Origin of the sequence: Neobacillus drentensis (assembly GCF_036962125.1) — a bacterium.
Classification (GTDB): Bacteria; Bacillota; Bacilli; order Bacillales; family Cytobacillaceae; genus Neobacillus; species Neobacillus drentensis_B.
Genome location: NZ_JBALOA010000043.1, coordinates 1 through 49,931, shown reverse-complemented (window position 1 = coordinate 49,931; position 49,931 = coordinate 1). Strand labels below are relative to the sequence as shown.

Annotated in this window: 53 protein-coding genes and 3 pseudogenes; 40 read left to right on the top strand and 16 right to left on the bottom strand. The window is 35.1% G+C overall.

Translation table 11 applies throughout. From position 1 onward, the window contains the following. Positions 1-473 precede the first annotated feature (473 nt). From V7121_RS24455 to V7121_RS24415, 8 genes and pseudogenes are all read left to right on the top strand, one after another. Positions 474-1,211 carry a hypothetical protein gene (locus V7121_RS24455; protein ID WP_335493745.1) on the top strand — a complete coding sequence of 246 codons (738 nt, stop codon included), beginning with the start codon at positions 474-476 and terminating at the stop codon, positions 1,209-1,211. A 271-nt stretch (positions 1,212-1,482) separates the two neighbouring features. Next, positions 1,483-2,487, top strand: a complete 1,005-nt coding sequence (locus V7121_RS24450; RefSeq protein WP_335548210.1) for a DUF3231 family protein — start codon at positions 1,483-1,485, stop codon at positions 2,485-2,487. 507 nt (positions 2,488-2,994) lie between these two features. Continuing rightward, positions 2,995-5,494, top strand: a pseudogene (locus V7121_RS24445) (Spaf_1101 family AAA-like ATPase). 368 nt (positions 5,495-5,862) lie between these two features. Then, positions 5,863-6,075 carry a hypothetical protein gene (locus V7121_RS24435; protein WP_335548204.1) on the top strand — a complete coding sequence of 71 codons (213 nt, stop codon included), beginning with the start codon at positions 5,863-5,865 and terminating at the stop codon, positions 6,073-6,075. A 248-nt stretch (positions 6,076-6,323) separates the two neighbouring features. Next, entirely contained in the window at positions 6,324-6,617 is a 294-nt protein-coding gene (locus V7121_RS24430) for a hypothetical protein (RefSeq protein ID WP_335548203.1), read from the top strand. A gap of 412 nt (positions 6,618-7,029) precedes the next feature. Further along, positions 7,030-7,314, top strand: coding sequence for a hypothetical protein (locus V7121_RS24425; RefSeq protein ID WP_335548201.1), 285 nt, complete (start codon positions 7,030-7,032; stop codon positions 7,312-7,314). Between the two features lie 431 nt (positions 7,315-7,745). Beyond that, positions 7,746-7,979, top strand: a complete 234-nt coding sequence (locus V7121_RS24420; protein ID WP_335548200.1) for a DUF3953 domain-containing protein — start codon at positions 7,746-7,748, stop codon at positions 7,977-7,979. 502 nt (positions 7,980-8,481) lie between these two features. Next, complete coding sequence (locus V7121_RS24415; RefSeq protein WP_335548198.1) at positions 8,482-9,522, top strand: NADH:flavin oxidoreductase/NADH oxidase; 1,041 nt, start codon at positions 8,482-8,484, stop codon at positions 9,520-9,522. A gap of 247 nt (positions 9,523-9,769) precedes the next feature. On the opposite strand, the gene V7121_RS24410 is transcribed toward V7121_RS24415, so the two are convergent. Both V7121_RS24410 and V7121_RS24405 read right to left on the bottom strand, forming a co-directional pair. Continuing rightward, a complete protein-coding gene (locus tag V7121_RS24410; RefSeq protein WP_335548196.1) occupies positions 9,770-10,645 on the bottom strand; it encodes an NAD(P)-dependent oxidoreductase in 876 nt (291 codons plus the stop codon). Between the two features lie 182 nt (positions 10,646-10,827). Then, positions 10,828-10,974, bottom strand: coding sequence for a hypothetical protein (locus tag V7121_RS24405; RefSeq protein WP_335548194.1), 147 nt, complete (start codon positions 10,972-10,974; stop codon positions 10,828-10,830). Between the two features lie 468 nt (positions 10,975-11,442). On the opposite strand from V7121_RS24405, the gene V7121_RS24400 reads away from it, so the two are divergent. The 9 genes from V7121_RS24400 (at position 11,443) to V7121_RS24360 (ending at position 15,919) form a co-directional block, all read left to right on the top strand. Continuing rightward, positions 11,443-11,940, top strand: a complete 498-nt coding sequence (locus V7121_RS24400; RefSeq protein WP_335493744.1) for an AAA family ATPase — start codon at positions 11,443-11,445, stop codon at positions 11,938-11,940. 424 nt (positions 11,941-12,364) lie between these two features. Beyond that, complete coding sequence (locus V7121_RS24395) at positions 12,365-12,805, top strand: hypothetical protein (RefSeq protein WP_335548192.1); 441 nt, start codon at positions 12,365-12,367, stop codon at positions 12,803-12,805. A gap of 119 nt (positions 12,806-12,924) precedes the next feature. After that, the gene (locus V7121_RS24390; protein WP_335548190.1) at positions 12,925-13,116 is read left to right on the top strand and encodes a hypothetical protein; all 192 of its coding nucleotides are present in this window, start codon (positions 12,925-12,927) and stop codon (positions 13,114-13,116) included. Then, positions 13,117-13,407, top strand: coding sequence for a hypothetical protein (locus V7121_RS24385; RefSeq protein ID WP_335493739.1), 291 nt, complete (start codon positions 13,117-13,119; stop codon positions 13,405-13,407). Next, positions 13,404-13,682 carry a conserved phage C-terminal domain-containing protein gene (locus tag V7121_RS24380; protein WP_335493886.1) on the top strand — a complete coding sequence of 93 codons (279 nt, stop codon included), beginning with the start codon at positions 13,404-13,406 and terminating at the stop codon, positions 13,680-13,682. The genes V7121_RS24385 and V7121_RS24380 overlap by 4 nt, the downstream gene beginning before the upstream one ends. After that, a complete protein-coding gene (locus V7121_RS24375) occupies positions 13,675-13,929 on the top strand; it encodes a replicative helicase loader/inhibitor (RefSeq protein ID WP_335548188.1) in 255 nt (84 codons plus the stop codon). Before V7121_RS24380 ends, V7121_RS24375 begins: the two co-directional genes overlap by 8 nt. A gap of 79 nt (positions 13,930-14,008) precedes the next feature. Further along, on the top strand, positions 14,009-14,545 hold the full coding sequence (locus V7121_RS24370) for a DnaB-like helicase N-terminal domain-containing protein (RefSeq protein WP_335548185.1): 537 nt from the start codon (positions 14,009-14,011) through the stop codon (positions 14,543-14,545). Next, a complete protein-coding gene (locus V7121_RS24365; protein WP_335493737.1) occupies positions 14,546-15,310 on the top strand; it encodes a replicative DNA helicase in 765 nt (254 codons plus the stop codon). Positions 15,311-15,457: 147 nt separating this feature from the next. Next, a complete protein-coding gene (locus tag V7121_RS24360) occupies positions 15,458-15,919 on the top strand; it encodes a thermonuclease family protein (protein WP_335548184.1) in 462 nt (153 codons plus the stop codon). A 549-nt stretch (positions 15,920-16,468) separates the two neighbouring features. Here the strand turns inward: V7121_RS24360 and V7121_RS24355 are convergent. After that, the gene (locus V7121_RS24355) at positions 16,469-17,416 is read right to left on the bottom strand and encodes an NADPH:quinone reductase (protein ID WP_335548182.1); all 948 of its coding nucleotides are present in this window, start codon (positions 17,414-17,416) and stop codon (positions 16,469-16,471) included. A gap of 232 nt (positions 17,417-17,648) precedes the next feature. Between V7121_RS24355 and V7121_RS24350 the strand changes: the two genes are divergently transcribed. Then, entirely contained in the window at positions 17,649-17,969 is a 321-nt protein-coding gene (locus tag V7121_RS24350) for a hypothetical protein (protein WP_335493731.1), read from the top strand. 74 nt (positions 17,970-18,043) lie between these two features. Then, positions 18,044-18,394, top strand: a complete 351-nt coding sequence (locus tag V7121_RS24345; RefSeq protein WP_335493730.1) for a rhodanese-like domain-containing protein — start codon at positions 18,044-18,046, stop codon at positions 18,392-18,394. A gap of 96 nt (positions 18,395-18,490) precedes the next feature. Here the strand turns inward: V7121_RS24345 and V7121_RS24340 are convergent, their stop codons facing one another. Together V7121_RS24340 and V7121_RS24335 are read right to left on the bottom strand one after the other, a co-directional pair. Beyond that, a complete protein-coding gene (locus tag V7121_RS24340; RefSeq protein ID WP_335548180.1) occupies positions 18,491-18,970 on the bottom strand; it encodes a hypothetical protein in 480 nt (159 codons plus the stop codon). A 379-nt stretch (positions 18,971-19,349) separates the two neighbouring features. Further along, positions 19,350-19,892: a hypothetical protein gene (locus tag V7121_RS24335; protein WP_335548178.1), complete on the bottom strand. Its 543-nt coding sequence runs from the start codon at positions 19,890-19,892 to the stop codon at positions 19,350-19,352. A 226-nt stretch (positions 19,893-20,118) separates the two neighbouring features. Here V7121_RS24335 and V7121_RS24330 point away from each other — a divergent pair, with 226 nt between their 5' ends. Beyond that, positions 20,119-20,730 carry a hypothetical protein gene (locus V7121_RS24330; protein WP_335548177.1) on the top strand — a complete coding sequence of 204 codons (612 nt, stop codon included), beginning with the start codon at positions 20,119-20,121 and terminating at the stop codon, positions 20,728-20,730. 239 nt (positions 20,731-20,969) lie between these two features. Here V7121_RS24330 and V7121_RS24325 read toward each other — a convergent pair whose 3' ends face one another. Further along, complete coding sequence (locus V7121_RS24325; protein WP_335493723.1) at positions 20,970-21,542, bottom strand: sugar O-acetyltransferase; 573 nt, start codon at positions 21,540-21,542, stop codon at positions 20,970-20,972. Between the two features lie 337 nt (positions 21,543-21,879). Here V7121_RS24325 and V7121_RS24320 point away from each other — a divergent pair, with 337 nt between their 5' ends. The 3 genes from V7121_RS24320 to V7121_RS24310 all read left to right on the top strand — a co-directional run bounded on the left by V7121_RS24320 (position 21,880) and on the right by V7121_RS24310 (position 24,646). Continuing rightward, on the top strand, positions 21,880-22,458 hold the full coding sequence (locus tag V7121_RS24320; protein WP_335548175.1) for a TetR/AcrR family transcriptional regulator: 579 nt from the start codon (positions 21,880-21,882) through the stop codon (positions 22,456-22,458). Between the two features lie 358 nt (positions 22,459-22,816). Beyond that, complete coding sequence (locus V7121_RS24315) at positions 22,817-23,515, top strand: SDR family oxidoreductase (protein ID WP_335548173.1); 699 nt, start codon at positions 22,817-22,819, stop codon at positions 23,513-23,515. Between the two features lie 132 nt (positions 23,516-23,647). Continuing rightward, positions 23,648-24,646 carry an NADP-dependent oxidoreductase gene (locus V7121_RS24310; RefSeq protein WP_335548171.1) on the top strand — a complete coding sequence of 333 codons (999 nt, stop codon included), beginning with the start codon at positions 23,648-23,650 and terminating at the stop codon, positions 24,644-24,646. 124 nt (positions 24,647-24,770) lie between these two features. Here V7121_RS24310 and V7121_RS24305 read toward each other — a convergent pair whose 3' ends face one another. From V7121_RS24305 to arr, 3 genes and pseudogenes are all read right to left on the bottom strand, one after another. Further along, positions 24,771-25,214, bottom strand: coding sequence for a PaaI family thioesterase (locus tag V7121_RS24305; protein ID WP_335548169.1), 444 nt, complete (start codon positions 25,212-25,214; stop codon positions 24,771-24,773). A 109-nt stretch (positions 25,215-25,323) separates the two neighbouring features. Further along, positions 25,324-25,426: pseudogene (locus V7121_RS25035) on the bottom strand (TetR/AcrR family transcriptional regulator); the annotation flags it as partial. 112 nt (positions 25,427-25,538) lie between these two features. Next, complete coding sequence (gene arr, locus V7121_RS24300) at positions 25,539-25,955, bottom strand: NAD(+)--rifampin ADP-ribosyltransferase (RefSeq protein ID WP_335493717.1); 417 nt, start codon at positions 25,953-25,955, stop codon at positions 25,539-25,541. Positions 25,956-26,269: 314 nt separating this feature from the next. Here arr and V7121_RS24295 point away from each other — a divergent pair, with 314 nt between their 5' ends. Together V7121_RS24295 and V7121_RS24290 are read left to right on the top strand one after the other, a co-directional pair. Beyond that, positions 26,270-27,490, top strand: coding sequence for an aminopeptidase (locus tag V7121_RS24295; RefSeq protein ID WP_335548167.1), 1,221 nt, complete (start codon positions 26,270-26,272; stop codon positions 27,488-27,490). A 283-nt stretch (positions 27,491-27,773) separates the two neighbouring features. Beyond that, positions 27,774-28,259: a DinB family protein gene (locus V7121_RS24290; protein WP_335495853.1), complete on the top strand. Its 486-nt coding sequence runs from the start codon at positions 27,774-27,776 to the stop codon at positions 28,257-28,259. 368 nt (positions 28,260-28,627) lie between these two features. Here the strand turns inward: V7121_RS24290 and V7121_RS24285 are convergent, their stop codons facing one another. Both V7121_RS24285 and V7121_RS24280 read right to left on the bottom strand, forming a co-directional pair. Further along, complete coding sequence (locus V7121_RS24285) at positions 28,628-29,896, bottom strand: FtsW/RodA/SpoVE family cell cycle protein (RefSeq protein WP_335548165.1); 1,269 nt, start codon at positions 29,894-29,896, stop codon at positions 28,628-28,630. Next, positions 29,887-30,231, bottom strand: coding sequence for a PadR family transcriptional regulator (locus tag V7121_RS24280; protein ID WP_283864645.1), 345 nt, complete (start codon positions 30,229-30,231; stop codon positions 29,887-29,889). Before V7121_RS24280 ends, V7121_RS24285 begins: the two co-directional genes overlap by 10 nt. 463 nt (positions 30,232-30,694) lie before the next feature. On the opposite strand from V7121_RS24280, the gene fosM reads away from it, so the two are divergent. The 9 genes and pseudogenes from fosM (at position 30,695) to V7121_RS24235 (ending at position 36,665) form a co-directional block, all read left to right on the top strand. Further along, complete coding sequence (gene fosM, locus V7121_RS24275) at positions 30,695-31,117, top strand: FosM family fosfomycin resistance protein (protein ID WP_335548162.1); 423 nt, start codon at positions 30,695-30,697, stop codon at positions 31,115-31,117. A gap of 195 nt (positions 31,118-31,312) precedes the next feature. Beyond that, on the top strand, positions 31,313-31,750 hold the full coding sequence (locus tag V7121_RS24270) for a VOC family protein (RefSeq protein ID WP_335548160.1): 438 nt from the start codon (positions 31,313-31,315) through the stop codon (positions 31,748-31,750). Between the two features lie 71 nt (positions 31,751-31,821). Next, a complete protein-coding gene (locus V7121_RS24265; RefSeq protein ID WP_335548158.1) occupies positions 31,822-32,184 on the top strand; it encodes a hypothetical protein in 363 nt (120 codons plus the stop codon). 389 nt (positions 32,185-32,573) lie between these two features. Beyond that, positions 32,574-32,828 (top strand): hypothetical protein, encoded by a 255-nt coding sequence (locus V7121_RS24260; protein WP_335548156.1) that lies wholly within the window; start codon positions 32,574-32,576, stop codon positions 32,826-32,828. Positions 32,829-32,960: 132 nt separating this feature from the next. Next, positions 32,961-33,173, top strand: coding sequence for a hypothetical protein (locus V7121_RS24255; RefSeq protein WP_335495868.1), 213 nt, complete (start codon positions 32,961-32,963; stop codon positions 33,171-33,173). A gap of 287 nt (positions 33,174-33,460) precedes the next feature. Next, the gene (locus tag V7121_RS24250; protein ID WP_335495869.1) at positions 33,461-34,321 is read left to right on the top strand and encodes a GNAT family N-acetyltransferase; all 861 of its coding nucleotides are present in this window, start codon (positions 33,461-33,463) and stop codon (positions 34,319-34,321) included. Between the two features lie 203 nt (positions 34,322-34,524). Next, complete coding sequence (locus V7121_RS24245; RefSeq protein WP_335548154.1) at positions 34,525-34,845, top strand: hypothetical protein; 321 nt, start codon at positions 34,525-34,527, stop codon at positions 34,843-34,845. A gap of 688 nt (positions 34,846-35,533) precedes the next feature. Further along, a pseudogene (locus V7121_RS24240) lies at positions 35,534-35,869 on the top strand (insertion element protein); the annotation flags it as partial. 16 nt (positions 35,870-35,885) lie between these two features. Beyond that, positions 35,886-36,665, top strand: coding sequence for a DUF7683 domain-containing protein (locus tag V7121_RS24235; protein ID WP_335548152.1), 780 nt, complete (start codon positions 35,886-35,888; stop codon positions 36,663-36,665). A 182-nt stretch (positions 36,666-36,847) separates the two neighbouring features. On the opposite strand, the gene V7121_RS24230 is transcribed toward V7121_RS24235, so the two are convergent. Together V7121_RS24230 and V7121_RS24225 are read right to left on the bottom strand one after the other, a co-directional pair. After that, positions 36,848-37,264 carry a VOC family protein gene (locus V7121_RS24230; protein WP_335495874.1) on the bottom strand — a complete coding sequence of 139 codons (417 nt, stop codon included), beginning with the start codon at positions 37,262-37,264 and terminating at the stop codon, positions 36,848-36,850. Positions 37,265-38,907: 1,643 nt separating this feature from the next. Then, on the bottom strand, positions 38,908-40,089 hold the full coding sequence (locus tag V7121_RS24225) for an MFS transporter (protein ID WP_335495876.1): 1,182 nt from the start codon (positions 40,087-40,089) through the stop codon (positions 38,908-38,910). 413 nt (positions 40,090-40,502) lie between these two features. Here V7121_RS24225 and V7121_RS24220 point away from each other — a divergent pair, with 413 nt between their 5' ends. Continuing rightward, entirely contained in the window at positions 40,503-41,075 is a 573-nt protein-coding gene (locus tag V7121_RS24220; protein WP_335548150.1) for a TetR/AcrR family transcriptional regulator, read from the top strand. Between the two features lie 998 nt (positions 41,076-42,073). Here the strand turns inward: V7121_RS24220 and V7121_RS24215 are convergent. Further along, positions 42,074-42,712, bottom strand: coding sequence for an HD domain-containing protein (locus tag V7121_RS24215; RefSeq protein WP_335495880.1), 639 nt, complete (start codon positions 42,710-42,712; stop codon positions 42,074-42,076). Positions 42,713-43,057: 345 nt separating this feature from the next. Continuing rightward, the gene (locus V7121_RS24210; protein ID WP_335495881.1) at positions 43,058-43,699 is read right to left on the bottom strand and encodes an FMN-dependent NADH-azoreductase; all 642 of its coding nucleotides are present in this window, start codon (positions 43,697-43,699) and stop codon (positions 43,058-43,060) included. Between the two features lie 86 nt (positions 43,700-43,785). Here V7121_RS24210 and V7121_RS24205 point away from each other — a divergent pair, with 86 nt between their 5' ends. Continuing rightward, positions 43,786-44,721 carry a helix-turn-helix transcriptional regulator gene (locus V7121_RS24205; RefSeq protein ID WP_335495884.1) on the top strand — a complete coding sequence of 312 codons (936 nt, stop codon included), beginning with the start codon at positions 43,786-43,788 and terminating at the stop codon, positions 44,719-44,721. Positions 44,722-44,857: 136 nt separating this feature from the next. On the opposite strand, the gene V7121_RS24200 is transcribed toward V7121_RS24205, so the two are convergent. Next, positions 44,858-44,992 (bottom strand): hypothetical protein, encoded by a 135-nt coding sequence (locus V7121_RS24200; RefSeq protein ID WP_335495887.1) that lies wholly within the window; start codon positions 44,990-44,992, stop codon positions 44,858-44,860. A 628-nt stretch (positions 44,993-45,620) separates the two neighbouring features. Here V7121_RS24200 and V7121_RS24195 point away from each other — a divergent pair. From V7121_RS24195 to V7121_RS24180, 4 genes are all read left to right on the top strand, one after another. Then, the gene (locus V7121_RS24195; protein WP_335548148.1) at positions 45,621-46,694 is read left to right on the top strand and encodes a ComEC/Rec2 family competence protein; all 1,074 of its coding nucleotides are present in this window, start codon (positions 45,621-45,623) and stop codon (positions 46,692-46,694) included. A gap of 3 nt (positions 46,695-46,697) precedes the next feature. Then, on the top strand, positions 46,698-48,062 hold the full coding sequence (locus V7121_RS24190) for an ABC-three component system protein (RefSeq protein ID WP_335548146.1): 1,365 nt from the start codon (positions 46,698-46,700) through the stop codon (positions 48,060-48,062). Further along, positions 48,049-48,642 carry an ABC-three component system middle component 1 gene (locus V7121_RS24185; protein ID WP_335548144.1) on the top strand — a complete coding sequence of 198 codons (594 nt, stop codon included), beginning with the start codon at positions 48,049-48,051 and terminating at the stop codon, positions 48,640-48,642. The genes V7121_RS24190 and V7121_RS24185 overlap by 14 nt, the downstream gene beginning before the upstream one ends. Continuing rightward, positions 48,626-49,931, top strand: a 1,306-nt coding sequence (locus V7121_RS24180; protein WP_335548142.1) for an AAA family ATPase, incomplete at its 3' end; no start/stop codon positions are given. The genes V7121_RS24185 and V7121_RS24180, both read left to right, overlap by 17 nt.

Here is a 49,931-nt window from a genome sequence, read left to right as displayed (position 1 = left end):
TTTTGGTGGCTTTTTTCTTATTGTACTGACAGGAAAGTTTTGTTGAAGAAGGATTTAAATCTAAAAATGTAGAATTATTCAATTCAGGCAAATTCTACATTTGGGGAGTTTTTATAAATGGATAGATAAAGAACACTTTTTTACGGGTTAATGATTGGTTTTGCTTTACTGATTGTACCAATTCCAGGCTTCTTTTTTGGATGGATATTAATGAAATTGTTGCAATGATTTTTCGATATATTTGATTTTTTATCTTTCTTGTTTGTGGTATTCCATTAATTAATTATAGATGTTTATAAAATCCTTGCGAAAAAGGGTAACTTATTCAGCTAACGGGTGCGATTGTTCAATATGAGCAGTCGTTTTTTTACTAACGGAGCTGTTTAGTTGAACAAGAAAGTGTGAATTGTATTAAAAGGAATTATGATAAAGTTAAAACTAAAGAAAATATATAAAATACAAGGAGTATAAATATGAAAGAGAATTTAGCAATTCCGTTTAATAATGAAAATTTTTGGTTTCCAGGTCGTTGGATAAGCGGGATTACAATGATTTTAGGTCCACTTTTGTTATTGATAGGTGTAGTTCTTCGAAGTAAATATCACTTCTTTTTTCCTGACCAGCTTGTTGCATATAAAAATCATCCTACACTAATCTTTTTCTCTTATAGCTTTTTTATTAGTGGTAATATAATAATGTGGCCTGCTGTAAGCTCGCTTTCAAGAATGATTGGTGTAAAGAAACCAGGGTGGGCATTATGGGGCGGTACTTTTGCGGTGTTTGGGCTATTTGTTAGAACTTTTCATGCAGGAGTCGATCATTTAGCTTTTCAAATCGTTCGTATCCAAGGTGTTGATACAGCAACAAAGATTATTCAGGATTCATATAGTGCGTATCATATATTTCATACGCTAGCTCCATTAATTATGTTTGGATGGATAATTCTTGCAATTGGTGGATACATTTCGAAAACATTAGGACTATTCCGTTCCATTTCATTAGCTCTAATGAGTGGATTACCTTTAGGTGTATTGAAGGGTACTACTGCATTTTCAATCATTGCTGTACTAGGGCTAGCTATTACATTTACACCTCTTGGATTGAACTTAATAAATCAAAAACCTAAACCTACCTTAAAACAAGTATTAGCTTGGACATTCGGAATGGTTATACTAATTGCCTTTCTATACATATTTGGTGAATTAGGTTAAGTTATAATTAATCTCAATTTGCATAATTCTAACAAATTATTTTTGAACTAAATTGCTAGTTACTTGAATAAGCTTCCGAATCTATTCATGATCTTCAACTAACGGGTGCATTACTGGAACAACGGTAATGCTTTTTCTTATTGAAGTAACGTGGCAGGTTTGTGGAAGAAGGCTTACTCACCATATAGTCATATTTCCAAATTTATCTCTTCTTTTCCTTTAATAAATTCATTTTTGTGCATACTAATAAAAAAAGGAGTATTGAATAAAAATGAATCATAACGCAAAACTTGTTTCTTCAGAAGTTGCAGCATTATGGGGAGCGTATATGCAAAATTCAATGACTTTTTGCATACTCCAACATTTTCAAAGCGTCAATGAAGATGAAGATTCCACAAACATTATCCAAACAGCCTTAACGGATTGTGAATATGTTGTAAGCGAAGTCAAGCGTATATTTGAAATGGAGAATCATGCCGTACCTATTGGATTTACTCAAGATGATGTAAACTTAAAAGCTGGGAGACTTTATTCAGACCTCTTTACCTTACGTTATATAAAATATATGGCTGCCGCTGGAACAGCTGCTGCCGCTGCATTACTTGAAGTATTAGCAAGAAAAGATGTCAGAGACCTTTTTTCAATTGTTTCTCAAAGGTTTATGCAATTATATAATAATACCTGTGACATGCTACTTCAAAAAGGGGCATTTATTCGTTCTCCAACCATTCCCCCAATGGAAAGAGCGGAATATCTTCAAGATGTTTCCTTTTTATCAGGTTTAATAGGGAAGCATCGACCACTTACCGTCGTTGAATTAGCTCATATATCGAAAAACACGGAGACAAACTCACTTGGAAGAACGTTTGTCGCAGGCTTTTCTCAAGTTGCCCAAGTGCCTGAAGTCAGAAAATATATGGAGAGAGGCGTAGAACTTGCTGCAAAGCATGAAACTGTGTTTCGAGAAATATTAATTGAAGACGGAGTTCCCCTTCCAAGTTCTTGGGATTCCACTATATCCCAATCCATCGATGCACCATTTTCAGATAAGTTAATGATGTTTCATACAACCAGCCTGACCTCTATTAGTGTAGCGGGATACGGGGCAGCGATGGGAGCAAGTCTTAGAAAAGATTTGGGCGGACACTACACAAGACTAGAGGCTGAAATACTGCAATATGGAAATGATGGTGTAAAACTAATGATTAATAACAGGTGGCTTGAGCAACCACCACAAAATGTGGACAGAGAAGCACTAAGGAATAGAAGTGTTTAATGATAAACCTAAATTACTAACAGCGATTTGCACTGCAGGTCGCTCTTAATTTTGTTTTTTATATTGTGAATACTTTCACTTAAACTAACGTGGGCAATAGTTCAAGATCGAAGCTGTCATTTAGGCAGCTTTTCTTGCTCCACTAACGGTGGGAGAATGTCATTAGCTCTTATTCAACAATCGGCGCTATCCTTGAATAAGGAAAGTGCATTTTTTCATTAAAGGGCCAGATTGTTGAATAAGGTAGAACATTTCAATATTATATTTTCTATATAATTTTGGAATTGTTCTATAAATCGGGTCAAAAGTTCTACTTTTTTGTATTATAATGTAATTATGTGTAAATTTGAGCGTTTTTTAAACTCAAATCTATTGAGATATCAGTAGTTTAAATTATTAAGATGGTTATGATGGTGAGAGGCAATTAAATTTTTATAATATCTTTTATAATTACTTGAAATAGTTTTGTAGTGTTAGAAATTTTATATTTTAAGCTGGGGTGTAAAAGTGAGTACAAATATAGGCTTAAAAAAAGTATATAAAGAACTTGAATTATTAAAGGAGTCATATGGTCGATTACATAAGTGTGAATTTCATATTCATACTCCGGCTTCCTATGATTATAGACTTAGTACGGGGAAAAAATTTAAAAATATGGCACTAAATGATGTTCTTGAGATAGCTAGAGATGAAGAATATTTAAGTGATGAGCTAATACTAAAAATACAACAAAATACAACTGAAGAAAATGAACAATTGGTCAATAATTTAAATGAAAAGTCAGGTACGAGTTATAAGGATTTAAGGGAAATAATTGCATATGAATTAATAGCTAACAAATTATATAAAAGTGATATAGAAATAGCTGTTATTTCAGATCACAACACGATTAACGGGTATAAAAATTTAAGAGATGCTTTAATTAGGTTATATGAGACCAAATACAAGGCTCAACAAAAAAAATGTATAAGGTTATTTCTTGGAATTGAGATTAGTTGCTCAGATAGGTATCACTTAGTAGCAATTTTTAACGAAGAAAATTACCCCACAGTTAGTAGGTTTGTTGAAAAATATATTCATTCTGAAGAAGACGGAACCTATATTTCTTGTTTAGATATGGTGAAAAAAGTTTTTGATCATAATGGTATTCCCTATATTGCTCATATTAATTCAAATGATTTATTAGGGACAGATCTATATAAGAGGTCATTATTTGACGCTAGTGGACTTTTTATAGTGGGCTTAACTAATTCAGATAGTAATAAAAAAACATTTGATAGAATTGAACCTTTTTCTTCTAATGTTAAAAAGAATTTTTGTTGCATTAATGAAGGAGATTCTCACGAACTTAGTCAAATAGGTGTTAGGAATTCATGGATTAAATTTAACTCTATTAATTTTAATTCATTAAAAAAAGCGTTTATAGACCATCATGTCTGTGTATACCGCGAAAGGCCCAAAAATAACGACAAGTTTATTAAAGGTCTATATATTGTTCCAGGAGATGATGGTGGATTCCTTATTTCAAAGGAAGACTCAAATTCGCCTTTTATTGTTGATTTTTCTAGAGACTTAAATTGTATTATAGGTGGACGAGGTGTTGGTAAGAGTACAATTTTAAATATATTAGAAACAGTCTTCACCTTAGAGGTAAAGGATAAAAAAAACCTTAAATTCATTTGTAAAAATAGGGTAATTTACATTGTGTTTTACTTTAAAGGAGAAGATTATATTGTACAATTCATCCCTCAAATTGGTTCAACTGGTTATACTGAATCTTTTTTTCTAGAAAAGGCATTTAAAGAGGGTTTAGTAACAGACAAAGGCTTAAGTTTAGCTCCACATTGGATAGAATTGTATAAGGTTGTTACTCAAGAAAAGGATGAAGTAGCATTTAATAAAATTGAACAAAATAAAGCAATTATATTGCTTAATAAGGTTTATAAGAAGAGCTTTTCAATTAATAACATAATTGAGCAAATTAACTCAGGAAATGTAAGTGATTTTATTAGGGAAATTATTTTAAACGGTAATAAATTCAATTCTATTAAAAAATATACTTCATTACTACAACAATGCAATAACAATAATTTTCGAAAAGTTTTAAGATCAGAAATGAAAAATATAATTAATGATTTAGCTGATAGGAATAAACAAGTCTATACTGTAATTAAAGAGTTTAATGAAAAAAATTCTAAATTAATACAAGTAACCAGTTCATCTACTAGTCTCGATCCCTCAGAGTATTTAGATGTTTTTGGAATAAATGGTAAATCACATGTAGCTAACACTTATTTAACTTGGGATGATATTGAAAAATACCTTTATACGATAGTAAAAAAAATGAACTACTTGCAGTTTTTAGATTTGCTTTTAAATAAAAAACATAATGTATTAGAAGAGGCTATTAACATAAATTATGGGGGGATTTGACGAGATTAACAGCAGTAAAATAAGAAAAATATATAATAGTATTGAATTGAGAATATTTAAAGATGTAGATAAAATGACAGCTAGTTTATCGAGGTTTTTAAATTTACAAGATGATTATACGCTAATGTTTAATATAAATTCTAAAGAATCTGTCCAATCAACAAGCGTTTTAATGAGGGAAATTGAAACATTATCCCTTGGGCAAAAAGTAGTTGCGATACTTACGTTTCTATTCAATTTTGGTGAACACTCTTTAGATAGTACTCCTCTCGTAATTGATCAACCTGAGGATAATTTGGACAATCAATATATATATAAAAACCTAGTAGAAAGCTTAAAAAAAGTTAAGAATTCCAGACAAGTAATAATTTCTACCCATAGTTCTACAATAGTAACGAATGCTGATGCTGAACAAGTGATTGTATTGGAATCAAATAATACGAACGGATGGTTAGTTAAAAAAGGTTATCCTGGTGATCGAGTAATTATTAAGCATATACTTACCATTTTAGAAGGTGGTGAACAATCGTTTAGTCAAAAAGCCAAAACATATAGCAATGTTCTGACTTTATAGTCGTAGATTAAAGTCCCAATTGAATTATCTTTATTTTAGTAATGTTTAATACTTCTTAAAAAGGGTCTTTGTTTTATTAACGATCTTCAATAATCGGGCGCGATTGTTGAATAAATCCCAATCTCTCAGTGATATAAATGGGAGATTGGGATTTTTAATACTGGAATATCCTTAACTTTGTAAATACGCATTTTCCTGACGTTACCCCAATAAGGGTTAACCCTATTGAGATTGTGAAGAAATGTACTTAAACTAACTGGGCAGTTTAGTTGAAGAAGGAATATGATTATTTAGTAAAAAAATGGGGGTTATCACTTTTTGTTGATATAATTGAAATAGATGAATAAAAGGTAAATAGGAGATTTTTTATGAAATTAACGACTTTTTTTGAGCCTGTATCTAATCTTTCTAAAAAGCAAAAAATAAGGTCGATTTTCTTTATTGTTTTATTTTCTGATATTATCACTCGTATCCTAAAAATTGATTCAATCTTAGTTAAAAATATAATTGATTCAGTGATGGTACTATGTCTAATTGGTTTCATCTTTGAATTATTGTATTTAAAGAAAAAAAGAAAATGATTACAAGTTTATGTACTTCAACTTATGGGTGCGTATTTTTAACAACAAAGGGTTGCTGCGGCGCTCTTTTTCTTGTTCCACTAAGAGCATTTTATTTCAATAAGAGTTCACAGAAAAGATGGGGATATATAGTAAAATGTAAATAGAAAATAAGGTACATTATTAAGCAAAGAGGTGCTAAATTGAAACTATCACATTGTGGAATCATTGAACGAACCTCAGTGGTTATGAATAAGAGGTTTGATAAAATGAACAAACTTAAGTTTTTCACTTATCAAGTCATACTAACATATATGGGTATTGCGAATGATATTCTGTTTAGAGAATATGTATATGACACAACCTTTTCTATTAAAAATAGGCTTCTTCCTGCTTTATTTGAGTCATCTATAAACTTAGTGATACTGTTTTTTGTTTTTTTATTATATTTTTCTTTAAAAACAACTAAGTTGGGATACAAGATTATATTACATATAGCAGCTTTTATTTTTGGAGCGATTGTTTTGGGATTGACAATGGGTATGTTTGTCCATATGAATTAACGACTGAAACTCCTTAGTGAATAAATGGAGGTATTTCTGTAATAAAGCTAAGTTTGTGAAAAAATATACTTAAACTATAGGGGGCTTTTGTTTAAGATCTCGGCTGTCATTTTAAGTGGTTCCGTTTTTGTGAAAAAAATTGTAAATAGCATATAAACAACACACCAATTCACACCAGAATTTCTGTAGGATTTTTTATTGATATTGAGGGATTTTAATGTTATTTACCTCCATATTGACACTTGAATTAGCATAGAAAATAATTGGATGACAATAGCTATTGTCAATATAAAAATTAATACGTTAATTAAGTTGCTATTTATAGTTATAAATTCTTCAAAGAATAAAGTTTTTGTATAATAATGTAAATGAAAAAAGGACTTCTTTTATGAAATAAGAAAGGAGAAGTAAATTGTTTGAAAAATTCAAGAAATCTTTATTTGAGAGTGGGAATGTTATCCGATTTGAGTTAGATGATTGGTATAAGTGGTACAAAGAACCTCAGAAGTTTCATAATGCGGTTGTTTCGCACCTTGCAAAAGAGGGGAAGAAAGTAGAAACAATCTCAATTGCTGATAAAGTGACAGGTAATAAGATTTCCACTCTACTTATTGATGAAATAAAATATGAACTGAGTATAGAAAACGCTCGATTTTTAGCAGCTACTCAAACAGTTGTACTGAAAAAAGTTGAATAATAAACAGTTCGACGAAATGATAAATAAATAAAAAATCGCAAACTAAATTTTAACGGGTTTACTTAGAGGTGCAAACATTATAAAACACATAGGAAACGCACTTGAATTAACAGTATAGTTCACAGTGCGTTTTTTACTGATTTATCAACATTTTGGCGAATTTCAGTCGCTCATTTTGTCCTAATTCACACAGCATAACACAGAGTATGAAATAATTATTAGAGGGCGTGTGAATTCTTTGTGATATAGCGAGTGAATTTAGTTGCAATCACGAAGGTTATTGGATATTTATGTTAAAATTTTGTTTGGAACATTTAATAGTTTGTGAAAAAATATACTTACACTACCGGAGAAGCTTAATGGAAGAAGGAATTTTATCATCGATTACAGAATAATGGGTTTCAGAGTACATTCAAATAGGGGAGAGAAGGATGCTAAAGATTATAAGGATATTACTTTCAATTTTTGTAATGGTAGGAGGCATTTATGGCTTAATAACAGATAATAATGCGTTGTTTCCATATATGATGGGTTTATTAGGAGTAATAATGATTTTTTGGGGCATTACAGAACTAAGAAACAATCAAAAAGCTAAAGGTGTTTTTTATTTCATTACTGCAGCGTTTGTAATTTATGTTGTTATTCAAACTATGTTTTTTCATTAACAGGGGCTTTGGTGGAATAAAATATTACAAAGAGAGGCTTAGAGTTAAACTCTAAGCCTTTTGACTGTGAAATATACTGCGATTTATGTTGTTAAATTTATGTTATTTGCTGTGTGATTAGGTGGGTGATTTAACGTTTTGCACCTCACAAGTAAACCCGTTAACTAAATTTTTGCGGTTTTTTTATTTATTTTAGTTGTCAATTATATTTCTAAATGATGTGTTATTTGACCTATTTTTTAAGTTTTCTCCACATTATCGGAACTACTTACTGTCATTTTGGCAGCCTTTTTTATTCTTAAACTAAAGGGGCAGTTTAGCTTAACAAGGCTAATGTCAGAATAAGTGTACCTTAATAAGTGAAAAATAGTTAAAAAAGGAAATAGAGATTATTTGATTATTTTTTCATAATTTACACGGATGTTTTTATATGATTTGTAAGGAAAAAAGGAACAGAAAAAGCTGATCCAAAAATTAAAAAATTATTTGGAGATGAAAAGGAATGAGTAATAAATTATTTTCACCTTTTGAACTGAAATCTTTAAAACTAAAGAACCGGGCTGTTATGGCTCCGATGTGCCAATACTCGGTTACTGAAAAGGACGGGAAGCCTAACGAGTGGCATTATGTTCATTACATCAGCCGAGCCATCGGAGGGACTGGTCTAATCATCATGGAAATGACTGATATAGATCCTGAAGGAAGAATTACGGACTATGACCTGGGTTTATGGTCAGATGACCAAATTCCAGCCTTTTCAAGAATTATTGACCAGGTACATGCCTATGGTACAAAAATAGGCATACAGATTGCCCATGCTGGACGAAAAGCCGAGGATGCTGCTAATCCAGTTGCCCCCTCGGCTATAAAATTCCCTGATGAGGGCTATAAAACTCCACGTGCTTTATCCAATGAGGAAGTAAAGGAAATGGTTCAGTTGTTTGCTGATACAGCAGGAAGGGCAGTTAAAGCGGGGGTAGACATGATTGAAATTCATGCCGCTCACGGGTATTTGATCCATCAGTTCCAATCACCGCTTACGAATAAACGTGAGGATCAATACGGCGAGGATCTTTCCCTTTTTGGAAGAGAGGTTATCCAAGCTGTTAAAAAAGAAATACCATCTGACATGCCCTTATCTGTCCGTATCACAGCAGTAGAATACGCTGATGGAGGCTACGATTTAGATCATGCCATTATGCTAAGTAAAGCCTATAAAGAAGCAGGTGCTGATATTCTTCATGTTAGTAGCGGTGGTGAAGCAATTCCAGGTGAAAGAAAGCCAGGAAATTACCCAGGCTACCAGGTTCCTTTTGCCCGTAAGATTCGTGAGGAAGTCGGCATTCCGGTAATTGCAGTAGGAATGCTCGAGAAACCTGCTGTAGCGGAGGCAGTGATTGGGAATGGAGATGCAGACTTGGTGGCAATTGCCCGTGGAATGCTAGTGGATCCATATTGGTCAACCCATGCAGCTATTGAACTACGTAGCAAGCAGTTAAATGTACCGAAACAATATGAACGAGGTTATCATATAAAAAGATAGCGTTTTGTATTGTGTGGTAAACTCTATCATTAGGACTTAGTTCATTATATATGTGAGTTATAAATAATACAATAAGAAGGCTATAGCTTTGTATCGTGCTATAGCCTTCTTTATTTGTCCCAATTTGGATCGCTGCGGCGGTCATTTTTCTTGTTGTACTAACGAAGCAGGTTAGTTGTATAGAGAGACATCATTAAAGTTATTTCGACAACATAATAAAAAGCATCCCAAAAGGATGCTAAACATACTATAAATTATTTATTTCCTTCAACTCTAAATAAACTGCAGCCATATCGAGCTTTGCTTTTCCATTTTCATTTGCAGAACGATAAGTAGTATTCGCTACTTCAGCAAGTGGTAATTTGGTTGCCAGGCGATCTGCCTCGGCTTTTACTAGTCCTAAATCTTTAGACATTAGTTCGAGCATGAATGCAGAAGGAAATTGCTCTTGACGGTACATCTCTTTTTTTCCTTGGAATAGAGGTGTATTCATTCCAGAAAGTGAAATCATCTCCAATACTTTTTCTTTATCTAACCCTGATTTCTCGGCTAATAATAATGTTTCTCCAATACCTTGTCCAATAATGCCAAGTAACAAATTAATGGCTAATTTTGCAGAGCTACCTTTGCTACTTGAACCAAAATAAATTGTTTCTTTACCTAATAAATTAAAATAAGGCTGGCAAATATCAATAGCTTTTTCTTCTCCACCCACAAGAATAACTAATTGGGCTGCTATAGCAGCTCCAACTGAACCAGAAACTGGTGCATCTAAATATATGCCGCCTCTTTCAGATACCAATTTCGCATATGATAATGAATCTTCTGGTGAAATCGTACTCATGTCTACTAAAACCTTTCCTGGATGAATAGCATCTAATATTCCATTGTCTTGAGTTAATACTGCTTTTACAGCATTAGAGTTGGATAACATAATAAAAATAATATCAGATTGATCTACAACTTCTTTTGGTGAATTTAGTTTAGTTGCTCCAGATTCTACTAAGGAGAATGTTTTTTCTGGGGAACGATTATATATATTCACTTTGTAGCCTTCTTGTAAAAGATTCTTTGCCATAGGTGCACCCATATTACCTAATCCAATCCATCCTAATGTATGCATTTTCTTTCCTCCTAATAAATTAGAATTTAAGTAAAGATAAGATGATAGACCCCATCTCCTAATGAGTAGCGGTCTGTCTGGGGCTTATTTCTGTTTAAATTGAAAGCAATTCTCTATAAGGAGAATTGCTTTATTTTGGTATTATTCTATCCAATATCCATTTCATTTTCTCTTAAAGATTCTTATCTCCATTCATCCCAATATAAAAAGACATACTCTGGTTCATGCTCTTTTTTCAACTCATCAATACTTGCTATTATATTTAAATTTTTCTGTTTATTCGTATGTAAAGTATTACTAGCGTTCTGTTTTAAGCCCTTTTCATCCATGATATACACTCTCCTTTTTAGCATAGTTTGTGTCCTGTCCCTCTTCTTATTCTTGTTTTTGTAAGGAATGTAATCAAGTGAAATATCCAAAATAAAAGAAGAAAAATGGAATGTATTATGAAAATCGGCTTACCTGGTTCACTCTAATATGTATGTCTTATGCTGCTTTGTTCATTTCACACGTTCAATAGAGCCGAAAGGAAACAGCATTAAAAAGATTCGTGTTTGTATAAGTGAATATATTGTGAAACATTTCACTTAAAGTAACGGGTGCATTACTGGAACAACGGTAATGCTTTTTCTTATTGAAGTAGCAGAGCAGGTTTGATAAAGAAGGAATATAAATGAAATTGGTAGAATAAGTCAATTGGATATAAATCTTAACGTCTATATATTAATAAGAGAATGTCTATGGAAACTAACGAAGTAAAAAGTTTAAACTAAAATAAGCGCGGGGGGTTAAAAAATATGAAACAATTGGGGACGCTATACTTTTTCTGTGGAAAAATGGGAGCTGGAAAATCAACTAAATCAAAACAATTGGCGATAGATAAACATGCGGTACTGTTGTCTGAGGATGAATGGCTTTCATCACTTTATCCCAATCAGATTGCATCATTTGAGGACTATCTAAAATTCTCAGCGCAGCTCCAGCCGTTGGTGAAAAAGCATGTCCAAGACCTATTAAGAGTCGGTACAGATGTAGTGATGGATTTTCCAGCTAACACTCAAAAACTGCGAAAGTGGTTTTTGGATATGGCGTCAGAGGTCAATGCAAACCATCAACTAATTTTCCTTAATCTAAATAATGAGCAATGCTTGCGTCAAATTACACAAAGGCGTAACGAACAACCCGAAAGAGCAGCTTTTGACACGGAAGCGGTGTTTATGCATGTGACTAAATTTTTTGAAGCACCAGAGGCATCCGAGGGTTTAAATATTTTAGAGTTTAGCCGAAAAGAATAACAAGGAGTTCAATGATTCGTGTATATTTTTGTTCTGGGAGGTAGCCCACCTAAATTCAAATATAAATGAAGCAGCATATATGAAATTGTTTAAGGATTGGGTAACTAATTAAACCGATTCCACCTATGGACGATTTTTTTTGGTGACGACAGTTTACAAAATCAGTCTACGGACCCAGGAGTTAATGATTTGCTCATTAAAAGTATCGGGGAAAATAGATTGAAAAATGACCTAAATTGTAAAAAACGCCATCAAATTACACATTTGATGGCGTTTTTTGACGTTTACACGCTAAAAAGGCCCTCAAAAGTGAATTTTGGTGATTCGCGTTAGCCTGTGAAACTCGGTATCTTAGGAAGCAAGAGGATGCGGGCTCGTACCAACATCTCTAGTTGAAAAAATTGTAGATTGAGGTGTGTTTTCCATGAATGTCAAAGAACTGTACATGGATTGTTTCTATTATGAAGAATCCTCATTGGCCCATTACCTCCACCATTTACTAGCAGAGAAGAAAATTTCTCTAGAAGACTACATATCTAAAATAGATTTTGAACAAGCAAATGATCAGAAGGTAGCAGAAATGATTACAACCAACACCTTAGCTTTTCATAAGATTTGTATCTACTCGCTGAAGATGAACAATAACGATTTTGTCTTTATCTTTGCGGCTTGTCAGCAAGAGGCCATCCAATTTTATAGGAAAAGATTTCATCAAAAACCATTAAACTGTCACGAATATTCACTAGATTTCCAGTTTGATAGAGATAATGCTGTGATTTCCTTTCATGAGATGAGACAGGAATTCACAAGCTTTGCGGCGATCGCTGGGTATTTTAATAGGGAAGAATTTACCTATCTTTTTTGAAAGAATATTTTCAACGCCCTGTCGTTTTTCACTGTTTATTTCTATATAAAAGGTGAGAGGTGGTTGACCCAATCGAGGACTTCGCACATCCAAATAAAAAAATAGTAGGAGTGATTGGAATGAGCAAATTGTTATTTCAAGAAAATCCCGTTATGATTATCCCGTCGTTGGCAGTAAAGATTGGCCTTAATGAGGCAGTGATTTTGCAACAGACTCATTTTTGGCTCACGCTTAGCAAGCATGTAATCAAGGGGAATCGCTGGGTGTATAACACTTACTCGGATTGGCAGAAGCAGCTGCCTTTTTGGTAGGTGAGTACGATCAAGCGGACGATCCATTCGCTTGAACGGCAGGGCTTTTTGATCTCAGGGAATTGGAATAAGGTAATCCTCGATCAAACGAAGTGGTACACGATTAATTATGAGAAACTAGCAGAACTAGTCGATACACCAAGCGAACCACGATTAGCTAAAAATGACAACCAATCGATTCAAATTGAGCCAGTCAGTTGTTCAGGAGGACCTGCTGAGCAGACCAGTATGAACCAAGCAATACCAGAGATTACTTCAGAGATTACTTCAAAGAAAAAACCCCTGTTATAGAAATCATCAACTACCTGAATGAACAAACCAAAACCGATTACAAACCAAGTACATATAAAACTCAAGAATTAATCAAAGCACGATTAAGAGAAGGCTTTACCGTCGAGGATTTTAAGAGAGTAATTGATTTGAAGACAGCCGAATGGCTAAGTAATCCTCGGATGAGCAAATACCTTCGACCGATAACCTTGTTTGGAACCAATTTTGAATCCTATCTCAACCAGAAGCCTGTGAAGAAATCCTTAAGGGAGGAGGATTTTGGTTTAAATGATTAAGCGAGAGACATTTGCATTACTAACAAGAATTGCTGTTTTTTATGATCAGTTTGAAGTCAATCAGGAAAAAGTGAATCTGTGGCATGAAGTTCTAAGGGAGTATCCCTTAACCGAAATTCAAGGAAACCTCTTAACGTTTGTGAGGAATTCCTCCTACCCACCAAAATTGGCCGAGCTAATTGCTTGCGATAACCGCATGAAAAGGGTTCCCACTTGGAGGAAACCCGGCATACAACCTCCAAGCTGATGCCAGCGAGTGAATCAGTTGTTCAAAGAGAGTTAGCGAAAATGAGAACAATTTTGGGGATTACCAGGGAGGCCAAGTGATGAACGGACTTGAGTTATTTAATAAAAGGGCAGAAGAAGTATTGGTCGGAGCATTTTTCGTAGATCACCAGTTGCTTAAAGAATGCACCATTCGTCCTGAACAACTCTATACCTGGGAACTAAGGCAAATTTATACGGCGATTCGTCGTTTAGATGAGAAAGGAAAGCACGTCGATCTCATCACACTAATGGATGAAGTCGGTGATGAGAAGATAGGTTCCTATGGTGGGGCTAGTTACATTTACCAATTAGCAGGCAAAGTCCCCAATCTTGCCAACTTCCATTCCTATGAGAAATTAGTCAGAGAATATGACCAGAAACGAAGGGCCATTCAGGTTGCTGAAAAGATTATCGGGCAAGCCCTCGAAGCAGATATCACCAAAACCTTAAGTGAGGGGATATCCGAATTAATGGCCGTAGATGAGGATCAAACCGATGACGATAACGGTGATATTACGCCATCGTTAGTGGATTTGTTTGAGGACTGCGAAAAAGATTTGGGCGACATCGTCGGTATCCCTTCTGGCTTTGGGTAATTGGACCGGCTAACTGGTGGATTTCAAGAATCAGATTTAGTGATTATTGGCGCCCGTCCAAGCATGGGGAAAACGGCGTTGGCCATGAATCTAGCGTTCCATGCGGCTATTCATGATGTGAGTGTGGTCTTCTCCTTAGAAATGTCAAAGAAACAACTTTTGAAACGAATCGCTGGTTTTACGGGGGGGATTGACAGTCTCAAACTGAAAAACCCGAAAAGAGAATTTCAAGAGGAAGATTGGCAGCATTTCACCGATTCGATTGGAATGTTATCGAAAGTCAATTTACATTTATTTGACCGGGCGGGGATGGATGTCCACTATATCTGGTCAAAGCTTCGGAAGATTCGCCGAGAGTACAACCAGGACAAACGGATCCTCGTCGTGATCGATTCTCTGCAGCTGATTGGCGGGGATCCGAAATATAAGCATAACCGGCAAGCGGAGATCAGTGAAATAAGCCGGGCATTAAAAACCATGGCGCGGGAACTAAACGTGGTTGTTATTGCTCTGTCCCAGCTGAGCCGTGGCGTGGAAAGCCGCCAAGACAAACGGCCAATCCTCTCAGACTTAAGGGAGAGTGGTCAAATTGAGCAAGATGCTGATTTGATTGGCCTACTCTACCGTGATGACTACTATACCAAGGATTCACAGCACAAAGGCAAAATGGAAATTATCCTAGCCAAACACCGAAATGGTCCGACAGGCACAGTGGAACTGGGCCTTAACAAACAATATGGGCAGTTTGTCAATTTGGAAGGGTAAATGAAGGAGGAGGAATCGTAGAGGAAGAAATTAGCGGGAGGGGCTTTCATCGTAGCAGCAGCATTATTTGCTGTTCAACCCTCAGAAACAATCACAACGGAGAATAACCCGGTCCACGAAACCATCAATGAGACGACCACAGGGATAGTGGTTCACAGGACATCTGAGCAAGTTCCAATCACACTTGTAGAAACCATAGATGGCGATACGATTAAAGCAAGAGTAAATGGCAAGGTTGAAACCGTCCGGTATTTGTTAATTGATACCCCTGAATCCAAAAAGCCAGGGTTGTGCGTCCAGTCCTTTGCAGAGGAAGCTTACCAAAGAAATAACGAGTTGCTAAGAAAAGGAAGTTTATCATTGGAGGTAGTGGAGGGACCGACAAGAGATTCCTACGGCCGACTGCTTGCATATGTATACGTGGATGGACAATCTGTGCAGGAAACACTGATTAAGGAAGGATATGCACGGGTAGCGTATATCATGGATCCCCCCTATAAATATCTTAACCTATTTAGATCAGATCAAAAGCTTGCAAAAAAGAGCAGATTAAAGATTTGGAGCAGGAATGACTATGTGTCGTATAAGGGGTTCATTGGGTGTGAGTGATAGGGAATAAAGGGGAGGACCGTGCCAAAGTAATACGATTTCCGGTGCCTTCTTATTTTGAGACACATGAATTTAAGAGGGTCCGGTCCGCACATATTGGATCGGCTTTGCAATCAGGTTTAGCCACCATGTTAATAAATAGACGGAAGAATTCCGCTTATTTCGTAATTATTATTAAAAAAGGCTTAGATAGACGGAGAAATTCTGTCTATTAGCTTGAAAAATTCGAAAATTGGAGATTTTGATCTGCATAGGCGGAATCCCTCCGCTTATTTTCCCCGATACAAGCTCCATTTTGCATTTAACCGGAAAATTTCCGCTTATTTTATTTTGCTAGTTGCACTACCAAGGACAAGGCTACTGGTCAAGCAACAAAACAATTAAAAAGTAAGAGAGAATGTAGACTATAATTAGCATTCGATAGCAAATTATTGAGGGGTTTGGGGTCCTCCAGTGATGTAACGCTTTACTAAACTGGAGGATTGTCCTCGATTTTTAAACCTCTACTGAATGGTTGAATGCCAACCAAATCTACAACTATCTATTCCATTAATTCTTTGCAATTTTCAATACCATTTTTCCATTGGATTTACTGCTTACAATCTGGGTATGTGCTTTGGCCGCTTCTTCCAACGGTATAATTGTTCCTACGAAAGGTTGAAGTCCCCCGTTAATCAATGCAGCTTCAACAGCGATCAAACTTTCATTATATTCGTCCAATGGTGCATTCCACACGGCCATGCCGAAGATATCGACTTCTTTGGCCATAATCAGGCGGGGATTGAAATCCAATGATCCGCGGTTGCCTACTACGACTAGCCGGCCAAACTTGTTGATCAGCTGTAAGTCATCTTCTAGATTTACATTGGCCAGCATCTCAATAATAACATCAACTCCTCCCCCGTTCGTAATAGACGGAATTGCCTTCAAATAATCAGCTTGATTGTGGTTAAGGACAGCATCGGCACCGTATTTTCTAACCAATTCCATATTTTCTTCTGTGCCGGCAGTTCCGATAACTTGTGCACCTACATATTTTGCCAGTTGTATTGCCAAGATCCCTACACCTCCTGAAGCACCATGGATCAAAACCGTTTCACCCGGTTTTAAATGTGCCCGGTGAAAAAGTGAGCGATAGGCAGCAGTGACAGGGATGCCAAGTGCTGCCCCTTGTTCAAAGCTTAACGATTCAGGTAATTTATGCACGGCGGTGACATCACAAACTACTTTTTCTGCATATGTTCCTGTTTTTCTTTTTGCTAAAGCTGAGGCAACAAAAACACGATCGCCGGTCTTGAGCCTAGTAACACCGGGGCCAATCTCATCCACTACACCTGAGCCATCAAATCCGGGGATATATGGAAGCTCCGGATTGAAAAAGGCATAACCTCCTGCCCGAATATACGTTTCAGCCGGATTTACCCCAGCACAATAAAGCCTTACACGAACTTCATTTTCTGCAGGTACTGGTTCTTCGACTTCTGCCAGTTTTAACACTTCGGGTTCCCCAAAAGACGACATTTGAATAGCTTTCATTCTACTTCCTCCTATTTATGTAAAATCCTTTCCTCTTTAATGATAGACTATCTTTTTTACAAAAAAAACTCTTTAAAAAATTTAGGGGAAATTTCCACTCATTTTATTTTTGCCAGTTACTCGATTAAGGGCAGTGTTAGAAATATTGAATCTGGGAAATAAAACCACTATAGTAAAGTGGGAGGGATAAACGATGAAAATCTTCGACTTTAAATCGGGCACCAAAGTAATGGTAGACGAGACTCAGATCATTATTGAGAGATCTGGCGGGAAAAGCGCCATGAAAGGTTTATTCGCCGGAAGAGCGATGGGACAAATGACCATCAAAATGTCAGCGCTAACTGGATTGATCTACTATGCGGATTATTTGGTAATCTGTGCATCTGGACTACCTTCGCCTAACGATTTCAAAATAACCAGCATACCTGAAATTAAACAGTATCCCAATTGTGTCGTTGCAAAAGAGCAAGAATTAGAAGAACTCTATCAATACCTTAAGGGTTTCATCAAATAATGGTAGACAAAAGGGATGCAAAGGAGATTGTAAATGCTGACTATTGACCAAAAACTATTAAAGGGGTTATGAACATGGCGCTTAAAGTAATTTCACCGAAAGCTCTTGATGAGAAGCTTCAAAAAAAGGAACCTATCTTCCTCCTCGATGTACGTGCTGAGGAAAAGTACAATGAGTATCATATTACAGATCCAAATATCAAGAATCAGAATATCCCTAAGAATATAATTTTTGATCTTGAGGGGAATGGAGAAGAAGGGCTGCAATCTTTACCAAAAAACGGTGAGATTGTCGTAACATGTACTACCGGAAATTCGGCCAGAAAATGTGCAGAAATTTTATCCCAAAAAGATTACCAAGTTACCTTACTTGAGGGCGGGATTACCGCTTGGAAACAATACATAGATACAAAACACGAAGACTGATAGTAAATATCAAGGGATAGACAAACAAAGATAGGGTCAGATCCTCCGCCCTGAGGGTATGGCCCCATTTTCTGATTTCCCGTTCCACCGATTTTGTTAGTTGTTTAATATTTTCGGCAGCATTTCAGTGAAAATCTCGACATACATCGATCCTAGAATGATTATTGCTGGGATGGAAAGAATAACAAAACTGATAAAGGCAAGTTTCAGCCTGCCCCTTGATTGGTCGAACCAGTCCGTCATGTACTCAATTAGGAATGCAAGAGTAAGAGAACCAATAAAAAACGAGATGGAAAATAAAGTGATTCCTAACGGTGCTTGTGGCCCAAACAATTCATTGTCAGGATTGGACAAAAACAATGGAGTACCATAGATAATTAATAAGAATAAACCGAATAATAACCCTTTAACCAACCATTTTTTTCTTGAACGATGGAAAATGAGGGTGTATAAAATACTGTTTGCTAAGGTAACTGCAATACCGAGTATGACGATTAACAGTGTTCCCGATAAATGAAATCCACTCGCAAGTGGAGGAAAGAAAAAAGCAATGATTCCCATAACCAATCTTAACAAGATCCCAAAAATAACCCCTGTAAAAAGAGCTGCGATATAACCAATCCCGTACCTTTGTGCCGTTCTTGCCCATCGGTTAGAACTCGTTTTCTTGTGCCCAAAACTAAGCAGAATTAAGGGTTTGGGTAACGTAGAGTGGCCCTACGTGCCCAAAACTAGGGAGAATTAAAGGTTCAGGTAACGTAGAGTGGCCCTACGTGCCCAAAACTAGGGAGAATTAAAGGTTCAGGTAACATAGAGTGGCCCTGTGGGACCGATATTTCAAGGTAATCAATAAAACAGAACACATAGCATAGAAATTTAATCAATATTAAATTTGAAACAAAGATAATGGATAAAACCAATTGCCAGCATGTGACTTTTCACATGACGGCCTTTTTTATTTTTGGTGGGTAGAACTGTTGGGGCTTACCATTTGTTCGCTAGAGGCCTCCTCCATTTCTTCACTTGCTTCTTCGGTTTTATTCCTTTTTTTGTTATTCGTCTGAAAAATATCTTTAGAAACGGTGTTAAGCTTATTGACAAAGCGATTAAACCCAAATCCTACAAAGAAAGCAATGCTAATCGGTGCATACGGAGTATCTTGATAATCCGTAAACTGAACTAAAAGTATACCGCTTTGGATAAGAGTAACGGCCACGACTGCCGTACCAGTAGCAAAGATCGGATAAAAAATATACATAATCCATTTTCGATAATCTTGTAATTCGTCTTCCATATAGTGAGTACAGAACATATATAGATGCCTAAGGGAACCGCCGATGGCCCCAGCGAAAAAATAGTACAAAAAGACTTTGATATCAGAAATGAATGGAAAATAATTTTCTAGTGCACCGGTACCCAACATACCGACAGCAAGGAAACTGCCAAAAAACAGAAGGGAAAGGTAGATCAAAATGACAGCTTTTAACCATTTCTTCATTCATGACACCTCCGCTTCTGCCATCCTATGTAGATACGGCTCCAAATGTCACTGCCTTAAGATAAAATGACCAAGGTACCTAGTCATTTCTTATTCGTTTGTTATGCTTTAATCGCACAAGCCAGCTTTTTGATTATTGAACTTATGGGCAGGTTAATTCAACAAGGAAATCCGATTTTTTGTATCGAATACATAATAGAAATATATTTTTATAAAAGGAGATCTTATGCTTTTTCATTATCATTTTTGGACCCCATATGTAGAAGAAACAGAAAAATTTTATTTAGAAAACGGATTCCGTATTTCACAACGCATAGGAAAATACAATGGCGATTTTCAAGCCTTTAATCCTCCATTAACGTGGGATGATTTTCGTGAAAAAAAAATTCTTTTTCGTATTATAGAGGCAAGAAAAGGAGCAGTAAATATTACTTTTGGTTTTGGAAAGAAGATTATGTTTGACCATATTGGCCTTTTAGTTTCAGAAGAAGAACAAGGTGATATATGTGAAAATGCAACAAAAATGAATTGGGAGGTTGATAAAGGGGAACGTCGAACCTTTATTGCAACGCCATACAATTTTAGAATTGAACTTCAAACCTATGAAAATGCAGTAGATTCCTTTAATCACCAGGAGAAAATCCAGGGATTAAAATTAACAACAATAAAAGGAGGATTAGAAAGCGACCTTTTTTCTTTGTTCGGTAATTCTGCATTTAACATTAGTTCAGAAGTTGGAGAAGTGGTAACAATCAAAAAGGCGGTAATAAAAAACCTTAACACATCACCAATTGTTGACCCTAATGGCGTTGAAATTACAAGTGACCAAGGTTTTTAGTTTGTAAAAAGATGTACCTAAATAAACGGGTGCTTTGTTTATAAAAAGTTGAAGATATGCTAGTTTTTATTGATTTCTTGCATATTTTCAGCTTTTTTATATCATCCCGCCCTCGGTCTAAAACCAAAATTCGCAACGTTTTATAAGCACAAGAGTTTCTCTGTATAAATCTTCCCACTTCAATATCTTTTTCTTATACGGAGAAGGGATAGGGGGACTAAAAAAGCTGAGGATTACCCTTAATCGGTTTCAATAATTTTGATGATTTTAGCAGGCACTCCACCAACAATGACATTTGCAGGAACATCCTTGGTCACAACTGCACCCGCTGCAATGATGGACCCTTCACCGATGGTCACACCAGGTATGATAGTGGCATTTGCTCCAATCCAGACATTTTTACCGATTACAATTGGTGCAGGATGCATGGTGCTGCGATTTTTCGGATTAATATCATGATTTAGGGTCGCCAGCACGACATTGTGCCCGATAAGGACTCCATCATCAATTGTAATGCCGCCCTGATCCTGAAAGCGGCAGCCCGAATTGATAAAGACGTTTTTACCGACAGTAATGTTCTTCCCACAGTCCGTATAAAAAGGAGGAAACAAAGCAAAAGTATTGTCTACGTTCTTGCCTATCAACAGAGAAAACAGCTCCCGAATTTTTTCAGGGGTATGATATTGTCCGTTCAACTCGGAAGTTAATTTCAATGCTTCTTGCGAGACTTTATGCATCATTTGGTGTATTTCCGAACCGCCCTCAACTACTTTACCTTGGTTCAAATACTCTAAGAAATCATGAATGTCCATTTGTATCCTCCTTATATATATTGTTTAAGTACATTTCTTCACAAAGTTATTGAAAAGAATTTCTTTCTAAAACCACAAACACATCCAAAACAATTGAATGTTGAGTTTTTGTTATATTCCTCATCCGATACTGTTTCCAACCATTCCGGTGAACCAGCAGTGATTGCAATGTGTTCAAACCAACTGTCTTTTGATGAGGTACTCTCTTGCAATTTTATAATATTTAAGCTTAAGATAGTTTTCTGCATTTAGCAATATTTAGATTAAGTATTATCAACTTACTTTCTTTACCGAACGTTCTCATTATGTTATATTGAAATGGGAGGAGGAAAATAGAATGGCAAGAAGCAAAGAATTCGAAGAGAACGAAGTATTAGACAAGGCGATGAAGCTCTTTTGGGAGCAAGGTTATGAGAAGACATCCTTGTCAGATTTGGTTGAGCATATGGGAATCCATCGCAGGAGTTTGTACGACACATTTGGCGACAAACATACGCTGTTTTTGAAAGCTATGGATCGATTTCGCGATAAAGTCAGTGCTGAGCTTACGGGAGAAGTTAAACGGTCAAAGACTGCAGCGGAGGCTCTTAAGTTTATTTTTAATTACATGATATATGATGAAGAGAATTCGCCTTCAGGCTGTTTAATGGTGAATTCTGCTGTGGAATTGGCAATGCGCGATGTCGATGTGGATTCAAAGTCCACAGAATCGTTCACACTATCAGAGCAGCTATTCAAGGATATTATTATTTGGGGGCAGGACGAGGGAGAATTTACCTCAGATAACGATGCCGGCGAAATGGCGGAACATTTGCATACTGTATGTGTTGGGTTAAGGGTAATGACAAGAACCTCCATGCCCAAAGAAAAACTACACCGTATAGCCAACTTATCGATAAAACTTTTAGATAAATAGTTATTATAAGAGTAAGCCTGAGTTGTAGTAAAGCTTACTCCTATGAACATATAATTGCTTATACGTTTTTTTAGAATGATCGTTCTCGTATATGAGTCTTGCCTTACTTAAAGCTCTCTCCCTTGAAGGAGTCATTCTTTTGCACTTTTTAGAATGATCGTTCTTGTATATGAGTTTAGCCTTACTTAAAAATCTCTCTCTCTTGAAGGGACATTCTTTTGAGCTTTTTAGAATGACCATTCTCGTAAAGTGGACTTGCATATGTCCAACCTTCCTCCTTAAGGAAAGTCCTTCCATAGTTTTGAGGAGGAAGACATTTTGTTGTACCAAAATTAAATAATAAAAGGAGCACATAAAAATGAAAATTTCTGAACAAGTCGCATTTGTCACAGGCGCGAACCGAGGTTTTGGACGCCACTTAGCACTTGAACTTCTATCAAGAGGGGCTAAGATTTATGCTGGTGCCCGAAATCCGGAGTCCATTGACATTCCAGGTGTAATTCCTGTAAAGCTTGATATTACCAACCCTCAAGAGGTAGCTGCAGCTGCTATGGTCGCTAAGGATGTTACGCTATTGATTAACAATGCAGGATCGTCTACAGGTGCTTCTTTGATTGACGGTGATCTCGATAAAATACATTTGGAGTTTAATACGCATTTCTTTGGTACACTCTCCATGGTTCGTACTTTTGCACCGATTCTATCAAATAATGGGGGAGGAACGATTCTGAATATTCTTTCCGCATTATCTTGGGTCAGTTCGGGAACTGTTGGCGCTTATACAGCTGCAAAGGCGGCAGAGTGGGCATTGACAAACGACCTACGTTTAAATCTCTATCCTCAAAATGTGAGAGTATCTGGACTGCATGTAGGATTCATGGAGACAGACATGACATCGAGCTTAGAAGTTCCCAAATCCAACCCTGAGGATATCGCAAAAATTGCTGTTGATGGATTAGAATCCGACAGCTTTGAAATTGTTGCTGATGACGTGAGCCGAAAGATCCAAAAAAATCTTGCCGGTGGTGTATCTGCGATATACCCACATCTCTCCTAATACAAATTACTAATACAGTGATTTGCCTGAGATTTCAAACAAAAGGTAAAAGGACACATGTATACTTAAATGAAGCAGACCGTAAAACAGTCTTTGGTGGTAACGGAAATTGTAAAGGAAGAGGATGAAAAAATGAGAGCTGCTCAAATGCAGAAATATTCAAAAGAAACTCAAGTGGAATTGAATGATATTAAAATACCAGAAATTAACAGCCAGGATGTACTCGTTAAAGTAAAAGCAGCAGGTGTTAATCCATTAGATATCCTCATCTTAAATGGAAGTATTCGTTTGATTTCTGATTATGATTTACCATTAACTTTAGGAAATGAACTATCTGGTGTTATTGAGGCTGTTGGAAAAGACGTTGAGAACTTCCAAGTTGGTGACCACATCTATACGAGGTTGCCAGTTAATCAAATTGGAGCTTTTGCTGAATATGCGGTCGTCAATGAAGATGCCATATCCATAATGCCTAAAAATCTATCCTTTATTGAAGCAGCCGCTGTTCCTCTCACAGCTTTGACTGCTTATCAAGCATTAAATGACGTACTCAATGCTCAGCCAAACAAAAAGCTATTTATCCCTGGAGGAACCGGCGGCTTTGGTGTTATGGCAATCCCTATCGCCAAATCAATGGGGTTATATGTTATAACAAGCGGCAGTGAAAGAGGTAGATCTCGTACACTTTCAATTGGTGCTGATAGGTTCATAAATTATCATGAGGAAAACTATGCAAACGTTCTATCTGATATAGATTATGTTATCGACACCTTGGGAACAAAAGAGATAAAAGCAGAACTTGGTATCTTAAAACCTCAAGGAAAGTTAGTATCATTGAAAGCAGTACCAAATTATCGCTTTGCAGTTGAAAATAATTTTCCAATGTGGAAAAAATTATTGTTTGGTTTAGTGGGTGCTCGCGTAGATTCTTTAGCACGTAAACATAAAAATGAATATCGATTTTTATTCGTGCATGCAAATGGCAGTCAATTACAAAGAATCACAAATCTTGTTGAAAAAGAAAATATCACTCCTTCTATTGATTCAATTTATAATTTTAATGACATTAACAAAGCATTAATAAAAGTTTCTACTGGACACTCACAAGGAAAGGTTATTGTAACCTTCTAATCCAAAATTTAAATACATGGAAGAACTCTTGTTGAACAATAATGTGCTTCCTTATATAGATATAGCAACCAATTGGGTAGCTTTTTATTTATGTCGCAAACGGGACAAGAGATTGATTATTATATTATATTCTCAATCTTTTTCCGGTAGGGTTACCCTTCAAAATCATACATGTACTTGTAGAATGTGCCACGAGACTTTGTTTTTCATCATATACATGACACTCCAGCAATCCGACTGAAGAACCTTTTTTTATTAATTTTCCCTCAGCTCGAAGTCTAGATTTATAAATAGGTTTTAGGAAATTTAATTTAATTTCCATTGTCGTAAAAAGTTCTTCCTCAGCTAATGTAGTTACAAATGCTAAGCCCATTGCAGCATCGGCTATGTCACATAAAATTCCGCCGTGTAGCGTACCCATTGGATTATGTAACCTTTCAGTTGCATCGATTTCAACTACAACTCTGCCCACTTCCACTTCGGTTACGTTAAAACCTAATACCTCCGCAACAGGAGGTCCAGGTAATTCACCGGCCGCAATTTTTTTTAAAACCTCTGAATGATTCATTCTTTCACCCTCCATATTCAATAAAAAAGATTAGACAAAATCATTACAATTTTAGAACGTTCATTCTAAAATTGTTAATCTAAATACGCTAAAGTGGAATCAATGATAAGTCTACTAAATCTGTTATAGACGTTTTTTCATATCCATTTCTCCAAGAAAGGACCATTGCCTTTCGTAAAACTGGCTTCATCAAATTCTTTGTATCTAGCGATTTTTTTCACCCCTTTTAACAAATTTTATCATTTTTAGAATGATTGGTAAAGAATATTCTAACTATTCAAAAAGAAAAAAACCCCTCATTGAGGGGAAGTGTATATTCGAAAATTAATCGTATATCACATTTTTTCCTTCTTCACTTAATTTCTTTAAAGATGTAAGCATATGATTTATCTCTTCATCGGAGTGTCTTTCCCATGAAGCTAATTCAGCTATTATTTTTAGAGGTGATTTAGATCTATATGAGCGTGTTGGGTTTCCAGGAAATCTTTTATCAGTTAAGTTAGGATCATTTTCAAAATCTCCTAATGGTTCTACAATGTAGATTCTTTCCTTTGAATTAGATTTTGCTAATTCAGCCCCCCATTTGGCAGCATTTAATGTTGCAGTAAAGTATATATGGTTAGATTTTTTTTCTTGGTAATTTGATAAGTATTGCGGTTCTAATAAATCACCAATTTTTAATTCGGCTTTAGTACCATGAAAAAAAGGTCCATTATCTAAGACATCTTTTTTGTCTTTCATACAGATACACCTCTTCTATTTTTAGATTTGTATTTAGAGTTCAGTATAATGTAGGAATAACAAAAAAAACACTCTATAAAAAAAATACAAATAATTGTATAATTAAAGTAGAGAGAATATATTGAGTCAAATCTGTTAATGATTGATTAAATTAAATGATTCTAATATTTATAGTCCAGCTGCCATTTTAGGCGGCTTTTTCTTGTTAAGCTAACGGGTGCTTGAGCAAAAGATGGGGACGCTGCCACGATTCATTACTAAAGTACAATTTTTCAAACAACTCTGATAAAATAACAATGAATGGAGGGATATTTTTGAAAACGTTTGAGGAAAAATTAAAAAGTTATGCAGAATTGGTTGTAAAAGTGGGATTAAACGTTCAACCGAACCAAATCCTTTATGTAAGAGCTAGTGTGGATACGATTCCATTTGCTAGAGCTGTCGCACACGAGGCTTACAATGCAGGTGCAAAAAATGTGTATGTGGACTATATTGATCCTGAAATCACACTTTCACGCTATTTGAGAGCATCAGATGATGTTTTTACTGAGTTTCCTGAATGGGAGCGAATTCAACGTGAGATGTTGATTGATAAGGATTCGGCATTTTTATTTATAGTTTCCGACGATCCGGATTTATTGTCCAAAGCTGATCCTAATCGTATTGCGAATTACCAAAAAGTAAGCGGAGAAGCTATGGTAAAATGGCGTGAGCAGCATGATGATGTTAGTTGGGTCATCTGCGCAGCTCCAAGTCAAGCGTGGGCAGATAAGGTTTTTACAGGGGAAACGAATAGTTTGGACAAACTTTGGGATGCAATCTTCAGTTCAGTACGGATAGGGGAAGTTGAACCTGTAAAGGCATGGAAAGATCATATTGGAAACTTGCACCAAAGAGTTACTTATTTGAATGAAAAGAAATATAAGAAGTTACATTACAAAGCTGAAGGCACAGATCTGACGATTGAGCTTCATCCCCTCCATCTATGGAGAAGTGGTGGAACCAAAAATCGACATGGTGTTCCATTTGTTGCGAATATGCCTACGGAGGAAGTATTCACTTCGCCATTACGTTCAGGTGTTAATGGTTTTGTTTCGAGTAAAAAACCACTTAGCTATGCAGGTAATTTAATAGATGAGTTCAAATTAACTTTTGAAAATGGTCGTATTGTTGAAATTACAGCTAAGAAGGGAGAAGAAGTATTAAAGAACTTAGTAGAAACAGATGAAGGCTCCCATTATCTTGGTGAAATAGCCCTGGTTCCACATGATTCACCTATTTCTAACACAAACCTACTTTTCCTAAATACATTATTTGATGAAAATGCTGCAAACCATTTAGCATTAGGATTCGGTTTCCCTAGCTGTATTGAAGGTGGAGAGAAAATGACGGAGGAGCAGCTTGAGGAAGTAGAACTTAATTCGAGCATAACTCATGTTGATTTCATGATTGGTTGTGCGGATATGGATATTGATGGTAAATTACCTGATGGTACACGTGAGCCAATCTTTCGTAAAGGGAATTGGGCTTTCTAATTGATTTTGTTGGAAACCCCTTATTCGTCAGTGCATAAGGGGTTTTCGGAATGTAGGGAAATGGGATGTTCTTTTCATTATCCAGCATACGTGCCTGATTTAGGAGCAGGTCTGCTCTCACTAATGATTGGCTTACCTCATAGGCTTTCAATAGTAATTGCAATTTCTTAGGATATGTAATAAGAGGGTATAAAACTTCCAAAATCTAAATATGATAAGATGTTTTAATATTTCTAAAGTATATTTGTACGGTTATTTATTTTCTTATTATGGAGGGGTTTTATTGCAATTACTTTTTAGATATAACTGGATGGTTAGAGAAGACTGGTATCGTTGGTGTGAAGAGTTAAGTGAAGAAGAGCTTTTGCAAAACCGAACGGGTGGAATGGGAAATATTTTACATACACTTTTCCATATTGTTGATGTCGAGTGGAGCTGGATACGTCTCTTGCAGGGGAAGACTGATTTTCAGGAGAGTTTCGATAATTATAAAAGCTTGAATAAAGTTCGAGAATTGGACGCAGAATTTCATTTAGAAGTGGAGAACTTTGTGAACAACTGGGATGCTAGTATGGAAAATCAATTATTTTACGATACCATGCCAGATGGAAGAATTGTAACGGATACTTGGGGCGAAATTATGAGACATACCATTGCTCACGAAATTCACCATATTGGTCAACTATCAATTTGGGCAAGAGAATTGGGAAGAAAGCCTGTTTCTGCAAATCTTATCGGACGGGGTCTTTCCTCTTATTCTAAAAAATAATTAAATAGATATTAATTTATTCAGTATCTGTTCATAATAGGAGGCGATGTCCTAAAGTTGCATCGCCTTTTCCATTTTCTACTGACGGTTTTTTTGTGGAGCCAAAAGTGTTTGTGAAGCATACATATACTATCGGGATCTTTCCTGAAAGATCTAGCTGCTTTTACGGCTGCCTAGTATAATATGGGTATTTTAAACAACTTTTGTTCAACAGATTTCAATAGGTAACAGCAGCTGGTGGTACCGGTGGTGGAGGAATAAATGGAACCCATAATTGGTTTATACCATGTATTGTAGTGATGCAAAAATATGTAATAAACCATTAATATCATCCTTTCATTGAATTAAGGGAATATCACTATAATAGTTTAGGTATTATTTTTTACGTCCAACCAGAGTTTATCAGCTGCTTTTCGTCTTCTGAATATGCTTAAAATCAGACCTACTGCAATCATCTCCAACAATATATGTGAGCCTCCAAAGCTCATGAATGGCATGGCTACACCAGGTAAAGGTGATAAGCCCAGGTTTGTCAGGATGCTTAGTATAAATTGGCTTGCAAAGGTTACTGCCAACCCTATAGCCAGCATTTTACCATAAATGAAATTAACGCTTTTCGCAGCACTCAATATTCTCCAAATAAAAAACACAACCAATACGAAAGCAATAATCGCGGCTAACCAGCCAAATGAATAGATGATGTACGTGAATATAAAATCTGTATGTACTTCAGAAATTAAATTTGGGGTTAGATTAAGACTATTTCCAATAAAATCAGATGCACCTAATTTTTTAATATCCTTGGTACCGTTCGATGTATAATTTTGAGATAGAACCAACAGGTTGAAGATTGGCCATATAGAGGCAGCTGCTGCGAATGTTATTGCTTGTTTAAAACTGGCTCTAGATCCAAACATAATGGCTGTGCAGCCAATAATACAAATGATAGAAGTTGCTATGGCACTTGTTGTTAATAACAATAAGATAGGTAATGCCAGAATACCTACTCCAAGCCAAGATTTTCGATAATCATTCCAATTCCAAGAATGAAAGATTCCAGCAAAGGACATAACCAGGAGAAAAGGAGTAATCTCGGTAAAATTAATATTAGCAAAACCTAAGATTAAAAAAGGAACACCATCGACTCTAACACCAAAAAGAACAGTTATTAATAGAATTAGGACCGTTCCCGCATATAGGTGTTTGGAGAACTTTAATAACTTTCTATAATCAAACGTAGACAAGCTTAGCATCAGCAGAATTCCTAACAAGTAAAAGATAAGACTTTTATTAAATACTTTCATATCCTGAATCTCTGTAAAAATAGAATGAAATTGTAAATAATACATTACTAGTAATCCAAACAGTGAAGCTATCATTACTGGAAGTATGGTTTTGATATCCATTGGGGCTTTATGGGTCACGTTAAGCTGCTTTCCAAGCAACTTTACATCTCCCATACGAGCCAATGCTTGATCGATTGCCTCTTCTTCTGAGAGTCCAGCAAGCAAGGCTTCCTCTTTAAGTGTCTGAAGATGATCACTTATTTCAAGTTTTATACTAGAGTGTACATCTTTATTTCTTATTTGTTTACACAATTCTTTAATATATACTTCAAAATCGATTTCTAATCCCATACGATTTTCTCTCCTTTCAACACTTCGTCCACTGCAGTCTTAAAGATTGACCATTCTTCTTTTTTTTCCTTTATAAATTCCTTACCTTTTCCATTGATATTATAATATTTTCTCTTTCTCTTCCCGTGGCCTTCTTCCCAATAAGAAATAATCAGTCCTTTATCTTCAAGGGTGTGCAGGATGGGATAAATCGTTCCTTCTTTAAAACTAAAAATTCCCTCAGACTTCATTTCCAACTCTTTAATAATTTCATAGCCATACATTGGTTTTGAATTAAGTAGGCTTAAAATAAGAGTAGTGGTACTACCTTTTAGCAACTCTTTACTAATCTTCATAACAGTCTCCTTCCAATACATACTATTTCTATGCATAGTAATCATAGGTGTATGTTATATTACATATTTATGTGTGTCAATTCTTTTGATAAGCTTTTTGATTCTAACAAGGGTAATTTAGTAGAATCTACTCTAATCACAAGGAAATTAACCGCTTTGCTGTCATTTTATGGCAGCCTAATTTAATAGTAACAAATCAACATTTAACACTTACACAGCGTATTTATATATAATGGGGTATGCAAATAACCGTGTAATATTGAATGAACAGGGGGTAATGATGTTTACATAATAAATATGGAAGATGAAAAGTTTGAGAAGCAATATAACTAAAGTAACGGGTGCGATGTTTCAATAACGAAGGATCGCTTTTTCTTATTGATGAAAGGGTAGAATACTTCAATAAAAATTTGTTTCCTTTGTATGATGGAAATTTTAAAAAATCTACTTTTGAGGTGTAATTATGTCCGTAAAAGGTCTTAATCATTTCTTATTTTCTGTGTCAAATTTAGAGGAATCGATAGAGTTCTTTAGAAATGTGTTTGATGCAAAGTTGGTAGTCAAGGGCAGAAGTACAGCCTATTTTGATTTGAATGGAATATGGCTTGCTCTTAATGAACAAAAAGATATTCCCCGTAATGAAATCAGCCAGTCGTACACACATATTGCATTTTCAATAGAAGAAGCTGAGTTTGATGATATGTATCATAAACTTGAGAAATTGAATGTACACATCCTTTCAGGTCGTCCAAGAGACGAAAAAGATAAAAAGTCCATTTACTTTACTGACCCTGATGGCCATAAGTTTGAATTTCATACAGGTACTTTACAAGACAGGCTGGATTATTATAGGAAGGAAAAAACACATATGGAGTTTTACATTTAATAGTTTCCCTGTTCAGATAAAAAGGGGCTTCCGCGAACAGGTGCGAGAGTTCAACAAGGAGTTGCGACGGCAGCTCTTTTCTTATATACAAACGAAGCAGTTAAGTGCATGAAGGAATTGTGAAGTAAACCATCGAATAAAAGAAACTAAGAATCGGAGTATTGTAAAACAAACAGAACATAGGAGATGTGGGATATGAAGATCAATAGAATAGATCATGTGGGTGTAATCGTAAATGATTTGTCAGCAGTGAAAGCGTTTTTTCTCGACTTTGGGCTTGAGGTAAAAGGGGAATGGGAAATGGAAGGAGATTTGATGGGATATGCAGTTGGCCTTAATGACGTTAAAGTAGCGTGTGTAGGATTGGGAACGCCAGAAGGTCAGACATGGATTGAGCTAATCAAATTTTATTCGCCGTCAGATGAAAAAGATGTTCAGCAACCCTTTGCAAATACACTAGGTATCCGACATATTGCATTTGCTGTTGAGGATATTGATGCTGTTGTTGCCAAATTGAAAACGAAGGGCAATGATATTTTTAGTGAGATACAGCAATATGAAGAAAGTTATAAATTATGCTACGTGCGTGGTCCAGAGGGAATTATTTTGGAGTTGGCTGAGAAAATCAAATAATCAGACGATATGCTGACATATATAGAAACACTTTCGCTTAAATTGTCCATATTTGAAACGAGGCGTATTAGATGAATGAGTTGGAAGGAGTGCTTGACTTTTTATTTGGGATTTCTATGAACGCATTAATAATAATGGCATTACTAAGCCTCTATGGAAAAATAAACCGAGATAAGAAATGGTTATCTATATTAAGTCTTATTTCTACAATTATTTTCAGTTTCATTCCTACAATTGATAATCAAGTTGATAAAGATTTGTGGGAGTATCACCTTGGTTTTCCTGCTGAAGGTTTTGTTTATCGGGACGGTTGGGATCTAACCTTTAGCTCTCTAGGATTTATATATAACTTTTTCTTCTTTAATTGGGTGTTTAAGATCATTTTAAAACTTAAGAAGGCCCTAATAGTAAAGAATAAAATTGATCAAAACTGATAGAGATAAGATTTATTCATCTTCTTATAAAGCTAACGTGGCAGGTAGTTGAAGAAAATTGTACCAAAATTTTCAAGACTTTTTGTCAATAGATAATAACATTAGGTTATCATTGGTATTAATTACGGATACGGCAATTACCGATGAGAGGTGATAAAAATGTTTTCAAATATAGGTCTACCAGGCTTAATTCTTCTTTTTTTGATGTTAGCAATAATTATTGGAGGAATATTTTTATTGTTTAAGATTTTTAGTTGAAATTAAAGATCATGTAACGTTAATTCTCCTATTGTAGTTACGAGTGCACGAATAGAGATTTGAACTGCTGTTTCGGCAGTTTTTTCTTTTTGAACTAAAGAGGGCTTTAATAAAATCAGTGAGTGATTTAGTTGAGTGTTAAAGATAAAAGAAAAGTCTTTAAGTACAATGAGGATGATATATTAGAATTATTGTCTGAATATCTTGCAGAAGAAAACGGGTTTGACACTTTTCGTTCAAAAACAATATTAAAAGGAACGCCAAATAAAGATTTAAGATTGATTGCTGTAATAGGAGAACTTGAAGACGATAATATAAGTAAATTAGACTTAGATGATATTGATAAAAGTATCGAATTTAATGGTTCCCATAAAGACTCTTATTAAGCTAACGTGTGCAAGAGTTGAAGATCCAGCTGCCATTTCGGCGGCTTATTCTTATTGAAGTAACGGGCATGATAGTTGAACAAGAAATTAGATAATTATGCTTATATTAGAGTTAAGTTGGGGGAGAAAAATATGGATGATAAATTAATGGAAATTCCCTTTCCAGAACTTTTGTCAAAATTAGCGGTGTCACCTAAATTTATTGTAGTGGTAATACTCGCCAGTTTAAATGTATTACTAAATAGAAAAGATAAAGGATGTTTTAATTTTTTAATGATAATAGGTTCTTGGATATATATTTGTATATATGTAATAGCACTGTATTTCTTTATTTTTGGAAAATAAATAGCTATTAAACTAACGGAGGCAATAGTTGAAGATCCATCCGCCATTATTGGCTGCTTTACTTTTGCAACTAGAGGGGCAGTATAGTTCAATTATAGTGCTATAAGTATTTCAAAATAAACTAGAAGGATGTTAAAAAAATGAAGTTTGAATATAAGTTAGTAGGTGTTAGTGAAAGAGTCCAGATTAATCTTTGATCAGCAATTAGTCCAAATTGTTTAGAATAAAGGTAAAATAAAATTACTTATAGAAATAGTAATTTATCCAATTTTAGGGAGGGATAAATAATGGAAATGAAATTTAAAGTTTATGATAATGCTTATGACTTTGAGAGAAAGATAGAACCGATTTTATCGGAAAGGGAAGATGTATTTAGTCTTTTTTGGGGTGTACTTCAAGCAATTAAAGCTGGTAATTATGAGAATCCATTTATGGCGACAATTGAGGAGGATGGAAGAGTATTAGCTCTTTTCCAAATGACACCCCCGCATCCGTTAAATCTTATTTTTGTCGATGAAATCCGTTTAGAAGAAATAATGGATGTATTTATAAATATAATGGTCGAACTTGAAATTAACTTTACTTCAATCATCAGTTTGAAACCGTGGGGATACAAATTCGCGAAGAAATGGGAAATAAAAACTGGTAAAACACATCAACTACTTATGGATCAGGGATTGTATCGATTAAATAAGGTAAATGAAACGCTTGAACATAGTCCTGGTACTTGGCGCTATGCAGAAGAAAGTGATTCTTCACTTATCGAGAAGTGGTTCAACTTATTTGAAAGTGATACTGGATTGCCGATTTCGCCAATCGAGCACTTGAAAAAACGTGTTGCCATGTTTTTAAAGGAACGGGAGGTTTTTCTTTGGGAGGATAAAGGAAAGATAGTATCTATGATGAAGAAGTCACGTCCGACAAAGAACGGTGTAACCGTTAGTTTTGTCTTTACACCGAAGGAAGAGCGTAAAAAGGGATATGCTCGGACACTTGTTACGGAGATTTCAGGAGAACTACTCAAAGACTTCGACTTTTGCGTTCTTTACACAGATATGATGAATCCGACATCAAATAAGATTTATAGAGAAATTGGCTATGAAAGGATTGCGGATTCTGTTCATCTTGGTTTTGATAAAGACGAATGATTTTGTTTCAATAACTATCCATATTTAAAGGGATCTACAATTATCGGGCGTTTTTCTTTAATAATAAGGTGTTTTTTTGTAATGAGTCAGATTCCAGAAAAATACATTTATAGGATTGAATTATTTTAAAGTATAAAAGAGATTGTGATGGTTTCTACTTAAACTATAGGGTGCTTTACTTCAAGAATATAGGAGAAAAAACAATGTTTATTAGAGCATTTATTCAAGCCAAGACGAAAATTGAAGCTGAAACATTCTTGAAGAATTTGTTTGTTTTGGCAGAAAAGGTACATTTAAAATTAAAGGTAACAAGTTTCGAGCCGTACTGGAAATTCAATGATAGCTTTCAAATTGAAATGGAAGGAACAAGCCTAACAGATGAACAATTTATTAAGTTTTTAGAGTGCGTAGCGACAAAATGGAGTAGCTCATCTGACAGTTTTTTAGCAACCATAACGATTGGAGGTTGTACGATACTCCTCGAAAATTTCGAGTTTATTGAGATTTTTCCTAATGAGGTTTAATAGAAATAGAGCGAATAGAATGTGAAGTGTTCTACTTAAAGTAGCGGGGGCTCTAATTAAATAAGAATAACTAAAGACCGATTAAATTTGGTCTTTTTCTTTTTATTCGTAAACAGAACATTCGTTTGTATATAATGATGAAAGAAAGGAGATGTTCCCGATGACAATACGTGATAGAGGAAAGATAAAATGGAATTCAGCTTCCTTTATGCCTGAGGTATTCAAAATGCAGCGTGAAATTGTTTAAGGACCAAGAGCGCCAGCAACGGCCGTTACTCAGCGAATTCGATATAGAGGAGTTTGAATCTAGCGGTAAAACTATCCGTATGGGCTGACGATTAACTTCGGAGATGACTGGCAACATCAAGCGGATTGATCCGATTACACATCAACTGAATGTTGAAGTAAAGCCTGGTGAATATGAAAGGATGGCCTTCGAAGATATAGTCGGAGTGGCAGTCTTAGAATAGGCACTATAGAGTCAGTTGAATATGATTAATTTCTCTAATTCAATTAGGCTAACGGTCATACCAGTACGCTAATGGCAAGATAAATCTATATCTTTAACCTTTACGTCAGACTCATCAATATATTCCACTATCTTCATTATTCGCTTTATAGCGTTTTCTTTATCGGAAAGTCCATCGGCAATCAGCTCTCCTGCTAAATCAAGTAGGTTAACTTTAAGGATTGCACCACTGACCTTTCATCAAATGAACCGGACCAAATTGCTTCAATGATTCTGAACATAAATGATAATGCCAGTAACTTCTTCATCCAACAAATAAGAAGAAGATTATCCATTCTTGAAAGACCACTTACAACAGCTCGTGGTGATGGAAAAAGCTATATCTATTCAAATTTCAATCCAAAGTACGCTCAAATGGCATTAACTATTTTAAGAACCTATTACAACTTTTGCTTTCCGTATAAAACCCCTGACGGTGAAAAACTTACTCCTGCACAAAGGTTTGGAATTACAAATAAGAAATTCAATATCAATGATATAATTTATTTAAGATAGATTGAGGAGGAGTAAGTTGGGTAATCAAATAAAATATCAGTGGCGTGTCACAAAATACAATCCTGATTTTAGAGATGAAAATGGTTCCTATACTTTAACTGAGGAATGGACTTGTCCTTCCGAATTAGGGAAAATCCTTAATGGGAGAGAATTCACTTTGGATGAATATCTTCAAGTTGAGGCTGCTTATGTTAATGCTGTAATTAATTTCATAGAGGAAAGCGGCTTTGACTCATTAAGAGTTTTAATGCTGTCACAATGGAACATCTCGGAAGAAGATAAGACATCCCCCTTATATGAAGTTGAATTCGAGCAATTGGTACTTCAGGAAGACAAGTTAGTAAACAAGAGTGAAATACGCCTGATTTGTAAAATGGTTTTGCGAAACTTCTTAGGTTGCCAGTTATACTTAAAAGATAAATTTTTTGTGCATTTTGGTTGGGATTACTATATGTTTATCGGGTCCTATGTTAATTGCTCATCAGCTATTGAAATTGCCAAAAAAAACGGTCTTTTTGTTGAGCAGTGTATGTCGCCGTATTTTTTTACTGAGGAAGAAACTACAAGATTAGTTCAATGGAATGAAATTGGCGATGAAACAAAAGTAGTTGTGGGTGAAGAGGAACTTACAGGTATCTCACTAGATGATTATCGGAGAATTTTTAATTTATTCGCTGAGCATCCAGTTACAGGCTCTTATGATATAAAACAAGAGCAAATGGATTTTTTCCAAAAATACTTGAAACATAAGATGGATTTTAATAAGTATGAGTATGGTTTTTGGGCTGGATATTAAAGCCATTTAGAAAGAGGAAGCATATTTGCTTCCTCTTTTGGTGTTTTAAATGATATTTTAACTGTTATTTTCATTGCGATTTAGAGGGTAAATTTAAGTTTTCCCTCCTAAAAGAGAACCCGTTAGGAAGATGCCCGGCGTCTTTTTTTTGAACACTAGTACGAGCGTACTCTCCGTTAGCCTTAACCTTGTGCCGCATCCATGTTCATGTAGTTAATGGCCCACAGATGGCCGTCCAAGTCCACGAAGCCCCAATGATACATGACCCCATGATCTTCAGGTTCAGCGTGTAATTTCCCGCCCAAGGAGACCGCGGTATTCACGATTTCATCGACCTTTTCCCGGCTCTCAAAGGCCAATGCGATTGTCATCTGCGCATACATGCTCGTATCAACGGATTCCTTCTCCGTGAGCGTATTAAAGAATGCTTGATTGATCAGCATGACCTGCAGGTTGTCGCCAATCACGATGGCTACCGAATTCTCGTTCTCGGGGAATTGCGGGTTGATCTCGAATCCGAGTCCGGTGAAGAACGCTTTCGATTGTTCTACGTTTTTTACAGGCAGGTTGAAGCTCGTGAATGAGGACATTAATGCCATTTTAAAACACCTCTTCGTCAAATTAGTTATTCTCTCATATCGAATGACCATAATGCCTTCGATACTGCTATTAATTCTACAGGAAATCATTAATACCTTTCGACCGTGTGTCTTAATTTCTAAGGGGCTTTTACTGTTGGAATTAACAACTCTATAACGCATCCCAATTGTCCTTAACAGCTTGAAAATTAAAAAGTAGCGTTGTAGCTTAAACCCTTTTCTAAGTTGTTTAGTTTTTGTAAAGAGGACAAAAGCGGTTAATTTTGTCCTCTTATTTGTCCTCGTTCTATTTGTTCAATATTTGTTTGAGTTCAGACCAATATCCCTAAACCCTTGATTTAAAGCCATATTTTAAAAGGTATTTATCCGTATTTAATATAAAGATAAATGGGCGGCATGATGTAATAAATTTCAAAGAGCTTGACCACATTTTGACCACAGAACATATAGAATGGTTAAGTATTCCATTATAAAAAGGAACTAAAAAAAAGCCTGATAACTGGCTTTTCAGGAAAAGTTTTTTTCCGTTTTTCTTCATTTTATATATATATGAGATAAAGAACGTAATAAATATGGCTTGTTTATAGGTGAACAAAGCTACATCTATCACTTAAATTCATTATCTACAATCAGCAGTCCAGACAGTGGAATGTGGAAACATTGATTATAATTCAGTTGTTTTATTTTGACATATTATGGTACCTTCTTCTATAATTAAACTGTAAAGGAAGAACGAAAACTGTTACGGTGTTTGAATATAAACTGTGTAAGTGATCGATTCAACGCTGATGTTGACGCTGATTGATCGGAATGATTTAGCGGGTTATATAGAACAGTCTTCAAAGCTGTCCGTGTGTGGCATGCAACCGGCGCCATTTCCAATTAACACTGCAAACTGAATATTTCGGGCTCCCTTATACATAAAGACCAGCATAGCTTGGTCTTTTTTCGTTTTGATGATTTTCGCCTGGTAAAAGAGTTAATGATAAAACAAAGACAAATTACAACCCAGTGAATTTTTAGGTATTTAATATCTTCATATAAGGATATTTGTCTCCTAACTCGACGCCTAATAGGGACTTTTTTAGATTATATTTTTCAAGGCGCATACTATCTATTATTAAATACAATTTGAAAACTTTCGGAGCCCACCGGGTTCTAGTTTTGATATGGTAAGTATTAATGCTGCTACTATTTTAGATGGAGTCCAATTTTAAGGTATATACAAAAAACGGTGAATGGGCTACATAATCTTATTTTGATAGCAGGCGCACACATTATAGAAACATCTTAATCGAACATAGGATTTAATATGAAGCATTGTACATGATTTCACATAAACGGCTAGATATAGTTTAAAAAGGAGAAGGAGCTGCGGCTTATTTTTTCCCGATAATGGATGAGGTAAGTTGAAGAACGCTTCAAGGTTCTAAGGTTTTGCTCAAGTTTAAGGGAGCAAAATATTCTTTTCTTTTTTTGTTCTAAATGCGGAAGCTGTCGGACAGGGGACCCTCTGCCCCCCTATCCACCAGTCCTGTTGCGAAAATACATGTTGCCTCTACTGTTATCAGCATGAGTGTCCCTGATTTGAAAAGCTATTTCCTTTGGTATCCTATCTTTTCTCCAGCCCTATAAGAATAAATTTATCTATTGTGCTGTAACTTTTGATAATAATGATTAAATTTGATTGAATAAATCAACATATAGATAATAATTATCGCAGCCAATGAACTTAAAATAATCAATGAGTTGTTCAAACTAAAAAATCGGGTAAGTACTCCGACTCCAATAGGAGGAACAATGAATCCAGCGTACGCACATAAATAAAGTGCCGAAATGACCCGCGGACGTTCTTCGGGTTTCGGCAATTGGCCGGCAAACCTTAAAGAAACTTGAAAAGACCATCCGGCGCCAATTCCTTGAATTAACATACCAATACAGAGTAAAAATATATTCGCTGACTGGCCAGAAATAACAATGATCCACGGTCCCATGCCGAGAAGCACGAGTCCTAAACGCATTCGTGTAACGGGATTTTGCACCCAAGGAAAGAACTGCATCAATGAACCCACGCCTAAAAGCATCAATATAAATAACCCTGCAATGGAGAGATTATCGGTTTGAATGACATTTTTGACGAAAGAAGGAATAAGAGAAAATACAATTCCGCCTAACATGAAAAAAGTAAATGATGGAAGTGCGATAAAAGAAAAAAATTGGGAACGAATATTTTCAGGTACACCGAGTGAAATCTTAGCTTTAGCCAGTTTCTGCGATTGGGAATCTTCGATTTTTGGTAACATTTCCAAAAATATCAATGAACTCAATAGCATGACAAGTAGAAACCAAAACGGTAAACGAAGTGGTTGAAAATGTAAATATTGCACAACTAAACCTGAAATGGCCGGACCCAAACCAAAACCAACGTTGATCGTTGCTCCTGATAACTTGATTGCAGTGCTCACTTTATTGTGAGAGGTTTGTTTTAATAAAAAAGCGCTGGCAGTACCTGTAAAAGCGCCATATGCTATGCCTTCTAATATCCTTGAGGCATAGAGCATCCAGACGTTTTGACTGACTATAAAGAGCAACGTCGACGCGATGGATATCAATATACTGACTCGGAGCACCCTTTTTAATCCCCAGGAGCTCCCTTTTGCTCCCACGATAAGCAAGGTCGGTAGTAAGAAAACGGCATAAACGGCAAACAAAATAGTAATTTCCATACTGCTAAGCTGATAATGCTTCCCGTATACAGGGAACAATGAGGAAATAAATGTAGCCCCACAGGACATCATTAGCATAATCCAAAGCATTCTTTTCATATCATTTCTCCTTTTATAAATTTACCAATATTAGTAAGTGATCAACTATTCATCTTCAGCAGGCCCAATTCCATCAATTGGTTCAAATTTCCTGCTGGCATATTTTTCAAAGGATATGATTATCCGTTCCAAGACTATTGATAACATATCACTACCCATAAATCGCTTATACGCATCTTAAGAGCGAATGAATCCTCGTCTTTATTTCTTGGTTTTGCACCTATAACATACACGTTTTCCTAAAGATTATTCTGTGCTGCTCCCCCCATCTACCATGGAATGAAATTGACAGTCTCTGAACTCTTCATTAAAATAGAGGAGACAGGTCTGTCCTGCGCATACCCACATGATACAGACAGTTCTGTCCTGTGTCAACTAAATTTTAATAACCTAAAAAGAAGAGGGGCACTATTATGACAAAAGAATCTGCTAAGGAACGTATTTTACGAGTAGCAGAAGAATTATTCTATTCAGAGGGAATACGTGCTGTAGGAATAGATCGGATTATAGCCGAGTCTGGGGTTGCCAAATCCAGCTTTTACAGAAACTTTGCAACAAAGGATGATCTTGTGATAGCTTTTCTGGAACTTCGTCATAGTCGAAACCTCAACAGGATCGAAGAAACAAGAAAAAATTACCCAGACGAACCAGTCAAGCAATTGTATCATTTGATTAAAAACTTTTCAGAAGTTATACAGAAACCTGATTTTCGCGGGTGTCCCTATACGAATACGCTCCTTGAGTTTCCAGATACCACGCATCCTGGTCACCAGGCTGCTTTGAAATGTCGTATAAATCATGAGGGCACGATTTCACAAATTGCCCGCGAAGCTGGGGCAAAATATCCTGAGGCTTTAGCTGCACAATTGGAAATGCTATATAGTGGAGCTCTCGTGGATACTTATATTCACAAGCCTGAATTAGGTAGCGATAATTTTTATAACGCGGCAATGCTTTTGATTCAAGCTCATCTAACTAACGTTTAAGATGATTCTCTACATGATATGTATGTGCAGTTAAAACTGTAGTTTCATGCTGTCGTGCAGATATTCGTCTAACAACCGTATTGTCTGCATTAAGTATTTATGGGAAGTAGAAATTGTGAGTGTGAGTCCAAGGTACCGACCGTTTTCTATTTATAAGAAAAGAGGATTTGAAATTCCGTTATTCAAGATTACATTCTTCAATACTTAGCGCATTTGAATCCACTTAGAAATGAAACAGCTCCTGAAACCAGAATAATGATAATAACCCAATAAGTAGACAATAAAATTAATGTGCAGTATTACTAGAATAAGTTTTACGCAATCGGGCGCTTTTCTTTAATAAGAAGGCGTCTTTTTGTAATGAGATTATGTTTAAGTATAAAAGAGAAAAGAATTGAGGCATTGGCAGGCGAATGACTGAATTCAAGATTGTGAAGAGATGTATTTAAACAAACGGGTGCATTAGCAAAATATTAGAGCTGCCAATTGTGGCAGTTTTCTTATTGTGCAAACGTAAGCAGGCTAGTTGAATATGAACATTTATGACCCATTCTAAAGAAACAACAGAAATAAACAAATGTTCTTATTCAGCTAACAGGTGCATTACTTGAACAACAGTATTGCCTTTTCTTATTGAACGGGGCAGTTTAGTTAAAGAAGGGTATAAAAAGAAGGAGCATTGACACATAACAAAAAAGACCCTTAAATGGGTCTTAAAATGGTCTGATCAAAGCTAGGATGAAACTCTAAGTTATTTTTTTTATAAAGGAACGTGTCCTTGATTTTGTACGTTAACCTTGATTCGATTGAAATTTGGTATTTCGCTTCTTTAGGACTATTTGTTTCTATGAACGCAACTATACCAAACCATAAAAATGCTTGTCGAAAACCTTCATTTAAAGCGGTAATCGGGTTTCCTGCATCACTAGAGGCAGTTGTAGCCCCAGCAATCGCAAGTAATATAAACCTAGATCAGACCCTTGTGTTTTATTGTATGATTAATCTTTCCAGGGTGAGTGTAATAACAATTCACAGTAATTTTTTTGTTTATAGTTCGGTTCAAAGAATTTAATGACATCAGAATTCATATTACCATAGGTGGTTTCTGGTTTGTGCTTAAAACCTTCATAGAAAGCAGGAATCATATCTTGTTTGAAATTATTACGTGGGAATGCTTTTATAATTCCTTCTCTCAAATCAACTGGAAATTGTTCAAAACCTTTCCCAACAACATCTAAAGATACACCTGAGTTCAGTAATGATACTTCAGATTCTTTATGTTCCGCTATACCAACTGTTGTATGCAATGCCACTGCATCCCAAACAAGACGGATTGACTCTTCTGGAACTTGATAATGTAGCAAAAAGCTTCTTGCAGCATTTGCACCATCTACTTCAAATCGTAAATCTGGACTACTATACTCCTTTGTTAACCCTAAATCATGGAATAATGCACTGATATATAGTAACTCTAAATCAAATTTCTTATTAGCCCTTTTACCGGTAATGGCACCAAATAGAAATGCACGATTTGAATGGTTCCATAATAAATCACCTCCGTGTTCTTTTAAAATATCTTGTGCATCCCTTGCTAATATAGTATCCGGAATTTTAATACCTGCTACTTCATTAAGCATAATCTAAAACACCTTTCAATTTTAATAGTCTCTTCTAAAGAAGGAAAATCTGTTTCCTGCATATCCGCAAAGACAATATGTCCAGTTCTTGAAAGTGCTAGAGCGGTAAAAACACCAAATCCACTTGAAGCTCCTGTTATACCTTATAACTTTTTTTCTTTACTAGTCATTATCATCCCTCCTTATTTTAATTATGCAAGTCCGCCACTTAAAAATATAATCTGTCCATTATTCCAACGTCCCCTGCACTATTTTATTTATAACTTTATTGTAGGGGGCGTTTTATGGAGTGAAAACTATGGCTTTTTCTTCAAAAAATTCACAGTCTAACCTAAGACCATAAAATCATTCCTCATAAAAATGCCTAAAACCTTCCTCCAAACTCAAATCCGCTGTCTCCCAAACCTCATCTGCGGACAAAACATTCGTCCCTTGCGCACGCACCAAATCAAACTGATTAAATCCCATAATATTAGTAAACACCTCTTTCAAATAATTGGGCGCAAAATCCAACGCAGTATAACGATCATTATTAGTATAAATCCCACCAGAAGCCTGCATCAAAAGCAACCGATAATCATCCGTCATCAATCCCACAGAACCAGATTCAGTATACTTAAAAGTTTCACGAGCAATTAAAATATTATCCATATAATCTTTTAACCGAGAAGTAATATTAAAATTATGCAATGGCGTTGAAATGACAATACGATGATGCTCCTTAAACTGAGCCAAAAAAGCAGCAGATTGTTGTGCAATAACCGTTTCAACTGGACTCAACATCTCCCCAACTCGCTGTTTATCCCAAATAGCTAGCAACCCATCGGCTTCAATTCGCGGAATATTCATTTCATAAAGATTAATAACGGTCAGTTCACCATCTGAGAACTTCTCCCTATATTTCTCCACAAATTTCTCTTGCAATTGAACAGAAAAATGATTGTGGTTTGTAAAATCTGGGTGTGCATTAATAAGCAGTGTTTTCATATAAAATCTCCTTTATTTTTGATATACTTAGTGTACTATCAAAAGGTGACAATTTACGACACCATTATACTGAAACGGAGAAATAAATGAAAAAAGCAGAACGACTCAATCAAGAGCTCATTTTCTTGAGTAATAAACATGAATTTCAATTAAAAGATTTAATGGAAGAATTTCAAATATCAAAAAGAACAGCACTAAGAGATATTGAAGAACTAGCTGCAATGGGCTTGCCATACTACACAGAAAGTGGTCGATATGGGGGATACAAATTAATTAACCAAACCCTACTACCTCCAGTTTATTTTAACAATGATGAGATTCGAGCGATTTTTTTCGCGTTAAATGCTTTAAATATGCTTTCAAGCACGCCCTTTGAAAAATCTTATACACATATCCGGCAAAAATTATTAGCTACGTTACCTCAGAATCAGCAAGAATATCTTGATAGGATGCTTGAAGTGGTTCACTACTATGGTGTTGCTCCAATTAATTCACCAGGATCTCTTGCGCTTATATTAACAGCTATTATGGATGAAAAAATTGTTCGCATGATTTATTCTCAATATGAAACAATCAAAATTGAGCTTCAAATTTATGAATTGTTTTATCGAAATGGCATTTGGTTTTGTAGTGCTTATGATATGAACCAAAAAATGTGGGGGACTTATCGCTGTGATTATATGTCTGATTGTGAGATTCTTGAAGAAATTGAACATACCTACTCAATGCAAGAGCTGAAGAATTTTCGAGAGGAGTATGAAAAGAACTATCATAAAATCCCTTTTCGTGCCCGATTAACTTTATTTGGAAAAGAGTTATTTTTGAAGCATCATTATCCGAATATGGTGTTGGAGGAGCAAGATGGTGGTGCTGCTTATTTGACCGGTGGTTATAATGAGGAAGAACTTGGTTATATGACGCATTATCTTTGTTCTTATGGAAAGCATGTGAAGATTGAATTTCCGGAAGAGCTTAAGGAAAGCTATCTTCGGCAGCTTGAGGAAATAAGGCATCAGTATTAATAATTGAGGTATAGTCTTTTGTCGGATTAGAGGTTATCAATTTGGTTAAGTCGGTTACTGTATTTCTAGCCAAAATCACCCTTCAGACATTTTTGATAATGGTCTTAGAATCGACTAATACATGTTGACTAAAAGCTTATTGATAATCCTCATCTTTTAAGGTGCTCATTACTTTCACCATTGAAACGGCTTTTTGGAAGTCTGACAGCTTGTTATCCAGGTCCGCTACCATCACATTACCAGTGACATACTGTACCAATCCTTTTTTCACTTGGATTAACTCATTTCAAATTAAGAACATAAGTGTTGAGAAGTTTAGAGAGAGTATAAGGTCTATGGTAGAAGCATTTAAAGAAGAGATGAAGCGTGTTACTATATCATCACATTATTTCGTATAAATATTAATGAAACCTGTATATTGACAGCTTTTTTCTTATCCGAAGTTCGGCCATAAATAGATATTGTGAAGTATTGTACCTAAAGTAACGGGGGCATTACTTGAATATCTTACTGGATTGAAAGCAATTATATCCATCAGCAAAATCAGTCGCATCATTGGACAAAGAGAAGGCCTTATTTCAATACCGGACTTATTTATGAATTAATAAACTAATTAATGGCTCTCAATGCGAGGAGCCATTTTTTTTCAAATACAATGGGCCATTTGATAGGAGACTTACATCTTGCAATTTCGAAGGTCATGTAGATGAGGGTAGTCAGGAGTGATTGCAGCTTTTTTAAGTGGTTATTTTATAGGAACACATTTTTCTGTTGAAGTGAACATTCGGAAGCAGGATAGAAATAAAATGTTAACTGGTTTTAAAAGATTCTCGACTAAAATAAATCGCTTACTTATACTGGAAAGTAGCAGAATAAAAAAATTATAAGAGGTATTACAAATGAGTATTCATATTAAATCACTGCCCGCACATGACGGGGATTGTTTTATCATTAGTTTCGGAGAGCCAGGTTCAATAAAAAATATAATAGTTGATGGTGGCAGAAGAAAGCCAGTGAGAAAAAGGTTAAAAGAGGAATTGGATTTAATTAAAACCAATAATCAAAAAGTGGATTTATTGATAGTAACGCACATTGACGAAGATCATATTCAAGGGATATTAAAATTATTTGAGACAGATGAGGTAGATAAGACAATTGTAGAAAAGGTTTGGTTTAATTCAAAAGAAAATCTTTCTATCTATTTCAACGGACAAGAACAGTTGGATGAAAAATTAATAGTATCCAATAAACATAATGATGGCAATATTAGCTATCAGCAAGGGATATCATTCGGTAAATTACTTCATGTTCTTGGACTAAGCGATAAAAACCTTGTATTTGGTGGACAAGTATTTTCCCTAGGAGAGGCAGTAATAAAAGTCTTGTCTCCCGATATCAAAGATCTTGAGAAAATCTATAAAGATTGGGAAAAGGAGTTTCCTTCCGTGGTATCTGACGGTGAAACTATCTCTAGTAAGGATACTGATTACGGACAAACTATAGAACAGCTAATACTAAAACCATTTAAAGAAGATACACAACTATCAAATGGGAGTAGTATTGCCTTTTCAATTGAATACAAAGGAAAGAAAATGCTTATGTTAGGTGATTCGTTTCCTTCCACAGTTATTAAATACATACGAGCCTTTTATCTAGCAGAAAAAGAAAAAGTCAAAATTGATTTAACAAAAGTATCCCATCATGCTAGTAAATTTAATACTAATTATGAGTTCTTGAACTTAATAGATTGTAAAAATTATCTTGTAAGTACGAATGGAAAATCACATGGTTTACCAAATAAAGAAGCGCTTGCGAGAATACTTGAAACTAGTAAAACAGGAAATGTAAAAACTAAACTTTTCTTTAATTATCCAGATTACTTTTCCTATATTTTCTCGGAAAAAGAAATGGAAACATATAATTTTGAATGTATTTATCTAGGAACAGAGAAAGAGGATCAATTGGAGGTTTAGGATGTGGAAATATTTAGGCATTTAGCGGTTAAGGTAAATGGATTGAATAACTCACGCGGTAGTGGAATGTTATACGAAATTTCAAATGATGGTAAAAATAAGTATGTTTTAACTGCCCAACATTGTCTAACAAATGACAAGAATAAAAGGAGTTTCACAGAAGATGAAATAAGTAATATTGAGATTAGAGATTTTGAAGGGACAAAGCTATCTATCTGTGACGTTAAAGTACCTATAAACGTTAATTTAGACTTTGCAGTTATAGAAATCAATACAGAAAAGGTGTATCCAAATATTAGTATAGAGAGTGCAACAAGAGGAATGGATTGTATTTTTTTTGGTTTCCCGAAATATCTTGAGGCTGATAATAATCCAGGTGAACCTATGGCGGGACATATAATTGAAGTTTTAGATGAACATGTAACTCTTCAAAATGGAAATGGGAACTTAGATGATAGTGAATCCGATGCAAAAGAAAATACTGTAGGTTTTTCAGGGTCGGGGCTTTATACAATCGGGAATAACGAACCACACCTTATTGGAATAGTAATAAGATTACGAGGAGTTAAAGGTAAGCATGGTAAGCTGCAAGCATTAAAAATAGAAGTTGTTAATAACTTTTTAAAAGAAAAAAATATGCATGAGTTAATACCCTATGAGTTAAGTGCCTTCGATATGTATTTAGATTTAATTATTAACGAACAAGATGACAAGGTAAAAGTGATTCTTCGAAAACACTTTAAAGAAAATGTTATTGATTTAAAACCACTATATATTTATCAAAAATTAAAACACAAACTTTTTATTCCTTATAACTTTGATGGACAATATTTGAATGTGAAACTATGGGAAGGTTGGCTTAGATTAATTATCTATATATGTATTTATAAGGGTGTAGAAATAAAAACGGACACTATCGAGCAACATATCTCTCTTGGGAGTAGCAGTGAGTCAAACAATAGATTTTACTATTCAGAGGCAAAAAGGATGGCAACCTTTGTAAGAGAATTATATACAGAGGCATATCGGGATATTTCCAATAATGACAATATTTTTGTGAATAGTGAGAAATTTGCAGGCCCTCAATCTGTAGGACAAGGAGATATACATAATATCATTCAATGTATTGATAGCGTAATGTTCGAAAATGGAATTGATATAACAAATGAAAATGAATATAAAAAAGTAAAAATAATACATATTGACCATATTTATAACCAATTGGAGACGGAATTAATTAGATTTATCACTTCGACAACTACTACAAAACAATTACAAGAAAAATGTGTAGAGTGCTTAATAAGTTTGTTTGCTGAAATCGAATCACCAACTCAAGAGAGTGAGGCATCTAAAATTGAAATTAATTAAAATAGAGAACATCCATGAGATTCTTGAATCTTATGACGAAGAAACCTTTAAGATTAATTGCTTTCAATACCCATCCGACCAAGGTAGTTATAATTTTTATTTATTCACATCTTATTGTAATACTGAATCTGAGCTAGAGCGGAATTATCAATCCCTAAATGATATTATTGCATTTGAATTCCAAAGAAAATTACTTTTAGATATTGAAAAGTGGAATCTCTATATCTTTTTCTTTGTAAAAGAAGATATTTCTGAAGAACTAAAGGTTCAGATAGAACAAGATAAATATGCTACGAGAAAAATTGTTTATAAACATTTAGGCAAGGAACCATCTGAAGAGGAACAAAAAGATATTATTTTCGATAAATTATTTAGACTAAATATTAGAACCTCACCATCAAGTAAAACAGAGGTAAAATCCAAACTTTCTGAATTGATTAAAGAGGAGGATCCATACTTATTAAAATTAATTATGGAAGTAAAGGGAATTAGTGATGATAATCAAAGGAAGTTACGTACAAAAGGGTTGCCCTATATACAAAGTTACTTGGAGGTGAAAAAGAATGTCTCGAAAAATTAAAAGGGTTGAGATTGAATCTTTCCGCGCTTATGAGGAAAAAGAAATATTTGATATGAGTATTTCGGATGACATTGCAAATCTTGTTGTAATTTATGCACCTAATGGTTCGGGAAAAACCTCTTTTTTTGATGCAATTGAATGGGCTTTATCTGGGGAAATTAGAAGAATTTCTAATAATACTCGTGTAAAAGAAATAGCAGAGTTAGAAAAAGGATATATTTTAAAAAACAAGTATAGTCATTTAACCACTGGTTCCGTTGAAATTAATTTTTCTGATGACAAAAAATTAAAAATATCTACAAGAGAACTAAAAGGAAATAGAAAAACAGACTATAAACCCGGTATAAATTTATATAAAAATACAGAAATTCAAAATGGATATTTTCAAGACTTTATAAATAAAAATTTATTAACACATGATCAAGTAGATAAGTTTTTAAGGTTTCAAAATTCACGAGAAAGGTATGAGGCCTTAAAAGTATTTTGGGATTTTAATGATGAGACTTCTATATACACAAACTTAGCATTTATTTTACAAGAGATTGAAATAGGGATAAAAGATGTTAATGAAAAGATTAGAGAAGTGGAGGTAGATTTAGAAAAATATCAGTTAGATAATAAGTTATTGTTGAGCTTGAATGAAAAAATTTCTTCCATAAATGAATCCTCAGACAAAAGATCAAAAATTGAAATTTTAGATGGTCAAACTAAAAATGCTGAAATTGTTTTAAAACAAGCTATTACCAAAAAATCTATAAATGAAGAGTTCTGGTATAAGTTAAATTATCAGAGTAAAGATATACATTTCTTATTAGAAAATTTCCAATCATTTTCAAATAAGCTTACTGAGTTAGAAAGAAATCAGGAGTTACTAAACAAGTTAATAAAAACAAAAGAAAGTATGGAATTATTTCAAACTAAAGAAAGTACTAAAGAAGAAATTATAATAAATCTAAACAGTCTTGAGAGTAGATTAAATGATATTACATTTTTATTGACTCATCATCAAGAAGTAAAAGAGATAGAAAAGAAACAAAATAACCTTAAAAATGATAAAAATGTATTACTCGAGGAATTAGAGCTTATCAGTAGACAAATAATTAACGTAGAAGAAACCTTATCGAAAAATAATGACTTAATAAGTAATAAGAAATTAGAGTTAAATAATTTTTCTATAAAGCAAAAAAAAGTAAATGAATTTTTAAGATACATAGGGTTAAATGAAAAAAGGTTAAAACTTGAAAGTGAAATGGAATTTATTTCAAATGAATTAGATGTAAATCAAAAAC

Coding starts and splice junctions, on each gene's coding strand:
- V7121_RS24455 (WP_335493745.1), top strand. CDS start 474: ATGAAAGAGAATTTAGCAATTCCGTTTAATAATGAAAATTTTTGGTTT.
- V7121_RS24450 (WP_335548210.1), top strand. CDS start 1,483: ATGAATCATAACGCAAAACTTGTTTCTTCAGAAGTTGCAGCATTATGG.
- V7121_RS24435 (WP_335548204.1), top strand. CDS start 5,863: ATGAAATTAACGACTTTTTTTGAGCCTGTATCTAATCTTTCTAAAAAG.
- V7121_RS24430 (WP_335548203.1), top strand. CDS start 6,324: ATGAACAAACTTAAGTTTTTCACTTATCAAGTCATACTAACATATATG.
- V7121_RS24420 (WP_335548200.1), top strand. CDS start 7,746: ATGCTAAAGATTATAAGGATATTACTTTCAATTTTTGTAATGGTAGGA.
- V7121_RS24415 (WP_335548198.1), top strand. CDS start 8,482: ATGAGTAATAAATTATTTTCACCTTTTGAACTGAAATCTTTAAAACTA.
- V7121_RS24410 (WP_335548196.1), bottom strand. CDS start 10,645: ATGCATACATTAGGATGGATTGGATTAGGTAATATGGGTGCACCTATG.
- V7121_RS24405 (WP_335548194.1), bottom strand. CDS start 10,974: ATGGATGAAAAGGGCTTAAAACAGAACGCTAGTAATACTTTACATACG.
- V7121_RS24400 (WP_335493744.1), top strand. CDS start 11,443: ATGAAACAATTGGGGACGCTATACTTTTTCTGTGGAAAAATGGGAGCT.
- V7121_RS24395 (WP_335548192.1), top strand. CDS start 12,365: ATGAATGTCAAAGAACTGTACATGGATTGTTTCTATTATGAAGAATCC.
- V7121_RS24390 (WP_335548190.1), top strand. CDS start 12,925: ATGAGCAAATTGTTATTTCAAGAAAATCCCGTTATGATTATCCCGTCG.
- V7121_RS24375 (WP_335548188.1), top strand. CDS start 13,675: ATGATTAAGCGAGAGACATTTGCATTACTAACAAGAATTGCTGTTTTT.
- V7121_RS24370 (WP_335548185.1), top strand. CDS start 14,009: ATGAACGGACTTGAGTTATTTAATAAAAGGGCAGAAGAAGTATTGGTC.
- V7121_RS24350 (WP_335493731.1), top strand. CDS start 17,649: ATGAAAATCTTCGACTTTAAATCGGGCACCAAAGTAATGGTAGACGAG.
- V7121_RS24345 (WP_335493730.1), top strand. CDS start 18,044: ATGGCGCTTAAAGTAATTTCACCGAAAGCTCTTGATGAGAAGCTTCAA.
- V7121_RS24335 (WP_335548178.1), bottom strand. CDS start 19,892: ATGAAGAAATGGTTAAAAGCTGTCATTTTGATCTACCTTTCCCTTCTG.
- V7121_RS24330 (WP_335548177.1), top strand. CDS start 20,119: ATGCTTTTTCATTATCATTTTTGGACCCCATATGTAGAAGAAACAGAA.
- V7121_RS24325 (WP_335493723.1), bottom strand. CDS start 21,542: ATGGACATTCATGATTTCTTAGAGTATTTGAACCAAGGTAAAGTAGTT.
- V7121_RS24320 (WP_335548175.1), top strand. CDS start 21,880: ATGGCAAGAAGCAAAGAATTCGAAGAGAACGAAGTATTAGACAAGGCG.
- V7121_RS24315 (WP_335548173.1), top strand. CDS start 22,817: ATGAAAATTTCTGAACAAGTCGCATTTGTCACAGGCGCGAACCGAGGT.
- V7121_RS24310 (WP_335548171.1), top strand. CDS start 23,648: ATGAGAGCTGCTCAAATGCAGAAATATTCAAAAGAAACTCAAGTGGAA.
- V7121_RS24305 (WP_335548169.1), bottom strand. CDS start 25,214: ATGAATCATTCAGAGGTTTTAAAAAAAATTGCGGCCGGTGAATTACCT.
- arr (WP_335493717.1), bottom strand. CDS start 25,955: ATGAAAGACAAAAAAGATGTCTTAGATAATGGACCTTTTTTTCATGGT.
- V7121_RS24285 (WP_335548165.1), bottom strand. CDS start 29,896: ATGGGATTAGAAATCGATTTTGAAGTATATATTAAAGAATTGTGTAAA.
- V7121_RS24280 (WP_283864645.1), bottom strand. CDS start 30,231: ATGAAGATTAGTAAAGAGTTGCTAAAAGGTAGTACCACTACTCTTATT.
- fosM (WP_335548162.1), top strand. CDS start 30,695: ATGTCCGTAAAAGGTCTTAATCATTTCTTATTTTCTGTGTCAAATTTA.
- V7121_RS24270 (WP_335548160.1), top strand. CDS start 31,313: ATGAAGATCAATAGAATAGATCATGTGGGTGTAATCGTAAATGATTTG.
- V7121_RS24265 (WP_335548158.1), top strand. CDS start 31,822: ATGAATGAGTTGGAAGGAGTGCTTGACTTTTTATTTGGGATTTCTATG.
- V7121_RS24255 (WP_335495868.1), top strand. CDS start 32,961: ATGGATGATAAATTAATGGAAATTCCCTTTCCAGAACTTTTGTCAAAA.
- V7121_RS24250 (WP_335495869.1), top strand. CDS start 33,461: ATGGAAATGAAATTTAAAGTTTATGATAATGCTTATGACTTTGAGAGA.
- V7121_RS24245 (WP_335548154.1), top strand. CDS start 34,525: ATGTTTATTAGAGCATTTATTCAAGCCAAGACGAAAATTGAAGCTGAA.
- V7121_RS24230 (WP_335495874.1), bottom strand. CDS start 37,264: ATGGCATTAATGTCCTCATTCACGAGCTTCAACCTGCCTGTAAAAAAC.
- V7121_RS24225 (WP_335495876.1), bottom strand. CDS start 40,089: ATGAAAAGAATGCTTTGGATTATGCTAATGATGTCCTGTGGGGCTACA.
- V7121_RS24220 (WP_335548150.1), top strand. CDS start 40,503: ATGACAAAAGAATCTGCTAAGGAACGTATTTTACGAGTAGCAGAAGAA.
- V7121_RS24215 (WP_335495880.1), bottom strand. CDS start 42,712: ATGCTTAATGAAGTAGCAGGTATTAAAATTCCGGATACTATATTAGCA.
- V7121_RS24210 (WP_335495881.1), bottom strand. CDS start 43,699: ATGAAAACACTGCTTATTAATGCACACCCAGATTTTACAAACCACAAT.
- V7121_RS24205 (WP_335495884.1), top strand. CDS start 43,786: ATGAAAAAAGCAGAACGACTCAATCAAGAGCTCATTTTCTTGAGTAAT.
- V7121_RS24195 (WP_335548148.1), top strand. CDS start 45,621: ATGAGTATTCATATTAAATCACTGCCCGCACATGACGGGGATTGTTTT.